This is a genomic window from Vibrio sp. 99K-1 (assembly GCF_013114585.1).
In the GTDB taxonomy this organism is placed as follows: domain Bacteria; phylum Pseudomonadota; class Gammaproteobacteria; order Enterobacterales; family Vibrionaceae; genus Vibrio; species Vibrio chagasii_B.
The window spans coordinates 1-57,671 of the sequence record NZ_VTXF01000008.1; the positions used below are offsets into that span (position 1 = coordinate 1).

Annotated in this window: 48 protein-coding genes; 29 read left to right on the forward strand and 19 right to left on the reverse strand. The window is 44.4% G+C overall.

Going from position 1 to position 57,671, the window contains the following annotated elements:
- Positions 1-151 precede the first annotated feature (151 nt).
- Positions 152-763 carry a YtjB family periplasmic protein gene (locus tag F0228_RS07970; protein WP_080566560.1) on the reverse strand — a complete coding sequence of 204 codons (612 nt, stop codon included), beginning with the start codon at positions 761-763 and terminating at the stop codon, positions 152-154.
- A gap of 109 nt (positions 764-872) precedes the next feature.
- Here F0228_RS07970 and serB point away from each other — a divergent pair, with 109 nt between their 5' ends.
- The gene (gene serB, locus F0228_RS07975; protein ID WP_105057548.1) at positions 873-1,853 is read left to right on the forward strand and encodes a phosphoserine phosphatase; all 981 of its coding nucleotides are present in this window, start codon (positions 873-875) and stop codon (positions 1,851-1,853) included.
- 110 nt (positions 1,854-1,963) lie between these two features.
- Here serB and F0228_RS07980 read toward each other — a convergent pair whose 3' ends face one another.
- The gene (locus F0228_RS07980) at positions 1,964-4,312 is read right to left on the reverse strand and encodes a PilZ domain-containing protein (protein ID WP_171731256.1); all 2,349 of its coding nucleotides are present in this window, start codon (positions 4,310-4,312) and stop codon (positions 1,964-1,966) included.
- Between the two features lie 161 nt (positions 4,313-4,473).
- Here F0228_RS07980 and radA point away from each other — a divergent pair, with 161 nt between their 5' ends.
- Together radA and fusA are read left to right on the forward strand one after the other, a co-directional pair.
- The gene (radA, locus tag F0228_RS07985) at positions 4,474-5,853 is read left to right on the forward strand and encodes a DNA repair protein RadA (RefSeq protein ID WP_171731257.1); all 1,380 of its coding nucleotides are present in this window, start codon (positions 4,474-4,476) and stop codon (positions 5,851-5,853) included.
- 234 nt (positions 5,854-6,087) lie between these two features.
- Positions 6,088-8,178, forward strand: coding sequence for an elongation factor G (gene fusA / locus F0228_RS07990; RefSeq protein ID WP_008218763.1), 2,091 nt, complete (start codon positions 6,088-6,090; stop codon positions 8,176-8,178).
- A gap of 222 nt (positions 8,179-8,400) precedes the next feature.
- On the opposite strand, the gene F0228_RS07995 is transcribed toward fusA, so the two are convergent.
- Together F0228_RS07995 and F0228_RS08000 are read right to left on the reverse strand one after the other, a co-directional pair.
- Complete coding sequence (locus F0228_RS07995; RefSeq protein WP_171731258.1) at positions 8,401-8,613, reverse strand: VF530 family protein; 213 nt, start codon at positions 8,611-8,613, stop codon at positions 8,401-8,403.
- A 39-nt stretch (positions 8,614-8,652) separates the two neighbouring features.
- The gene (locus F0228_RS08000; RefSeq protein ID WP_061032528.1) at positions 8,653-9,609 is read right to left on the reverse strand and encodes a LysR substrate-binding domain-containing protein; all 957 of its coding nucleotides are present in this window, start codon (positions 9,607-9,609) and stop codon (positions 8,653-8,655) included.
- A gap of 103 nt (positions 9,610-9,712) precedes the next feature.
- Between F0228_RS08000 and F0228_RS08005 the strand changes: the two genes are divergently transcribed.
- On the forward strand, positions 9,713-9,919 hold the full coding sequence (locus F0228_RS08005) for a DUF1127 domain-containing protein (protein ID WP_017063291.1): 207 nt from the start codon (positions 9,713-9,715) through the stop codon (positions 9,917-9,919).
- 147 nt (positions 9,920-10,066) lie between these two features.
- On the opposite strand, the gene F0228_RS08010 is transcribed toward F0228_RS08005, so the two are convergent.
- From F0228_RS08010 to F0228_RS08020, 3 genes are all read right to left on the reverse strand, one after another.
- Positions 10,067-10,972: a LysR substrate-binding domain-containing protein gene (locus tag F0228_RS08010; protein ID WP_061032529.1), complete on the reverse strand. Its 906-nt coding sequence runs from the start codon at positions 10,970-10,972 to the stop codon at positions 10,067-10,069.
- Positions 10,973-11,310: 338 nt separating this feature from the next.
- Positions 11,311-12,999, reverse strand: coding sequence for an AMP-binding protein (locus F0228_RS08015; protein ID WP_061032531.1), 1,689 nt, complete (start codon positions 12,997-12,999; stop codon positions 11,311-11,313).
- An 83-nt stretch (positions 13,000-13,082) separates the two neighbouring features.
- Positions 13,083-13,826: an AraC family transcriptional regulator gene (locus F0228_RS08020; protein ID WP_105057542.1), complete on the reverse strand. Its 744-nt coding sequence runs from the start codon at positions 13,824-13,826 to the stop codon at positions 13,083-13,085.
- 193 nt (positions 13,827-14,019) lie between these two features.
- Between F0228_RS08020 and F0228_RS08025 the strand changes: the two genes are divergently transcribed.
- The 17 genes from F0228_RS08025 (at position 14,020) to F0228_RS08105 (ending at position 30,075) form a co-directional block, all read left to right on the forward strand.
- The gene (locus F0228_RS08025) at positions 14,020-14,193 is read left to right on the forward strand and encodes a hypothetical protein (RefSeq protein ID WP_061032533.1); all 174 of its coding nucleotides are present in this window, start codon (positions 14,020-14,022) and stop codon (positions 14,191-14,193) included.
- 173 nt (positions 14,194-14,366) lie between these two features.
- Positions 14,367-14,897: an A24 family peptidase gene (locus tag F0228_RS08030; RefSeq protein WP_061032534.1), complete on the forward strand. Its 531-nt coding sequence runs from the start codon at positions 14,367-14,369 to the stop codon at positions 14,895-14,897.
- A 38-nt stretch (positions 14,898-14,935) separates the two neighbouring features.
- On the forward strand, positions 14,936-16,273 hold the full coding sequence (locus tag F0228_RS08035) for a hypothetical protein (protein ID WP_061032535.1): 1,338 nt from the start codon (positions 14,936-14,938) through the stop codon (positions 16,271-16,273).
- Between the two features lie 3 nt (positions 16,274-16,276).
- The gene (gene cpaB / locus F0228_RS08040; protein ID WP_061032536.1) at positions 16,277-17,026 is read left to right on the forward strand and encodes a Flp pilus assembly protein CpaB; all 750 of its coding nucleotides are present in this window, start codon (positions 16,277-16,279) and stop codon (positions 17,024-17,026) included.
- Positions 17,027-17,034: 8 nt separating this feature from the next.
- Positions 17,035-18,489 (forward strand): type II and III secretion system protein family protein, encoded by a 1,455-nt coding sequence (locus F0228_RS08045; protein ID WP_061032537.1) that lies wholly within the window; start codon positions 17,035-17,037, stop codon positions 18,487-18,489.
- The gene (locus F0228_RS08050) at positions 18,479-18,751 is read left to right on the forward strand and encodes a hypothetical protein (protein ID WP_061032538.1); all 273 of its coding nucleotides are present in this window, start codon (positions 18,479-18,481) and stop codon (positions 18,749-18,751) included. Before F0228_RS08045 ends, F0228_RS08050 begins: the two co-directional genes overlap by 11 nt.
- A 16-nt stretch (positions 18,752-18,767) precedes the next feature.
- Positions 18,768-20,036, forward strand: coding sequence for a Tad domain-containing protein (locus F0228_RS08055; protein ID WP_061032539.1), 1,269 nt, complete (start codon positions 18,768-18,770; stop codon positions 20,034-20,036).
- A gap of 2 nt (positions 20,037-20,038) precedes the next feature.
- Positions 20,039-20,467 carry a TadE/TadG family type IV pilus assembly protein gene (locus tag F0228_RS08060; RefSeq protein ID WP_061032540.1) on the forward strand — a complete coding sequence of 143 codons (429 nt, stop codon included), beginning with the start codon at positions 20,039-20,041 and terminating at the stop codon, positions 20,465-20,467.
- On the forward strand, positions 20,467-20,961 hold the full coding sequence (locus F0228_RS08065) for a TadE/TadG family type IV pilus assembly protein (RefSeq protein WP_061032541.1): 495 nt from the start codon (positions 20,467-20,469) through the stop codon (positions 20,959-20,961). The genes F0228_RS08060 and F0228_RS08065 overlap by 1 nt, the downstream gene beginning before the upstream one ends.
- 16 nt (positions 20,962-20,977) lie before the next feature.
- Positions 20,978-22,192, forward strand: a complete 1,215-nt coding sequence (locus tag F0228_RS08070) for an AAA family ATPase (protein WP_061032542.1) — start codon at positions 20,978-20,980, stop codon at positions 22,190-22,192.
- A 33-nt stretch (positions 22,193-22,225) separates the two neighbouring features.
- Positions 22,226-23,677: a CpaF family protein gene (locus F0228_RS08075; protein WP_061032543.1), complete on the forward strand. Its 1,452-nt coding sequence runs from the start codon at positions 22,226-22,228 to the stop codon at positions 23,675-23,677.
- A gap of 9 nt (positions 23,678-23,686) precedes the next feature.
- A complete protein-coding gene (locus F0228_RS08080) occupies positions 23,687-24,652 on the forward strand; it encodes a type II secretion system F family protein (protein ID WP_061032544.1) in 966 nt (321 codons plus the stop codon).
- A gap of 3 nt (positions 24,653-24,655) precedes the next feature.
- Positions 24,656-25,627: a type II secretion system F family protein gene (locus tag F0228_RS08085; protein ID WP_061032545.1), complete on the forward strand. Its 972-nt coding sequence runs from the start codon at positions 24,656-24,658 to the stop codon at positions 25,625-25,627.
- Positions 25,624-26,628: a tetratricopeptide repeat protein gene (locus F0228_RS08090; RefSeq protein ID WP_061032546.1), complete on the forward strand. Its 1,005-nt coding sequence runs from the start codon at positions 25,624-25,626 to the stop codon at positions 26,626-26,628. Before F0228_RS08085 ends, F0228_RS08090 begins: the two co-directional genes overlap by 4 nt.
- A 34-nt stretch (positions 26,629-26,662) precedes the next feature.
- Positions 26,663-28,426, forward strand: coding sequence for a hypothetical protein (locus tag F0228_RS08095; RefSeq protein ID WP_061032547.1), 1,764 nt, complete (start codon positions 26,663-26,665; stop codon positions 28,424-28,426).
- Complete coding sequence (locus tag F0228_RS08100; RefSeq protein ID WP_061032548.1) at positions 28,423-29,352, forward strand: glycosyltransferase family 2 protein; 930 nt, start codon at positions 28,423-28,425, stop codon at positions 29,350-29,352. Before F0228_RS08095 ends, F0228_RS08100 begins: the two co-directional genes overlap by 4 nt.
- Before the next feature lie 9 nt (positions 29,353-29,361).
- The gene (locus F0228_RS08105; RefSeq protein ID WP_017065822.1) at positions 29,362-30,075 is read left to right on the forward strand and encodes a class I SAM-dependent methyltransferase; all 714 of its coding nucleotides are present in this window, start codon (positions 29,362-29,364) and stop codon (positions 30,073-30,075) included.
- Between the two features lie 75 nt (positions 30,076-30,150).
- On the opposite strand, the gene chrA is transcribed toward F0228_RS08105, so the two are convergent.
- Positions 30,151-31,299, reverse strand: coding sequence for a chromate efflux transporter (chrA, locus tag F0228_RS08110; RefSeq protein ID WP_061032549.1), 1,149 nt, complete (start codon positions 31,297-31,299; stop codon positions 30,151-30,153).
- Between the two features lie 101 nt (positions 31,300-31,400).
- On the opposite strand from chrA, the gene F0228_RS08115 reads away from it, so the two are divergent.
- Entirely contained in the window at positions 31,401-32,327 is a 927-nt protein-coding gene (locus F0228_RS08115; protein WP_061032550.1) for a LysR family transcriptional regulator, read from the forward strand.
- 271 nt (positions 32,328-32,598) lie between these two features.
- Here the strand turns inward: F0228_RS08115 and F0228_RS08120 are convergent, their stop codons facing one another.
- The 8 genes from F0228_RS08120 to ebgR all read right to left on the reverse strand — a co-directional run bounded on the left by F0228_RS08120 (position 32,599) and on the right by ebgR (position 46,625).
- On the reverse strand, positions 32,599-33,939 hold the full coding sequence (locus F0228_RS08120; RefSeq protein WP_105057532.1) for an MATE family efflux transporter: 1,341 nt from the start codon (positions 33,937-33,939) through the stop codon (positions 32,599-32,601).
- Between the two features lie 389 nt (positions 33,940-34,328).
- Positions 34,329-36,704, reverse strand: coding sequence for an alpha-glucosidase (ygjK, locus tag F0228_RS08125; protein ID WP_061032552.1), 2,376 nt, complete (start codon positions 36,702-36,704; stop codon positions 34,329-34,331).
- A gap of 15 nt (positions 36,705-36,719) precedes the next feature.
- Entirely contained in the window at positions 36,720-37,784 is a 1,065-nt protein-coding gene (gene ygjJ, locus F0228_RS08130; RefSeq protein ID WP_061032553.1) for a protein YgjJ, read from the reverse strand.
- 371 nt (positions 37,785-38,155) lie between these two features.
- Positions 38,156-39,589 carry an amino acid permease gene (locus F0228_RS08135; protein ID WP_061032554.1) on the reverse strand — a complete coding sequence of 478 codons (1,434 nt, stop codon included), beginning with the start codon at positions 39,587-39,589 and terminating at the stop codon, positions 38,156-38,158.
- A 575-nt stretch (positions 39,590-40,164) separates the two neighbouring features.
- Positions 40,165-41,589, reverse strand: a complete 1,425-nt coding sequence (locus F0228_RS08140) for an amino acid permease (protein WP_171762099.1) — start codon at positions 41,587-41,589, stop codon at positions 40,165-40,167.
- A 142-nt stretch (positions 41,590-41,731) separates the two neighbouring features.
- Complete coding sequence (locus F0228_RS08145; RefSeq protein WP_019824884.1) at positions 41,732-42,184, reverse strand: beta-galactosidase subunit beta; 453 nt, start codon at positions 42,182-42,184, stop codon at positions 41,732-41,734.
- Positions 42,185-42,187: 3 nt separating this feature from the next.
- Positions 42,188-45,319, reverse strand: a complete 3,132-nt coding sequence (gene ebgA, locus F0228_RS08150; RefSeq protein ID WP_019824885.1) for a beta-galactosidase subunit alpha — start codon at positions 45,317-45,319, stop codon at positions 42,188-42,190.
- A gap of 322 nt (positions 45,320-45,641) precedes the next feature.
- Positions 45,642-46,625, reverse strand: a complete 984-nt coding sequence (gene ebgR / locus F0228_RS08155; RefSeq protein ID WP_019824887.1) for a transcriptional regulator EbgR — start codon at positions 46,623-46,625, stop codon at positions 45,642-45,644.
- A 394-nt stretch (positions 46,626-47,019) separates the two neighbouring features.
- On the opposite strand from ebgR, the gene galE reads away from it, so the two are divergent.
- The 4 genes from galE (at position 47,020) to galM (ending at position 51,987) form a co-directional block, all read left to right on the forward strand.
- Positions 47,020-48,030, forward strand: coding sequence for a UDP-glucose 4-epimerase GalE (gene galE, locus F0228_RS08160; protein ID WP_019824889.1), 1,011 nt, complete (start codon positions 47,020-47,022; stop codon positions 48,028-48,030).
- A gap of 319 nt (positions 48,031-48,349) precedes the next feature.
- Positions 48,350-49,402: a UDP-glucose--hexose-1-phosphate uridylyltransferase gene (locus F0228_RS08165; protein WP_019824891.1), complete on the forward strand. Its 1,053-nt coding sequence runs from the start codon at positions 48,350-48,352 to the stop codon at positions 49,400-49,402.
- A 239-nt stretch (positions 49,403-49,641) separates the two neighbouring features.
- Positions 49,642-50,802 (forward strand): galactokinase, encoded by a 1,161-nt coding sequence (gene galK / locus F0228_RS08170; RefSeq protein WP_105057524.1) that lies wholly within the window; start codon positions 49,642-49,644, stop codon positions 50,800-50,802.
- 105 nt (positions 50,803-50,907) lie between these two features.
- Entirely contained in the window at positions 50,908-51,987 is a 1,080-nt protein-coding gene (galM, locus tag F0228_RS08175) for a galactose-1-epimerase (protein WP_019824895.1), read from the forward strand.
- A gap of 224 nt (positions 51,988-52,211) precedes the next feature.
- On the opposite strand, the gene F0228_RS08180 is transcribed toward galM, so the two are convergent.
- Positions 52,212-53,210, reverse strand: a complete 999-nt coding sequence (locus F0228_RS08180) for a substrate-binding domain-containing protein (RefSeq protein ID WP_019824897.1) — start codon at positions 53,208-53,210, stop codon at positions 52,212-52,214.
- Between the two features lie 197 nt (positions 53,211-53,407).
- On the opposite strand from F0228_RS08180, the gene F0228_RS08185 reads away from it, so the two are divergent.
- Positions 53,408-53,740 carry a tRNA-binding protein gene (locus F0228_RS08185; RefSeq protein ID WP_008218676.1) on the forward strand — a complete coding sequence of 111 codons (333 nt, stop codon included), beginning with the start codon at positions 53,408-53,410 and terminating at the stop codon, positions 53,738-53,740.
- A gap of 121 nt (positions 53,741-53,861) precedes the next feature.
- Here the strand turns inward: F0228_RS08185 and F0228_RS08190 are convergent, their stop codons facing one another.
- Positions 53,862-54,416, reverse strand: a complete 555-nt coding sequence (locus F0228_RS08190) for a gamma-glutamylcyclotransferase family protein (RefSeq protein ID WP_019824899.1) — start codon at positions 54,414-54,416, stop codon at positions 53,862-53,864.
- Positions 54,417-54,704: 288 nt separating this feature from the next.
- Between F0228_RS08190 and F0228_RS08195 the strand changes: the two genes are divergently transcribed.
- On the forward strand, positions 54,705-55,889 hold the full coding sequence (locus F0228_RS08195; protein WP_019824901.1) for an NnrS family protein: 1,185 nt from the start codon (positions 54,705-54,707) through the stop codon (positions 55,887-55,889).
- 73 nt (positions 55,890-55,962) lie between these two features.
- Here F0228_RS08195 and F0228_RS08200 read toward each other — a convergent pair whose 3' ends face one another.
- Positions 55,963-56,973: an adenosine deaminase gene (locus F0228_RS08200; RefSeq protein ID WP_019824903.1), complete on the reverse strand. Its 1,011-nt coding sequence runs from the start codon at positions 56,971-56,973 to the stop codon at positions 55,963-55,965.
- A 352-nt stretch (positions 56,974-57,325) separates the two neighbouring features.
- Between F0228_RS08200 and F0228_RS08205 the strand changes: the two genes are divergently transcribed.
- Complete coding sequence (locus F0228_RS08205) at positions 57,326-57,643, forward strand: DUF3622 domain-containing protein (RefSeq protein ID WP_004741494.1); 318 nt, start codon at positions 57,326-57,328, stop codon at positions 57,641-57,643.
- The last annotated feature ends 28 nt before the right edge of the window (positions 57,644-57,671 follow it).

Here is a 57,671-nt window from a genome sequence, read left to right on the forward strand (position 1 = left end):
CCATCTAAATATTGCTTAGCAATGATACATTTTAGCTCTCGGCTATATTTGGACATAAAAAGACCCCCAATAATTGGTGTCCAACTATTGGGGGTCAGTTCATTGCTGCCTGAGCGTCGGGGCTTTTTATTGGATAACGTAATTGCGCTATTTATGAATTTACGTTCTTCAGAAGTAAGTTCTCGCCTGACTTGGTTGGTCTTCTACGAATCAACATAATAAACAGCACACCACTGACGAAGCCCATTAATACCATACCGATCATGTAGCGATCACTTTTGCGGTAGTGGTGATCCGATATCGCTGTCATTTTACCTGTCTCAAAGGTGACGCGGATAAAACCGATGATGGTGTTTTCTTTCGAGTAAATGGGTTCAACGAGTTGTTGCCTACCGATACTCGCGGTTGAAAGTGGCGTATCTAAGCCGAGTACCTCACGTACTGACAGCGCCTTTTCGCTCGAAGCCAGTCGAATGCCTTCTGCATCATAGATGGTGGTATCGAACACCAGTCGATCTTGAGATAGCTGATTGGTCAGATCAAGCAGTCGCTCTTGGTCTTGTTGTGCGATCATTTTGCTGGCTGAAAGGGAAGCTTGAGAGATAAGCAGCTTGGTAAGTGTCTCGAGCTGTTTCGCTTGGATCTTCTCGTTACCCTTACTGATCACGACCGTATTTTTAATCGTAACGACGAACATAGTAGCCAACAAAATGAGGGCTAACATTCGCAAAGCGTTACGTATTGAGAACAATGATTCATTCATGTTTCACGGGGCCTGAAATAAACAAATGTTATGATTAAGACATATTGAGACTTGCGTTTTCAAATTGCAATAGGTTAACGTTTAGCATAGTTAATTAGGAATCATACACATGGACGCTCAGAAATATCTGCCGATAAAAAGGCATACTACATTATTAACTCGACTCCCCGAGACTCGTTTCGCTTCTCAACTCGCTAAAGCCAAAGCTAACTGGATTGTATTTGGCGAGTACCTATCACCGCAATCTTTCGATGACATCGACTTTTTCACTGGCATTTACAACACCGTTTTAGATACGTGGAAAGTTGGCCATTACGAAGTGGCATTGATGTCTGGCAACCTAACGCCTGCACATGAAGAAATCCTCCAGGCTTTGAAGCTTGATTATGCTTGCCTTAGCGAAGTTCCAGACTTATCTAAGCCGGGTTTGATCGTAATGGATATGGATTCCACAGCGATTCAAATCGAGTGTATCGATGAAATAGCCAAGCTCGCTGGAGTAGGAGAGTTAGTCTCTGAAATTACAGAGCGTGCTATGCAAGGAGAGTTAGATTTCGAACAGAGCCTGCGTCAACGAGTCGGAGCACTGAAAGGTGCGGATGAGTCGATTCTAGAGCAAGTGCGCCAATCACTGCCTTTCATGCCAGACTTAGTTGGACTGGTGAATACGCTTAACAAACTGGGTTGGAAAACCGCTATCGCATCGGGTGGCTTTACTTACTTCTCTGATTACTTAAAAGACACGCTAGACTTAGATCATGCCCAGTCGAATACTTTAGAAATCGTTAAGGGTAAATTGACAGGGGAAGTGTTGGGTGATGTAGTTTCGGCGCAAACCAAAGCCGATATCTTAGTCGAACTGGCTGAAGAGTATGAGTTGGAGCTACATAACACGGTTGCTGTTGGTGATGGCGCGAATGACTTGGTGATGATGGGCGCTGCTGGTTTAGGTATTGCCTTCCATGCAAAACCAAAAGTCGAGCAACAAGCTCAAACTGCTGTGCGTTATGCTGGCTTAGGTGGGGTATTGTGTATCCTGTCTGGCGCGTTGGCTAAGCAACAAAAAATCAGCTGGCAGGCGAAACCGTAAAGGTTCACAACAGCATGATTATTTAATCGTGTGATATTACAAAGACACAAAAGCAGGCACTGAGCCTGCTTTTCTTTTTTATTGTACCTAGAGATGATGGAGTATTATGACTAACGCGTTAGCTCCAATCGGATCAACACTTCATCGGTAATATCTTCTATCTCACCATAACCGATAAACGCGGTGATCTCGTTTTCTAGCTTCTTCGCTTGGTGCATGCTGATACGAGCAAGCTCTTCTAAATCCGATTGGAATAAGGTGGTCAATGGATTGAAGATTGGCGCGGTCGTAACGCGAAGTACATACACATCACCTAAGTGCTGCGCTTTCTTAATGAATAAGATTCTTTCTTTTGCCGAGGTAAAGTCTTTCACCAACTTTGTATGTACTGATTGGATCTTGTCGCCGAACTTCACCGCAGCGATATAGACGTCGTGGTGTTTAGGCTCTGCACCCTCGATTCTCTTGAGGGGCTCAGCCAGCAGCGAATTGGTGTGGCCTTTAAATATAGGCTCCAGTGAGAACTTTTGGTTGTGTCCAAGTTTCGCCAGTAAAGTCAGGTGTTTATTGAGTGGGAAATTCACACCAATGATCTTACAACGCAGTGTTGAACTTGGTTTATCAATAAAGATAGGGCTACTGACCATCTTGCTTAACAAAATATTGTGCAGCGACTCAAGTAAGGAGTTCGTTGGCAGTATCTCTCTCTTCTTAATTAGCTTGCTTTGGTTTTGATCGATAAGCCCATTCAGGAACGCGATAGTACGCATTGTCTTAGCGTTTTCAGCTATCACTAATTGGACATTTCGGCCATTGGGACTCACACGAATCACGTGATAAGGCACTGTGCTTAATGGCAGATTCTTATCGTAAAGCTGTAGCTCATTAAAGTTCACGATCACCGGATCATTGATCTTGAGGACCATTGGCTGTTCAAGAGTAATGCTCAACCCACGTTTCGAGATATCTAAGGTGTGGCCGTTTGCCGCTGCGCCATCTTGTGAGGTAAGTCGCAACGGTGACTTAAATTGGTATCTCGGTTCTTTACGACGGGTCTGAGAGTCAAAATAGATACTTTGAATGTTACCAACCACAGTGCGTGGGTGACGGAAGCGGTTCAGTTCACTGCTTGGAATGCGTGGCTTTTCACTCAATAAGTAATCCGCAGCACTCTCGTGATCGCCAATCTCTTGCAATATACCGCAATGCGTCAGTTGTGCTGAGCTTTGCGCTAGCGTGTCTGAATGTTTGGCTAAAGCTTGTCGCTCCGTTTCTGATAATTCGAATACAGAGAATTTGAACGCCTTCCAGCTTTTACGCTTACCACCAATGTGCCAGAACAGTTGTCTTTGTTCACGAGTCGCTTCAGGTAACATCATCGAATAGAACAGCGTCTTATTTTGATGTTCATGAGTAAACGAATAGATGACGTTGCTGGTGCCTTTCACACCGGGCTTCGCCAGTAAGTTCATGCGCTGTTCGTTGAACAGAGTTCCTAGTGCCTGTTGGTTTCGCTCGTCGTGCCAGTATTGCCATAGCGGATGGTTGTTATCTGTAAGCAGTGCAAGCTTGAGTTCACTGCCACTAAAGAACAGAGGAAGGTTACAAGTGTGTTTTAGATAGGTGTGCTCGATACCTCGAGTGCGGGTTCGAATAACTCTATCTTGATTTTCGTGGCTGGTTTTCTTGCTTGTGCTATTTAAAGACTCATCAAGTAAACGCGCCACAATATTGTTGTCGCTTACCTTGATGGTTCTTAGGAATTTAACCGCGTCATTTTCATAGGATTCATCAATCCCGAGCACACGAAATTCTACTGCTTGGTTTACATCGGTTTCGAGTGACTTCTCAACCAGCTCGGTAAACTTAACGCTGATGATTTCACCTAGGTTATAGCGAAAGACGCTTGGTACTTTGAATTTTGCGCCTGAAGGAGAGATATCGACCGTGACACCGTGTAGGCTTTGTCCTTTTGAAGTGGTGACCTCAACTTGTGAGCTTATCTTGAGTCGGTTCTCTTGACGCTTTAAGTCATAACCTAGGTTAATGGCTTCAGCTTCATAAGGGCTGTTGGCACTGGTGATGTCTTGGGTGTTTTGAGAAGCACTATTAACAACACTACGCAGAGGTTGAGTTCTTGGAGTCATCACTAACTCCCAAGCGCCTTCGGTGTAGCCTTTGAATTTTTTTGTGCCGCGCTGATAGGCATTTAACGCGATGTCGTCGAGCCAGTGTTTACGGCCATCGAGTGTGAACTGACGACACTCATTATCGATACGTCCGCGTAAATCAATGCTCTTTGTACATGGAGCCATGATACGATTCAGTTCCATTTTAACGAGCAGCTTCAGAGACGGTGATTCGCCTTCTGTCATTTGAGAAAGAAGGAATTCGAAATCTTCGGCATGATAAGCCGGGATAAGACGCTCTGCTATAGATAGAATTTCAGATTGCTGCATACTTTTCTTGTTAGAATGGAAGGTACATTTATGTTATCGACTAGTTTAAATCGATCTTTAAATATAAGTGGTATGACTGCAACGTTTATTTGCACCCGTACGGTCAAATAAGTCACAAATTGACAACATCATTGTGTAACTGGGTAAATTATTGAGGTTTTATGGCTAAGGCAAAGCGAGCTTATGTGTGTAATGACTGTGGGGCTGACTTCCCACGTTGGCAAGGACAGTGCAATGCGTGTGGTGCTTGGAACACAATTACAGAAGTTAGGTTAGCCGCTTCACCTCAGGTAGCGCGCAATGAACGATTGAGTGGCTATGCTGGTAGCGCAACAGAGTCTTCGGTTCAAACACTGTCAGAAATCGACCTGCAGGAAGTGCCTCGTTTTAGTAGTGGCTTTAAAGAGCTCGACCGCGTGCTTGGTGGCGGTGTTGTACCGGGTGCTGCGATCCTTATTGGTGGTAACCCAGGGGCGGGTAAATCGACACTATTGTTACAAACCATGTGTCTGCTCTCTTCGCAACTTCCGACCCTTTATGTCACGGGCGAAGAATCTTTGCAGCAGGTCGCGATGCGTGCATCACGTCTTGGTTTGCCTAAAGAACACCTTAAGATGCTCTCAGAAACGAACGTGGACAAGATTTGTCAGGTTGCTGAAAAAGAACAACCTAAGATCATGGTTATCGACTCGATCCAAGTAATGCATGTCGCTGATGTTCAATCTTCACCAGGCAGTGTGGCTCAGGTTCGTGAGTCAGCCACTGCACTGACTCGTTTTGCTAAGCAGAATAATGTAGCAATCTTTCTCGTTGGACACGTAACTAAAGATGGCACGCTGGCGGGCCCTAAAGTGCTTGAGCATATTATTGACTGTTCAGTGTTGTTAGATGGCGGAACAGATAGCCGTTTCAGAACGCTGCGCAGCCACAAAAACCGTTTTGGTGCGGTGAATGAGCTGGGTGTGTTTGCTATGACTGGTCAAGGCCTAAAAGAAGTCAGCAACCCATCGGCTATATTCTTGTCTCGTGGTGAAGAAGAAACGTCAGGCAGTTCAGTGATGGTGGTATGGGAAGGTACCCGACCACTGCTTGTTGAGATCCAAGCGTTGGTGGATTACTCCCAGTTGGCAAACCCTCGGCGAGTCGCGGTTGGTCTTGAGCAGAACCGTCTTTCCTTGTTACTTGCGGTGCTGCATAAACACGGCGGCTTACAAATGGCTGACCAAGATGTGTTTGTGAATGTCGTCGGTGGTGTTAAAGTAACCGAAACTAGTGCTGATCTTGCATTAGTCATGGCATTACTTTCTAGTTTCAGAGACCGTGCATTACCTAAAGATGTGGTGGTTTTTGGTGAAGTAGGCCTAGCGGGTGAGATTCGTCCTGTACCTAGTGGGCAAGAACGCTTGAATGAAGCATTTAAACACGGCTTTAAGAAAGCAATTGTTCCTGCAGCTAATATGCCGAAAGGTGGTATTCCAGGAATGCAAATCCACGGAGTGAAAAAACTATCAGAGGCAATTAATGCTTTTGATGAGTTGTAATTGAACTCACTTCAGCTAATCTATACAGCAGCAATTCAGTCTAACTTTAACCCCGATTGGGCTTTGGGTTAGCACTATAATTAACAATCATTTAGATTGTTTCTACAGCGTGCCTTTTTCTAAATGTTAGGAAAAGGCAAAGTTTTTTAGTCCCAAATGCATGCAAAGCTATCAGTCTTCACAGATTGTGATATACTCTGCGCGCATTTTATATCCTATTAACAGAGTAAGACAATGGCAGATTTATCGAAATACAGAAACATTGGTATTTTCGCGCACGTTGATGCGGGTAAAACAACTACCACTGAGCGTATCCTTAAGCTAACTGGTCAAATCCACAAGACTGGTGAAGTACATGACGGCGAATCAACGACTGACTTCATGGAACAGGAAGCTGAGCGCGGTATTACTATCCAATCAGCAGCTGTAAGCTGTTTCTGGAATGATCACCGTCTAAACGTTATCGATACTCCTGGACACGTTGACTTCACAGTTGAAGTATACCGTTCTCTTAAAGTACTTGATGGCGGTATCGGTGTATTCTGTGGTTCTGGTGGTGTTGAACCTCAATCAGAAACTAACTGGCGCTACGCTAACGAATCAGAAGTATCTCGTCTGATCTTCGTTAACAAACTAGACCGTATGGGTGCTGACTTCTACCGCGTTGTTGACCAAGTTAAGAACGTTCTAGGCGCTACTCCGCTAGTAATGGTTCTACCAATCGGCCGCGAAGATGAATTCGTTGGTGTTGTAGACCTACTAAGCCGTAAAGCATACGTTTGGGATGACACTGGTCTTCCTGAAAACTACGAAATCAAAGATGTTCCTGCGGACATGGTTGATGACGTTGAGCAATACCGTGAAGAGCTAATCGAAACTGCTGTAGAGCAAGACGATGACCTAATGGAAGCTTACATGGAAGGTGAAGAGCCTTCTATCGAAGACATCAAGCGTTGTATCCGTAAAGGTACTCGTGATATCGCATTCTTCCCTACGTTCTGTGGTTCTGCATTCAAGAACAAAGGTATGCAACTTATCCTTGACGCTGTAGTAGATTACCTACCAGCTCCAACTGAAGTTGATCCTCAGCCTCTAACTGATAAAGAGACTGGCGAACCAACTGGTGAAGTTGCAACAGTATCTGTAGATGAGCCTCTACGTGCTCTAGCATTTAAGATCATGGACGACCGTTTCGGTGCTCTAACGTTCATCCGTATCTACTCTGGTGTAATGAAGAAGGGTGATACAATTCTTAACTCAGCAACAGGTAAAACTGAGCGTATCGGCCGTATGGTTGAGATGCAAGCTGATGAGCGTAACGAACTTACATCTGCACAAGCTGGTGACATCATCGCTGTTGTAGGTATGAAGAACGTTCAAACTGGTCACACTCTATGTGATCAGAAGCACGAATGTACTCTTGAGCCAATGATCTTCCCAACTCCAGTAATCTCTATCGCTGTATCTCCAAAAGATAAAGGCGGTTCTGAGAAAATGGGTATCGCGATCGGTAAAATGGTTGCAGAAGATCCATCTTTCCAAGTTGAGACTGACGAAGAAACTGGCGAAACTATCCTGAAAGGTATGGGTGAACTTCACCTAGACATCAAGGTAGATATCCTTAAGCGTACATACGGCGTTGACCTTGTAGTAGGTGCTCCTCAAGTAGCTTACCGTGAAACAATCACGAAAGCTGTTGAAGATAGCTACACGCACAAGAAGCAATCTGGTGGTTCTGGTCAATTCGGTAAGATCGATTACCGTATCAAACCAGGCGAAGCAGGTTCTGGCTTTACGTTCTCTTCTTCAGTTGTTGGCGGTAACGTTCCTAAGGAATTCTGGCCTGCAGTTGAGAAAGGTTTCGCATCTATGATGGAAAACGGTGTTCTTGCTGGCTTCCCAACTCTAGATGTTGAAGTAGAACTATTCGACGGTGGCTTCCACGCAGTTGACTCATCTGCAATCGCATTTGAAATCGCAGCGAAAGGCGCATTCCGTCAATCTATGCCTAAAGCGGGTGCACAACTTCTTGAGCCAATCATGAACGTTGACGTATTCACTCCAGAAGATCACGTCGGTGATGTAATCGGTGACCTTAACCGTCGTCGTGGCATGATCAAAGATCAACAAGCTGGCGCTACTGGCGTACGTATCAAAGCTGACGTACCACTATCAGAAATGTTTGGTTACATCGGTCACCTACGTACTATTACTTCAGGCCGTGGTCAATTCTCTATGGAATTCCTACAGTACTCTCCATGTCCAACAAACGTGGCAGACGAAGTAATCGCTAAAGTTAAAGCAGACAAAGAAGCTGGTAAGTAATTAGCTCTTTTCTAAATTAACTAGAAAGCCCCGCAAGTGAAAGCTTGCGGGGCTTTTGTTTTATGGGAATCATAATACGAGATACGAGATACGAGATACGAGATACGAGATACGAGATACGAGATACGAGATACGAGATACGAGATACGATGTGGCCCCTAAAAAGTAGACACAGGGGGAATCCCGTATTCAGCAATACGGGACTGATACAGCGGGGGGAGGCTAACGCTTTAAATCAATGTAGATTTGCTCTACTTTACTTCGTGCCCATTCTGTTTTGCGCAGAAACTTTAAGCTCGATTTGATGCTTGGGTCCTTTTTGAAGCAGTTGATATTTACCATGTAGCTCAACTCTTCCCAACCGTAATGTTCAACCAATTCTGTTAGCAGTTTTTGCAGTGTGATGCCGTGAAGTGGGTTATTTGCTTGTGTCATGAGATTTACTCGTCATTTATTTGCTCTCAGTATATCAGTTTAGCCATCGGAGTTTCCCGACCATTTCAATGAGAAGTCGGTATCGACGATGTTGAGCATTTCCCTTCCTTTGTTACCAAACTCACTGACCTGCGTTTCTATCCATTTGGAGAAGCGTTGAATCTTGTCGCGATGAAAGTATCCAGGCGGCGCACATAAGAAATAGTTGTATTTTGGTCTTAGCGCTGTATTACCAATTCTAACTAGCTTCCCTTCTTGCAGGTATCGATACACTAAGCTGTGTTTGACTAAGGCGACTCCTTGAACAGAGAGTGCACCTTCTAGTACAAAGTGAGAGCCATCAAACTGCAACGTGGTGTGACCGCCTTCAACGCCTACTTCATTAAGCCATATTGACCAATCCATATCGGGCCATCGGTCTTCAATTAGCTCGGCTTTGTGCAGGTCCTCGACACTGTATATTCCATACTTCTCCTGATAGAGCGGATGACAAACAGGATATAACACCTCATCCATTAGCCAGCGCGACTCTAAGTTTGGGTAGTTACCGTGCCCGTAGCGTATACAGATATCAATACTTGAATCCTCAAAGGTGATCAGCTTGTTGGTCGGCTCAATCAACATAGAAAGGTCTGGATGTCGCTCTCTGAAATCCCCAATCCTTGGCACTAACCAATGCTGGGCAAAAGATGGGACGGTCGAAATTGATAACTGATTAGGGTTAGGGTCTTGGTTGATTCTTCTTACGCCATCTTGAAGGTGAGCAAAGCCTTTTTTCGCTTGTAGGTACAGTACTTCGCCTTCATGAGTTAAGACTATTTTTCGGTGTTGGCGAATAAACAGATCTGCGCCTAACCACTCTTCAAGTTGGCGAATTTGTTGGCTGACTGCTGCGGCTGTAACAAACAGGGTTTCTGCAGCGAGCTTAAAGCTACCTTTGTCGGCTGCGATATAGAAGTAGTAGATCCCTTGGAATGGTGGGGTACGCTCTCTCACATTAGTTTTCCTTAACTGAGTGCCAGTATCTATCGTTTGTCGACGTTGCTCTGTTGGTTGATTATTAACTATAACAAAGCAAAAGATCAACAGGAGAAAGGCTATGAATACGATCACAGCAACAGCAAATACCAACCATTCATTTTTGTCATCATTATCAATTAAGAAATTCTATTCTAAATTAAGCCTGTACTTTCAAAATCGTAGAACCAGAAAGCAACTGTCTGAGCTACCCGATTATTTACTGAGAGATATCGGTATTACGTCGGAACAAGTCGAGAAAGAACTGAAGAAGTCATTTTGGGAGTGATTCAAGGCAACGTAGCTTTTAACTCGATGTTGCTTTAACTCAACATAGTTTTGTCGGTGTCGAGAGGTTTACGTTACCGTTCTATGTTGAGTTAGGTTTATGGTTTATTTAAGCCTATTCCTTGTTTAAGTAATTAGTAGGTGAGATCTAATTTTCCAATAGCTCGTTTACTTCTTCATGCAACCAATTGGTGAACGCAGTAATACGCTCTTCTCTCGGGGAGTTAGGATCAAAGCACAGGTTTACTTGAACACCAGGTGTCATGCCAATATCAAAAGGTTTCACTAGCAAGCCGCGTTCGATGAAGTCACCAGCTAAGCTGTCTGTTGCCAAGCAAACCCCATGCCCCGCCATGACCGTGGTTAACCCCATATCAAAGGTACCGACCTCCATCCACTGAATGGCGCTGCTTTGAGTCGATATGTTTGCTTGCCTAAACCATTCCTCCCACGGGAAACAACCGCTATCAAACTGAATCAGCCAACATTTGAGGAGTTGTTCCGGTGATGTGAAGTTCAAAGAGTTTGCGAGTTCAGGAGAACAAAAAGGGTAAACCGGTTCGTTGATTAGCATCTCTAGAGTCAAGCCTTCTTCAACGCATAGATCTTCGCCCTGCAGAATAGCCACATCAATCTCACCATGCTTTAAATTTGGGGTATCAGACCCTGTTAGCACCTTAATTGGGATTTCTGGGTGCTTTACCGAGAACTTCCACAGCCTAGGCAGTAACCAACGAGAAGCAAAAGAAGGGGGAGTTCTAACAACAAGCAGCCCTTGAATAGGTTCTGATTGGATCTTGTTTAACCCCAGCAGAACCTCTTGAAATCCATCAGAGACATGTCTAAAAAGTGTGTGCCCTTCATGCGTCAAAGTCATTGCACGCCCCTTACGAATAAAGAGCTTACATCCAATCTGTTCTTCTAACTGTCGAATCTTCTGGCTGACGGCTGCTTGAGTGACGAACAGCTCTTCAGCAGCTTTGCTGTAATTGCTCAAGCGAGCCGCAACTTCAAAGTAACGGAGACCTGAAAGGTGACGCAGTCTATTGTCCATAATCTCAGCTTATAGTTCTTGTTAATAATGGTTGTTCGATTATCGAACAGGTTGTTTTCATAATAGCGATAAATAAACAGGGAATACAAGAGAGAGAACATGAAAGCAATAACCTGCTGGGTCGGTATATTTGTTACTCAGGTACTTAAAATCAATGATAATACTAAGGTGAGGAAGCCGAATAAATCTAGACAAGTTGTTTGCTTGGAATCGTTAAGTCATCGAATGAGAAAGGATGTCGGCTTAGATTACGAGAGTAGTGATGCTGCGGATTATACTAAGTACTTATAATGTGAGCTTACAAAAAAGGAGCCATAATGGCTCCCTTTCGATTTTAATTATTCTTCCCAAACCACCAATTTATCTTTCGGCCAGTTATGACCGGCTTCATGGTACTTCTGCTCTAGTACATGGCGTTTGATCTTGAGTGTTGGTGTTAACACACCATTTTCAATACTCCATGGTTCTTTAATCATCAGTACGCCCTTGATCTTCTCATGAGACGCGAGCTTCTCATTCATTCTCTCGATCACTCGTTTAGTGGTTCTCTCGTAGCGAGCGCGATCAAAGTTAGGGAAGTCATGTGGGACAACAAGCAGAATTGGACCAGGTAAGCCAAGGCCAATCAGACACATCATCTCTACGCGGCTGTACTCAAAGAGTTTGTTCTCGATTGGCACTGGCGCGACAAACTTACCTTTCGCAGTTTTAAAGGTGTCTTTTTTACGCCCTCGAATGGTGAGGTAGCCTTCGCTATCAATATCACCAATATCACCGGTGTGCAGCCAGCCTTCAGAATTAAATGACTCTTGCGTTGCAATGTCATTTTTGTAGTAACCAGAGAATAGGCCTTTACCACGAACTAAAATCTCTTCATCTTCGGCAATCTTAAGTTCAATGCCAGGACCAGCATTACCAACGGTACCAATCTTATCTGCTCTGAACGGATAATTTAATGTGCTGTAAGCAAAAGACTCAGTCATCCCCCACGCTTCGGTAATGTGTAAACCAACGCTTTCATACCATGCAAGTAGCGCTGGTGATACTGGTGCGGAGCCACAGCCTAGAACGCGAGCTTGATCTAGGCCTAAGCCATCAGCAAGCTTCTTCTTAATGATGTTATTAATGAACGGGATCTTCAGCAGAATGTTCAGTTTTTTCTGCGGCAGCTTATCTTGGATGCGCTGTTGGAACAGGGTCCATAAACGAGGGACAGAAATAAACAGAGTAGGACGCTGCATCTTCACATCATCAATGAAGGTGTCTAAAGATTCTGGGAACGCCGTTACCACCCCGCCCATGACTGAAGAACCAAAGATGTAGACTCGCTCTGTAATATGAGCCAGTGGTAGGTAAGAGAACAGACGGTCATCTTTTTGGATACCGATATGATCGATCAGTCTCTGAACTGACCACGTAAAGGCACCGTATGTGAGCATTGCGCCTTTTGGTAGGCCAGAAGTCCCCGATGTGTAAACAAGAGACATAAGCTTATCATCGTAATGCTGAGGACGTTTGGTGGTTGGTTCATGTGCTTCGATGAGCTGTTCAAATGTATGTTGGCACTTTGGCGCGGTATCGTAGGGTAGCGAGATACTAATCAAACTTGTGTTGTCATCTAGTACTTGTTGTGTTGCCTTAGGGTCATCCAGTTTACCTGCAATCACAATTTTACTTTCACTGTGCTCGATACAGTATTGGATGGTATCTGCACCTGCGGTAGGAAAAATTGGGACGCTGACAAAATCTCCTAACATCATGGCAAGATCACAGATAAACCATTCCGCACAGTTTTTAGAAATAAGCGCGACTCGATCGCCGGGCTCGGCACCGAGTGCCTCTAGTGCAGACGCCAGTTTTAGTGCTTTATCAGCCACTTCTTTGTACGTGAACTCGACAAACTGGCGGTTAATAATTTGTTTTAAATAGACCTCATTTGGACGTTCTTCTGCCCATTTAAGAATCATATCATTAGGTGTAGGGAGAGCTGTTGCTTGTTCTTGGCTAAACTCGTTAGGCTGAATCATTGTCTAACTCCATGTTTTTCGCTAAGTTATTTTTGTTAAAATCATGTTAAATGTACCATGATTTTTTCTTTTAGGGAGTAAAATTAGCGTTTTCTGTTATCCATGCAGGCTCGTCTGTAACTTGCAGGCGTTACGCCAGTTCTTTTCTTGAAGATTCTTGAGAAATATGACACATCCTTGTATCCACATTGATAAGAGATAACCGCTATTTTTGATTCGGTATCGGCCTCGATTAGCTTCTTGGCTAATAAGATTCGTTTATCACACACGAAGTCACGAAAGCTTACCCCAAAGTGTAGATGAAACTTCTTAGAAAAGTAGGTGGTGGAACAGTGACATTTCTCTGCAATCTCCGTTTCTCTTATCTCCTTGTTAATATTATCCATTACAAAGTTTACGACTTCAGACGTGAACAGCTTTGCTGACAGCTGGTTGTTGTTATTCGTTTTTCGGTCAAGATCGAAGTGAGGGTCAAAGATATGCTGTGTTTTACTCTTTAGTTCTTCGAAGGCACTGGTCAGATGATTGTTACTCGTTTCTATAATGAAAAATATATTCTTATGATTTCGAATGATATTAGGTATCTCAAATGGTGAAATTAAAACTATCCGCTTGTTTAGGTTTTCACAAATAGATAATGCCATGGTAAGTAATTGAATTTCACTTTCTCTATTTAAAATGAAAAATACAATTCTTACATCTAAGTTACTGATAACTGATATATCTTGTTGAAAATTTTCCACAGGGAAGTAACGACTAACTTTATTTATAATAATTGAATTAAACTCGCTATCTATATCTGATAGCAGTGGTGTTATTAATTTCATTTCTACTAAACCTGTATCATATATAAATGGCCAGATGTGAAAATTCAGAAATAAGGAAATTATTACAGAGATTAGAAGTACAACAAAAAAGTGCAAGTAAATGGCAAAAAAATCCTAACCGAATGTGTGACTCACCTCTAGATTTACTTTACAGGTAAACGAAGCCTGTTATGAAAATCAAGGAGAGGTTGTCATGGGTAAGTTTTTGAATAATTGCAAAGAATTCATGAAAGATGAAGAAGGGTTGACTGTAATCGAGTATGTAATCGGTGCAGCATTATTGGTTTTAGGCTTAACAACTGTATTTTCTGGCCTAGGTAATACTCTGGCAAATAAATTAAACGCTATTGTTGCCAATGTAGGTTAGTGGTTGAAGCTATGAACAATAATAAACTGAGACGGCAATCGGGGTTAACTACGGTCGAATACGTGATTGGTGCGGCCTCGCTTGTCCTTGCTGTTGGGTTAGTTTTCTCTGGGATGGCAACAGCCTTACTTAGTAAGTTTCAGAGCATTATATCGAGTGTATAAATAGAACATATGATTAATGAGCCTTCTGCTTTTTGGGCACTGCTAATTGCAGTTTCGGTATACGATGTTGAAAAGCATCGTATACCTAATAAAATATTGATACTTCTTTTGTTTGTTTATTTTTTGTCAATGTTTGATAGCAATTATACGTTGGGCTTTTTCTTGTCTTCATTAGCAGGGTTTGCAGTACTTTTTGGGTTTGGTTTGCTTTTGTATTTTATGAGAGCAATGTCTGCAGGTGATGTGAAGTTATTGGGCGTTGTTGGAATGTATCTTGGGTGGGGACAAATACTTGATGCATCGTACTTTATCTTACTTGCTTCTGGGATGATCGGATCCTTTTATTTACTTTATAACTACGCTAACTCAAGTAGTGTCAGCATTAAAGGTTATTTCCAAAATAAACTTATTTTATTGAGTGGTGTTTCACCAGTCAAAGATGAGCGTACTAATTTTCATAATCGATACTTAAATAAAGTGACAATGCCTTTTGCCCCCTCTGTTGTCATAGGATTAGCGATGTATAGCTATTTTAATTAAAGCTGTTGTTGGTAAGCTTTGTGGAGAGGAATAATATAATGGATATTATAGGGCATACGGCTTCAACAACATTAAAACCGCAAATATCAGCTCCTGTTGTCCCAACATCACTTGATACGTTGGGAATTCCTGAAGTCGTGATTGAAAATCTCGTACTTAAGCATTTGTCTGCATACCCTAAATCGGACGTTTTAGAACTTTCCAACCATATATGTGTTGTGACTCATATTGTGGAAAGTGCTTTGGCGGTATTGAGGAAAAAATCTCTAATTGAGGTTTTTCAACCTACCTCAGATCTTTCTCTCTCATCTGCATCACATAGTCACGTTCGTTACTCTCTCTCAGAGAAAGGGCTAGAAGAAGCCGATTTAGCTTTCAAGCGTGATGCTTATTTAGGTCCAGCCCCAGTTTCTCTTGAGCAATATAGTGAGGTGGTCAAGCAGCAAGACCTTAGGGCTGAGCTCGTGACTCGTCCACATGTCGAGGCGGCGTTAAGTGATGTCTATGGCATCGATAAAATGATTTCCGTCCTAGGGCCGGCAATAAACTCAGGGCGAGCCCTTTTGTTATATGGGCATGCTGGTACTGGTAAAACCTTTGTTGCTAGCCGTATTGTCAACGCTTTGCACACTTCGGTGTTTATTCCTTATGCCGTCTATGCGCTTGGCAATATTATCAAGGTTTTCTCTGCACAACACCATAAACCTTTAGATAGAAACGGCAGTACCAAAGCTATCTCGCTAAAAGATCAATACGATAAGCGCTGGCTTAACTGTGAGAGACCGAATATCCAGGTCGGTGGTGAGCTCACCATGGATATGCTTGAGGTGAATCACTCAGAAAACAGTCGAGTCTGGTTAGCCCCGGTACAGATGATGGCAAACAATGGAATTTTCGTGATAGACGATCTTGGCCGTCAACCTATGCCTGTAGACACATTGTTGAATCGATGGATAGTGCCGATGGAGTATGCTTTTGATTATCTATCGCTGCCCAACGGTCAGCAAATTACGATGCCGTTTGTTTTAACTCTTGCCTTCTCTACCAACTTAAATCCAAAGAAAATCAGTGATCCCGCATTTTTGCGTCGTTTAGGTTACAAAATTGAATTTAAGCCTCTTATGCAGCGTGATTACGAAGCGTTGTGGATGAATGTTGCCGCAGAGAAAGAGGTTGAACTTCAAGACGGTTTCTTTGAGCGTTTATCCCAAATGCACACTTTATACAAAGTGCCATTTTTCCCCTGCTTGCCGAAAGATCTGGTAGGTATAAGTAAAGATATTCTTTCGTTCGAGCAACTCCCGCCTGTTATCACATTCGATATTCTTTCCATGGCTTGGGAAGTTTATTTTACCTCTGATGGACATGAGGAATAACACATGAATAAGAGTCAAGTTTTCCTACTATTTTTACTGTCCGTAGTATTTGGTTTAGCTGCTGTTTTTTTCGCTAAACAATGGATGGAAAATCAAGTACAGCCAACAGTCGAAGTTGAAACTGTGGAGCGTCATCCAGTAGTTGTGGCCTCACAAGAGATTGAAGCTGGAACGATAATTGAAGAGCAGTTCCTAACCACGAAGTTAATGGAAGTCGATTGGATTAACGAGAATAACTACTCCGATGTTTCAGAACTCGTTGGCAAGGTGGTTGCAAATACCATTTATGCCGGAGAGGTTCTCCACAAAATGCGTTTTACTGTTCCTGGTGAAGGTTCAACATTAGCGGCATTGATCCCTGAGAATAAGAGAGCGGTAACGATCCGAGTTGATGACGTCATAGGTGTCGCTGGGTTCCTATTACCTGGGAATAAGGTCGATATTCTTAACACCGTTTCTTATAGCCAAAATTCAGCGTCGACTCGAACAGTATTGAAAGACATTAAGGTCTTGGCTGTAGACCAAACAGCTAAAACGAAAGAAAACAGTCCGATTATCGTGAGAGCTGTGACGTTAGAGGTTTCCCCTCAAGATGCTGAAAAATTACTGACGGCAAAGAGTAAGGGGAGTATTCAACTAACTTTGAGAAACCCACACGAAGTCGAGAAAAAAGTGGCTCGTCGATATGTACCTAGACCAAGTGTAACCATCATCAAAGGTACTCAAGCATCTAGTGTTCGCGTCAAGGATTGAGGTGAGATATGAAAATAATATTAACGTGTGTTTTGAGCCTAGTTTGTTTTTCTACATTGAGCTTTGCCGCTCTTCAAACTGGGAAAACCGTCACGGTTCCTCATCACAAATCAACGCATGTCGTTTTATCGGGTAAGGCTAGCAAGGTGTCACTTGGTGACCCTGATGTCCTTGATATTGTGATGCTTAAATCTAACGAGTTATTTTTGATAGGTAATAAATTAGGTGCTACCAACCTAATGGCTTGGGACGCTCGAGGGCAGTTGATTGAGTCTATCAATATTGAGGTTACTCATGATCTTAATAGTTTAAAGGCTAAGTTATATGAGTTCCTTCCTGATGAAACGATTGAGGTACATAGTGCGCAAAACCGTTTGCTGCTGAGCGGTCAGGTGAGCAACCAACAGCAGATGAATGTCGCGATGAGAATTGCAGAAACTTACTCCTCCGGGCAAACCGCAGATGAGTCAAAAGAGAGTGGTAGTGAGCAAGCTGCGGCGACTGGGGTCATCAACTTAATGTCGATTGGTGGTGCTCAGCAAGTCATGCTAGAGGTCACTGTCGCTGAAGTGCAAAGAAGCTTAGTTCGAAAATTCGATGCTAACTTCCATTTCTTCCAAACCAGTGGTTCTGATTTTTCATGGGGAGCGTCTTCTGTGCCTGCTGGTGTATTGGGTGCAACGCCGATTTTTGATATTCCCACCTCAACAGATTATGGGATTTTAGGTTCTTTTATCGATAGCAATACATTGTTTACCTTTGCTCTGGATGTTGCAAAGCAGAATGGTGTAGCCAAAGTTTTGGCTGAGCCGAATCTAACCGCGTTAAGTGGTTCAAAAGCTGAATTTTTAGCGGGCGGTGAGTTCCCAATCCCTGTGCCTGATGAAGACGGCATCACCATTGAATACAAAGAATATGGTGTAGGGCTGAAATTCATCCCAACGGTTCTTAGTGATAAAAAAATCAACCTGAACTTGGCTGTTGATGTGAGTGAAATTGCGAATAGTAGCTCGCTAACGATTGATCCTGGTACTACCAACGCGACTTACTTCATTCCACCTATTACGCGTCGTAGTGCATCTTCAACACTTGAGTTAGCAGATGGCCAGACTATCGGTATTGCAGGTTTACTGAGTGAGAATGTGAGAGATATCAGCAACAAGATGCCAGGCTTTGGTGATGTGCCGATTTTAGGGCAGCTTTTCAACAGCCAAGAGTATGTATCTGGCGAAACCGAACTGGTTATTCTTGTGACTCCAAGGCTTGCCAAGCCAATCGACCGCACGAAAGTGACATTACCAACAGATGCTTTCGTCGACCCTAATGACTTGGAATATTATTTGTTAGGCCGAAGCGCTTACATTGCTGAACCGTCTGAATCCACTTCAGAGCAATCTCAATCAGCACAGGCCGTATCGCCAACCGACGGCGGTAGTGAAGGCTCATTTGGTCATGATTTATAAGGAGATAGATATGATTAGAATAATGATGGTCTTTCTCGTGATGGTGCTAGTTGGCTGTGCTAATGATGCCCGTTTGGGGCATTCAGTAGCACTAGTGAAAACAGAACAAACATATAACCCTAATGCGACCCAAGAGAATCTACTCGAAGTACCGGACGGTACAGGGGAGCGGATGCAGGCTGGTTACGACCGATATGTTGGCAGAGGTGAAAATGATCTGTCCGGAAGCAGTAGTAGCCAGATCCTAGAAGAGTTTAACTAAATCTGGAGGTACTCACATGTTGTATCGAGTATCACAAAGCCCCAAAAAGCAGCAAGGCTTAGTCGTAGTCATGATTACAGCCGCTTTGTTGGTTTTTTTAGCTGTCTCAGCGTTAGCTGTCGATATCAACCATATGGTTGTGAATAAAACGCGGTTACAAAATGCAGTCGATTCTGCTGCGCTAGCTGCCGCAACTATTTTAGACAATAGTAAGGATAAAGATGCCGTAGATGCAGAGGTTGGCACCGCATTAAATGCTATGGCAGCCGCCACAGGTAATCATGAATTTGATTTTAGTACGGCTTCTGTAAACATTGATTATTCAAATGATCCTAAGGATTTTACAGGAACAGCAACGTTCGGTGCAGATGATGATGTCTATGTGCGTGTTCGTGTCGATTCCTTGGATATGGATGAGTTTTTCATTCAAATGTTTGGACTAGAAAAAACCGTTTCGGCGAGTGCGGTTGCTGGCCCTAGTTCTGGTCAGGTCGTTGTTAATAATGTTGTGCCAATTGGTGTGTGTATTGGTGATGGCACGTCGGATAATGATGTCTCACCAGAAGATGGGTACCATGATGTGACTGGTGAGGAAATAACCAGTGTTTTTGGTTATGAAGTTGGCACCGTTCATGCGTTAAAGGTCGGCGACAAGAGCTTATCTGAAATGGGGAATGGTAATTACCACCTTCTTGATTTTGGATCTGGTGGTAAAACGGTGAAAGAAGGTTTAGGCGGCAGTTATGATTATCCGGTTAAAATTGGCGAAGACATTACAACGAAGCCGGGTGGCACGGTAGGTCCGACTGGTGATGGTCTAAATACTCGTTTTGGTGATTATGGCGGCGGTTTATCAGCCTCCGATTACCCTTCAGATTATGTAACAACGGAACCTACAGACGAAATAACAATTGATGCGAGTACAGGTGAGATCGATTTTGATGGCACTTACAGTTACGCACAATATGAAGCTGATACCAATGCATGTATTGCTAGTGGTGGTAGTGGTTGTGCGTCTAATGGTGTCGCATGGCGTCGTATTTTAGCCATACCTATGGTGGATTGTTCAGGTAAAAGCGGTGGTACCACTGACTTTACAGTGAACAAAATTGGTTGCTTCTTTTTGTTGCAAAAAGCACCGACAAATAATTCAGGTACTCCTGCCGTATTTGGTGAATTTATTCACTCCTGCAGTGTGACAGGTGGGGCGGGTAGTACGACCTCTACAACAGAAGGGACTTATAGGATTGTTTTGTATAAGGACCCTGATAGTGGGGAGTCTTGATTATGAAACTGTTGAGAAAACGACAAAGCGGTTTTGCAGCTATCGAGGTGGTACTGGCCACACCCGTATTATTGTTCTTTATGGTATTGGTGCTTGAATTCGGAAATATATTGATTCATTACAATGTCATTTCAAAGTCAGTGCAAAATGGAGCGCGTTATGCGGTTAGTGAAGTGTATGGGACTGTTGGCGGCACAATAGCCCCTACGTCAGAAATTCAGAATGTAGTGGTCTATGGTCAAAATAGTGTGGGCACGGCGGTACTCTCTTCATTGACGACAGCAGATGTCACTGTCACTCAGCCATCTGGTGATAGCTATGTGCGAGTAAGTGTTACCTATGATTATGTTCCACATTTCTTGTCTATTCCCTTTTCGTCGGAGAGCTTTGCCATTCCATTAAGTGTGACTTCGGTTATGAGGGTGCTGTGATGAAAAGGCTAAAAGGGCGTATTAAAGGACTTGCCATCGTTGAATTTACATTAGTGTCATGGCTGATTTTTCTTTTGATTTTTTTAATCTTGGCATTTGGTGCTTATATATTTTCACTACAAATGGTCAGTGAAGCGACAAGGAAGGCGGCTAGACTGGCGACAGTATGCTATGTCTTAGATAGAGATAATATTGGTGCAATGGTGGTGGATGAGATCCCGCTGGTTGGGTTTTCTGGTGCTAATTTAGAGGTGGCTTACCTTGATGCGAGTGGAGGGGAGATAGCATCAGATTTCGAAGATAACTTCGATGATATTAAGTTTGTACGTGCCAGAGCGACTGGCTACGGCATTCAGTTGATTAGTAACCTAAGTTTCTTAGGTAACAATGGGTTTCTTGCTGCCCCTGCATTCGAAACAATTTTACCGGCTGAAAGTTTAGGGGTTGTTAGGGCAGATTCTGACATTAAGAATCGATGTCCCGAAGTTATCTAGTACAGGAGTTTGATGTATGGGGGAAGCAATTCAAATGACGCCTAATGAGGGTGACATTACGCGTTTGAGAACTAATTTAAAGGTCTGGTTAATATACAATACTGAGGCTTTTCATTCGCATATGAGCCACGAATTGAAGAAATGCCGAAACGTACATGTGACGGCTTTTTCACTCTCGGCAATGAGCGAGGAATACCTAAAAAGTGCTGATGTTCCAGAACTCATTTTTGTCGAGGCCAATGGAAATTGGGCTCAAAAAATGGTTGAACTGCAAGGGTATGATCTGTCGCTTGAGGACGAGAACCTATCTTTGGTTGTGCTGGGAGATGAAAGTGATAATGGGGCGTTAAAGATAGCACTTCGCTTGGGAGCATCAGACTTCTTGTCGCACAATGTCATGCTCTCTGATTTACTCCCTCTGTTAAAAAAAACAGCGGCCGAAAAACTTGAGAACTCGAACTATGGTGAGTTTATTTTGTTTTTGAATACGAAAGGGGGGATGGGGGCGACAACTCTGGCTTTGAATACCGCTATTGAGATGGCCAGTCAGCATCCTAATGAAGTGCTTTTGCTCGATATTGATCTCCAATTTGGAGTAATTCCTGATTACTTAAATATTATTCCTACCTACAGCGTTTCTGATGCAATAAATAGCGCGAATGACCTGGATGAAATCTCCTTAGGTACTTTGGTCAATAAACATGAATCTGGTCTTCATGTTCTAAGCTTTAAGCATGAAAACAATGCTGATGATTTCGAGCAGGCACAAAAAATAGGCAGGCTGCTGCCTATATTGCGCCGTTTTTACCCTTATGTGGTGATCGACCTATCTAGAGGGTTAGATCATGTATTTGCATCTGCTATATCACCAGCAACGAAAGTGCTTCTGGTTTTACAGCAGAGTTTAGTGTCAGTAAAAAACACAAGTAGATTAATTAAGTCTCTGAAGTTTGAGTACGGCTTACAAAGCGACGCAATAGAGGTGATCCTTAACCGTTACGAAAAACGACATTCTATTAAGTTAAAGGACATTGAGCAGGCGGTGGGTAACCACGATATCCACTTGATGCCTAATGACTTTAAAGTGGCACTAGAGAGTGCCAACTTGGGGCAGCCGTTAGTTCAGTCGAGAAAGAAAAGCTCAATTACTCGTTCTATCATCGATTTGTCTCACGTTCTTTCACCACCAGAGCAAGAAGAAAAAGGCTGGTTGAAAAAGTGGTTTTCATAACGGGTAGATGAATAGTGAACACGAGGGATTGTGATGTTCTTTAAACGAAAAAATGTAAATCCAGAGTTTGAAAAAAGAGTAGAACAGATTTCGCATGACTCAGAAGATACCAACCCTGTTGAGCGTTTATCCAGTGTTGATACGTCTAGTCAATCTCGCAGTTCTGAAGCGAATGTAGAAAAGGAAAAAGCGATTGATGAAGCTCGAAAAGTGTTAGAGCAAGAGTTATCAATCAAACACTTTTTTCATAAGCAACTGCTTGAGACCCTAGATTTAGGATTACTTTCAAGTTTGGAAAAAGAGCGGGCTAAGGTTGACTTGCATGAAGCCATTTTACAGTTGATGGCTGACGATGGTAGTCATGCGCTGAGTGCTGAAGGGCGAAAGCGGGTTATAAAGCAGATAGAAGATGAGGTGTTTGGTCTTGGGCCGTTGGAGCCTTTACTCGCTGACCAAACCGTTTCAGATATCTTGGTGAATGGTCCTAAGAGCGTTTATGTCGAGCGAAGAGGTAAGCTTGAAAAGACGCCGTATACTTTTCTTGATGATCGCCATTTAAGAAATATCATTGACCGTATCGTAAGCCAGGTTGGTCGCCGAATCGATGAAGCATCACCTATGGTAGATGCCCGTTTAGTTGATGGATCTCGTGTGAATGCAATTATCCCTCCTCTTGCGCTTGATGGCCCTTCTGTTTCTATTCGTCGCTTTGCGGTTGATCGTTTAACGATGGATAACCTGATTGACTACAACTCAGTTTCGCCGCAAATGGCTAAATTTGTTGAAGCTGCGGTTAAAGGTGAACTCAACATATTGATTTCAGGTGGTACTGGTTCGGGAAAAACGACCACGTTAAATATCTTCTCCGGCTTTATTCCACGTGACCAGCGAATCATTACAATAGAGGACTCTGCGGAGCTTCAACTTCAACAACCTCATGTTATTCGTTTAGAGACTCGCCCTGCAAACCTAGAAGGTAAAGGGGAGATAAGTCAGCGGGAACTCGTGAAAAACACCCTACGTATGCGACCCGATAGAATCGTGGTTGGTGAGGTTCGTGGTAGCGAAGCGGTTGATATGTTAGCTGCGATGAATACTGGCCATGACGGCTCTCTCGCGACAATCCATGCCAACACCCCTCGTGACGCCTTAAGCCGTGTAGAAAACATGTTTTCTATGGCTGGTTGGAATATCTCAACCAAAAACTTAAGAGCTCAAATTGCTTCAGCTATCCACTTAGTCGTTCAAATGGAACGTCAAGAAGATGGTAAACGCCGTATGGTGAGTATTCAGGAAATCAACGGCATGGAAGGTGAGGTAATTACGATGTCGGAAATTTTCCGATTCCAACGTAAAGGTATTGATGAAGAGGGCAATATCCTCGGTTACTACACCGCAACGGGTGTGGTGCCTCAGTATCACGACCAACTAGTTAAACGTGGTCTTGACCTGCCTTTCGAACTCTTTACTGAAACTCACAGTTAAGGAGAGATTATGGATAACGTAAGTGTTTCATTAGCACTATTGTTTATCGCGGTACTTTTTATCTCCCAAGCACTATTGCTACCTGCTGCGGGGAAAAAAGCAAAGCATAAAGAGTTATCTCGTCGCTTAAAAGAGACGCAGCGTAATATTGATGAAGAGAGTTTGTCTTTGTTAAAAGAGCATTATAACAAAGACTTATCCCCCATCGATCGTAAGCTCATTGTGGTTCCTTATTTTGCTAGCTTGAAAAAAATGTTGGAGTTGGCAGGTATTAGAGTCGCGTTAAGTCGCTTTCTGTCGACTGTGACTCTTTGCGGGCTTGCGCTGACATTGATAGCCATCATGACAAATCAAGTGTGGTTTATCTGTGTCGCAGCCTTCATCCTTGTTTGGGTTATCGCTTACCTATATGTGCAGAATCGAGTGACTTATCGAATGGCTCGATTTGAAGAGCAACTCCCAGAAGCTTTAGACATCATTCGCCGAGCATTACAAGCTGGGCAGCCTCTTGTGCAGTCTTTTAATGAAGTGGGTGAAGAGCTACCAGATCCGATAGGCACTGAGTTTAAGAACACGTATAACCTGCTTAACTACGGTTATGACTTGCGCCTGGCTATTTTACAGATGGCTGAACGTGTACCAACGGTTTCTATGTTGGCTTTCTCTAGTGCCGTGATGTTGCAAAAAGAGACTGGGGGTAACTTGTCTGAGAACCTCCAAAAAGTATCTGAAGTACTCAGAGCTCGCTTTAAGTTAGAAAGAAAAGTGAAGACGCTCTCGGCTGAAAGTCGATTATCGGCATGGATATTAACACTATCTCCATTTGGGTTGTTTTTTGCTTTAAGAGTTGCCAGCCCAGAATACATAGAACCGCTTTACCAAGATCCCCGAGGTCTATCAATGGTTAGTGTGGGTATAGTGCTGTTGGCTGTCGGAGCCTTATGGATCAAAAAGATCATTAGCATAGAGATATAAGCCATGGACCTATTAAATATTGATGTGTGGGAGCAGATGTTAGCTGACTTTGGAGTGAGCTCTCAGATGGTTATCTATGCGATGATTCTGCTTACTACTGTTTTGTTAACATTAACGCTAGGGTTCCTATTTTTGGGTGCTCGTTCCCCCTTAGACAAGAAGCTTAGACAGATTTCTGAAGACGGACAGGTGAGAGGTAAAAAACCGTATGACTTCTCTAATACGCTAGAGTCATTAAGCCCTTTTCTTAGTAAAGGGAATAAAAAAGACAATGAAACCTACTCAGAAAAGCTCATGCACGCAGGGTTTCATGAGAAGAATGCTTTGTCCGTTTTCTATGCGTTAAAAGTGCTGTCGAGCTTAGTCGGTGTTATCGCTGCTTTCATGGTTTATTACATCTCATTAGGTGGTAGTTACAACAATTTATTGATTATGACGTGTGTTTTTCTAGGGACTTTTACACCTAATATTGTACTGAGCAAGCTGCAAAAAGAACGTCAGAAAAAAATCAGAAACGGAGTGCCTGATGCACTCGATCTTCTCGTTGTATGTACCGAGTCCGGATTGGGCTTTAATGCGGCCCTTGGGCGTGTCGCGTCTGAGCTATACGTCTCTCAACCTGAGCTTGCAGATGAATTGGATACGGTTTTTGCCAAGATACAAGCTGGGGTAACCATGCCCGATGCGCTTAGACAATTCATCGAACGAACTGGCCTTGTTGAACTAGAAGGCTTGGTATCTTTGCTTTCTCATGCCTCCAGAATGGGGGGAAGTTTAGCGCAAACACTGCGTGATTATACGGAAGATTTTCGAGATAAACGCCAGCAAGCGGCAGAAGAGGTGGCTGCGAAAATACCGACTAAAATGTTATTTCCTATGCTGATTTTTATTTGGCCTTGTTTTTTCATTGTTGCACTTGGCCCAGGACTACTTATCGTAATGGACGCATTGAGTGCGCCGGGAGCAAGTTTATGATGTTATACAATAAGTTCCTTCTACTTTTCCTACCAATACTACTACTCGGTTGTGCATCATCTGATGAACCAACGAATCAATTTGATGCAGAACTGTATTCCGGTAAACCGATAGATACGTTAACGAATGATGACCCTCCTTTGAGTGAGAAGGAAGCGATCATGCGTGGTGACGTAGCATTAAGGGACAACAACATCGATCTAGCCTTGTATGAATACATTCGCTCACTGTCTTTTCCTGAGCAAGAGTTTCACGACAAAACGCTGTTTACTATAGGTAAAATCCATTCATCTCGTGGCAACGCGGCGCTTGCCGAGAAAGCGTATCTGGCGGCCTTAGATTTCAATCCAGCACATACCGAGGTACTGGAGGAATTAGGCGTTTTGTATACGAAGCAGCGACGAACGGATGAAGGTCGAAGTTATTTCTTTAAAGCGATTAATGCCGACCAAGTTCGTTTGAAAAGCAGTGAAACGATTAAAAACCACCAAGCGTTAAGCCAAAGTGAAGTCGCTAGCTTGAAGGTCGACAGTATGTCTCCTGCATCAGCATATATGGGGATTGGTGTGTTGGAAGATGTCGACGGAAAGCATCAGATAGCTCAAGAGTACTTCAAAAAGTCGCTGCAGATAGACAAAAACTCATTCAAAGCTCTGTTGAATATGGGCTACTCCCATTACATGTACGGCAATTACAAGGAAGCGTATCAGTACACGCGTTCAGCTCTAGAGTTAGAGCCAAATAGTGAGAAGGCCCAAAACAATCTAGCCCTCATTTATCTGGCTTCCGGTGATGTTAAGAAAGCCACTAATATGTTTATGCGACATATGGATACGCCTGAAGCGTTGAATAATGTAGGGTATTTCCTAATATTACAAGGTAAGCCGGATGAAGCCGTTCCTTACCTTCAGCAAGCAATAGACAAGAAACCATCGTATTACAGAGTTGCGAACGAAAACTTAAACAGAGCATTAGCGGAAGTGAGAGAGATGGAGCAATAGTCGTTTAAATTTTGGCTCAGTGAAAAGGATATTCATGTCGCCTAAAAGTGAGAGTTTTAATAAAGATATCATTGTTATCTCTGTGATCTGGCTAGTTTGTGCCACAGTGATCTTTATTTACAAGTGGGAGAGTGTTTCAGCTCTTAACCTGAATGACAATGACGACTATATGCGTTTCGTTCAATTTCAGGATTGGATGGCAACTGGACATTGGTACCTAGAGCCAATGAATAATTTTAATGCCGCTGACGGCATTGTTATTCATTGGTCTCGCTTTCCTGATTTAATCTTATCGCTCGTAGCTTTTCCATTGTTGTTTATCGTCGATGATAATCTTGCTTATACAATATCAATTTCGCTTGTCCCTCTGCTTTACTTGCTACTTTTTTCTCTGTCATGCTTTTACCTAGCTGACCACCTCTTCGGTGCCAAGTATCGCTTTATTAGTATGATGTTTGCGATTTCTTCGCCTTCAATTATCCATTTTTTACCCGGTTCTATTGATCATCATAATATTCAGCTGGTCTTCGCGGTCCTATTTCTAGCTTTAACGCCATTGAATCATGAGCAGTTGCGCCATGCGTGGCGTGTTTATGCGCAATCTATCTTGCTGTCTCTATCTTTATGGACGGGGCTTGATAATGTTTTGCTATTCATGTTTTTTTTCGCGATTTACACCGTGTATTGCGGTCTTGTTCGCCATGAGTGGTTTGGCTATATCTCTAAGTTGTATGCGAGTTCCGCTCTGTTTGGGATTTGTGCGGTTTTATTAAATCGGCCTTACGATGAGTTTTTTGTTTTTAAGTACGACGAAATATCATTTGTTCTCATCATCCTTTTCTTCTGTGGTTGGCTTTTCGTTAATGTTTATCATCGGTTTATGAATGAAGATAACAGTCTACTGCAAAAGGTTTTTCTGTTCGTATTTCTAGCTGTTCTATTTTTAATCCCAGTGGCAGTGCTTTATCCATCACTCAGCAGTGCGTTGTTAATTGATTACCCTCCGATACTTAAAGTCTATTGGTTAGACCAAGTGACAGAAGCGAAGTCGGTCGTTAGATATGTCGCAAGTCATGGTTTTTTCTCGATAGAGAATTACGCTTTGCTGGTGATTCCTGCCACTTTGTATCCACTTTTTAAGCGTAAAAATCACCACTGCACAATTTTGTATCTCATCTTTATGTTCAATTTAGCCCTTGCGATCTTTTGGCAGATTAGAGTCATGAGGTTGTGTTTTGTGCTAGCGGCTCCCCTCCAAGCATACGTGATTCTTCAGTTAGCAGATTACATTCGTTCCTCCATCATAAAAGCGACGGTTATTACTTCTGGAGCACCACTAGCGGTCGCCTTTGTCATTCTCGCGTTGTCGCCAACCGAAGAAATTACAACTACTCTTGATCAAAAGGAGCAATCGCTGAAGATTCATAAGGTGTTAAAAGATAACGATATAAATTCGCACACCATACTTTCAGGGATTGAAACGGGGGCTCCAGTGTTGGCAAAAACGGATAATCGAATTATTGCTGCTCCTTACCATCGAAATATTGTTGGGAACCAATTTCTTATTGAAGTGATGCTAGAGGAAGATCTGAGCTTAGCCGAAAGGAAAATCATAGAGAAAAGCATCGATATCATTGTTATTGGCAATGACCCGCATTTGTTGATTTTAAAGGACTCGGCGAGCGAGGAGGCATTTATCAATAAGCTGTACAGCTCAGATACGCCAACTTGGTTAGATGTTGTGTACGACAATATTGAAAATGGGTACCGAGTGTTTCGAGTCAGGGAGAGTTCATGAAGAATCAAACCACAGCGGTGTTACTCCCGTGCTATAACGAAGCCGGAGCGGTTGGAAAAACGGTGGCTGACTTTCAACGTGCACTACCAAGTGCGACGATTTATGTGTACGACAATAACTCCACTGATGGCACGGTCGAAGAGGCGCTGCAAGCTGGTGCTGTTGTTCGCCATGAGTATCGTCAGGGCAAAGGTGAAGTCGTGCGACGGATGTTCTCAGATATTGATGCTGACATTTATATTATGGCTGATGGTGATGATACCTACGACGCCTCCATTAGCCCTACACTGATTGAACAACTGGTTACTGAACAGCTCGATATGATCATTGGCAGTCGAGAGCGCTCTTCCGAGGCTTATCCTGCAGGACATATTTTAGGTAATAAGATGTTTTCGACTCTGATAAATAAAGGGTTCAATGCTCAATTGAATGATGTTTTCTCTGGCTATCGAGTGATGAGTCGCCGGTTTGTAAAAACGGTTCCTATTTTCAGTGATGGCTTTCAAATTGAGACGGAACTAACCGTGCATGCATTGCACCATAATATGTCGATCAAAGAAGTACCCACTCATTATCACTCAAGGCCTGAAGGCACGGCGAGTAAGCTGAATACTTTGAGTGATGGGATCAAAATCCTCAACTTTATTTTGTTCCTGCTACGAGACGTAAAGCCGATGTTTTTTTTCGGTGCTATGTCGGTGTTGCTTTGCTTTATCTCATTGGGATTAGGGGTTCCCGTTATTATCGATTTTATTGATACCGGGCTCGTTGAAAGAGTCCCAACAGCTATTCTGTCTAGTTCAATTGCACTTATCGCGGTGATGTCTTTCTTTTGCGGCTTGATACTCGACAACGTGTCGCGCGGCAGACGAGAGATGAGGATCCTTTCAATATTAAGAAGTCACGATCACAAGCCATCTCAATAGGATTCAGGAATGAGAATAAACAAGGATGAAGACAAGGAGTGGCTCGATTATTTGTCCCGTTTCAGTGATGAATATGACGAGCGAGTCTACGAAAGCAGTACAACAGGCTATGTGATGAGGGCGGGTCATATAGCGTGTGAGAAGCCTTTCAGTAACAGAGAGCATTTCTCGAAGGTGCTAGAAGTGGGTTCAGGAACGGGTGAACACTTGAGACATGTTCAGCATAGTTTTGACGAGTATACGGTCAGTGATGGCGATTCTGCCGCACTTGAAGTGGCAAAAAGGCAACTCAGTAACACCAGTACTTATGACAAGCTCGTTTTTAATGTAACGAATGCACGAGCGTTAGACTTTGAAAGTAACTGCTTTGATCGTGTTATTGCGACACATATATTGGAACACCTTTATGAGCCTCACCTTGTGATTAAAGAATGGCTTAGGGTATTAAAGCCGGGCGGCACTTTGTCCATTTTGATTCCCACAGACCCAGGTATTGCATGGAAAGTTGGTCGCTATATGACGACAAGAAAACTTGGAGTGAAAAAGGGGTGGAACTACGATTACATTATGGCGAGAGAACATGTTAATCCCTGCAATAATTTGATCGCCTTTTTAAAGTACTATCTCCCTGATAATAAACACTCTTTTTGGCCATTAAGCCCAATTCCGCTCATTGATTGCAATTTGTTTTTTAACTTCCATGGAATCAAGCCTGCTAGTTAAAGGTTCGATGGCTCCTATCGTTCAGTCGTAAGCAAGAAGTTAAGTATTCACTAACTTCTTGCTTCGGTTAGATCTTTAGTTAACAAAGCCAGTAAGAGCGCCGAATAGCATAAACATGCCGACAAGCCCTACGATTGGCATCTTGACCGTTTTCAATAGCCACACACCTATGATGATCAGAGCGAAGTCTAAACCGCCACTCACCGCACTTGTGAAGATTGGCTGATACAGAGCCGCAAGTAGTAACCCGACTACCGCTGCATTCACACCGGTAAGTGCACCAGCAACCAATGGTTTACTTGCGATTGCCTGCCAGTTTTTCAATACCCCCAGTAGTAATAAGAAGCCCGGTAAGAACACGGCGATTGTCGCTAACAAAGCGCCAGTAATTGGTGCCGATGGCATTAATACATAGCCTAGGTATGTCGCTAAGGTAAACATAGGACCAGGTACAGCCTGTGCTGCAGCATAGCCCGTTAGGAACGCATCTTGGGATAGTTGGTCACCAATACCATTCTGCAACAATGGAAGTACCACATGACCGCCACCGAATACTAAGCTGCCAGCTTGATAGAACAGACCAAATACCTCAATACCTTGAGAGTATGCACTGAATAGAGGAAGGCCAACCAACAGCGCAACAAAAATAACGAGCGGTGTTATGGAGATCTTGTGTGTTGATGGAACCGTTTTGATGTCTTGTGAGGTCAAAAACTTGCTGCCAATGATTGCGGCAAATAGAAGTACCAAGATTTGTGGCCAGATCCCAGGAAGCAACAGGAGAACCACGGCAGTCATGACACATAAAGCGGTCGCGACTTTCGATTGGCAAAAGTTTTTGTACATGCCAAATGTGGCATCAGCAACCACCACCACTGCGAGTAGCTTCAAACCGTGAATAATTGAATTAAACAGAGGTGCTTCCAATAGCTGATTGCTCACCAAAGCTAATATCAACATTAAGATGACAGATGGGGAAGTAAAGCCGATAAACGCAGCAATCGCACCCGTTAAGCCACCTCTTTTGTAGCCAACCGCAAAGCCAACTTGGCTTGAACCTGGGCCGGGTAGAAATTGACTAAGCGCGACAATTTGCCCGTATTCTTCATCAGATAGCCAGTTAAGTTTCTCAACAAAGGTTTTACGGAAGTAGCCAATGTGCGCAGCTGGTCCACCAAAGCTAATCCAGCCAAGCCAGAAAAAGGTTTTAAAAATTGAAAGCATGATCGATTCCAGATAAATGTTTAGCGTAATTTATGGTGACTTGCACTATGATTCAAATTAATTGTTTTAATTGTAACTATTAATGAAATAGGTTCTGCTGGATGGCTGATTTTAACTGGAAAGGTATCGATCTTAACTTATTGATAGCTCTGCAAGCGTTATACAAAACGAACAGTGTAAGTAAAGCGGCTGAGCGCTGTTATGTCAGTCAGTCTGCAATGAGTCATAGCCTTCAACGACTTCGAAAGTTGTTTGATGACCCTCTGTTTGAGCGAGTAGGTAGCAAAATGGAAGCAACGGATAGAGCGATTGAATTATCCAGTACTGTCGATGCCTTGCTCAATACCATTCAATCTGAAGTACTACTCTCTAAATCATTTGATGCAACAACTTACCAAGGCAGTTGGAAGATTGGTCTTACCGATTATGCCGAGCAGATGTTTGCTCCAGTGTTGTTTGATCTCATTAAACAGTCCTCTCCTGATTCTCAAATTGCGTTGTTCAACGTAAATCGAGCTAACTATCAGCAAGTATTTGAAGATTCTAAGCTTGATATGGCGATCGGTAGCTTCGGTGAAGTGTCTAAGCTATACAGAACCAAGCACTTGTACACAGAACAGCACGTCTGCTTGCTCGACAATTCAGTGTTGTCGATCGAAGAGCCCATGTCTTTAGTACAATTTGCATCTGTTGGGCATGCTTTGGTTTCTCCTGCAGGAGTGATAAAAACGGGAGTCGACAGTCGCCTAGCTGAACTTGGCTTAAGTCGAAAAGTGGTTATTGCTTCGAGTAACTTTTTAACGGTAAAGCGCTTAATTCGTGGCAGAGAACTGCTCTGTATAGTGCCTAAGCTGGTGGCTCGTAATGACATTGAGGGTGAAGAAGCACTGTTGGCTGTCAAGCCACCGATAGATGTACCGGATTTCGATATACAGCTTGTCTATCGGAAAGCGAAGCATTTAGATGATAAAAATAAGTTACTTAGAAGGTTGATTACTGAAGCTGTGTCGTCTGTGATTACTGAGTAATTTTTTGTATTGGGGGATAACCACACTTTTTCTAATTATTTAAGGAAAAATCAGGTTAATAATAAGAATCCGACTATACTTAATTTACGACTCAAAGCAGTCGGAAAGAATAGGCTTTTTGATTTACCTAAGTAAAAAAATTGGTTATATCCTCATGATATAGCTCAAAAACCTACCAGGCTAAACGGATTTAGTTGGTCTAAAAAGCGCTAGCTCCCCCTAGCGCTTTTTCTTTTGCATCAGTCAGATTTACCAATGTATCTTCAATCACTTAAAGTGAGAAACGAGTCCATTTTTTTGCTCTCCAGCGATACGCCATGATGATGCCTCGGAACCATTCATCCATCGCGATCGCCATCCAAGCACCAAATACGCCATAACCCCAATGCACGCCAAGTAGATAGCTCATCGCGACGCCAATGCCCCACATGCTAACAATGCCCATTTTCACTGGGAACTTGATGTCACCAGCGGCTTTCAAACAAGAGATGAAGATCAGGTTAAACACGCGGCCTGCTTCTAAAATAATAGAGCCAGCAATCAGAGAGGCCGTCAGTGCGAGAATTTCAGGGTCTTGTGTGAACACATCCAATATCTCGAAACGGAACAGATAGATCACGCAGGTAATGGTGGTCGAGGCAATAAAGCCAACCACGAAATAACGTTGTACTCGGCTGGCTATTTCATCAATCCAACCTTTGCCGATGTAATAACCGGTTTGAATTTGGCTGCCCTGACCAATCGCCAGTGCAAACGCAAAAGAGAGGCGAGCGATGTTTTGTGCATAGGTGAATGCTGCCAACGAAGCCGTGCCCATTTGCACGACAAAGAACATGATGGTGATCTGCGCCATGTTGTAAGACAGCACTTCTCCGGCGTTCATCGAGCCGATCTTCATTATCTTCTGATAGATAGATTTCGGTACCGATTTAAATTGTTTTACGGGTAGGTCTATGCCTTTATTTCTGACCACACCAATCAAGATAAACATGCCAATCACTTGGCTAGTCACGGTTGCAATGGCTACCCCTTGAACGCCGTATACCGGTAAGCCAAAAGGTTGGTAGAGCGCGCAGTAGTTACCGAAAATATTAATCACACCAGCAATCATGTTGATGACCATTGGAGATTTAGAGTAACCATGGCTGCGGAGGATAGTGGTGAGTACCACACCTATCGTGACGTTGAAAGTGAGTGCGCCACTGATGAACAAGTACTCCTGTGCGTACTGTTCAACCTGAGCTTCAAGCTGATAGAGCGGAATAAAGTACTCTGCCCCCAGCACGGCGAAAATACTCAGCAATACACCCGTAATTATCGCCAATATGATGCTGGCAACGCCGACTTGCGCGCTTTCTTGATCGCGTGAGGCGCCATTGTATTGGGCAATGAGAATACCAGTACCACTGCTGACCATGGTCGATACGATGATTAGGAAAAAGGATATCTGAGAGATAACACCAACGGCAGACACGGCTTTGTCTGAGTATCCCGATAACATGAATACATCGCTGGTGTTGAGTGCAGTTCGAAGCAGCACTTCGATAAAAATTGGCCAAGTGAGCGCAACGATTCCCATGCGTTTGTTTAGGGTGGAATCAGCATTAGGCATTTAGTTTTTCTCAAAAAAAAAGGAAGGCGAGACTATAGTTTAGTGGTTATTGGGTAAACGACTATCAAATTAATGTCCGGATTACGAATAAGGGTAAAGATATTTTGAATAAACCAGTGTTGTCCACACTCTTGCTCTTTGTGGTGAAACTTATTCGCGTGTTTCATGGTGTGATTCGATCGGATTTTAGCCACTGAAAAATAACAACAAGAGCTCAATGGGCAGGAATGAGAGTAAAAGGATCATGGTAGGCCAAATACTCCTATATCTTCCTTTTTCATGCTGAGTGAGAAGTAAAAAAAGGCACTCAGCGAGATACTGAGTGCCAAAGCCTGAAATTTATGAGGTTATCTTTTCATTGAATTCCAGAAGACAGGTATAGGTTTAATTTACTCTGCGTCAGTAAAGAAATCGTTGTAAAGCATGTACAAGTGAGCTGCACTCCAAGAGAAGTTTGGCGCACCTTGTTGCTCACCGTTCAATGGATTGTAGTTCTCACGGATAGGGCCGTCTTGCACCAAGCCATCGGCGTGGTCGAAGAAAGCGCCTGCCATTTCAATCGCATCATCACGGTAGCCGTAGCTGTCCATACCTTTAAGGCCGAAGTAGAACTGGTCTACCCATACGCGTCCACGCCAGTAAATATCTGGGCCAAATGCTGGGCTAGAAAGCGCTGCCGTACCCAGTGGAACGTAGGTGTTGAACTCTGAGGTATCTTTCATCACAGAAACCACCGCATCGGCGTGTGCTTGGGTTGCTGCGCCATTGAATAGTGGTGACCAACCTTCAGGGCCTTTGCCACGTTCGACAATCGGTTTACCTGCACAGCCATTGGCTAACGGTTTATCTTCAATACGAATGTCGTAGTAGAAGTTCGTGCTTTCATCGAACATACAGGTGTTGATGTAGTTCGATAGGTGCTCAGCCTTTTCACGGAATTCTTTCGCTTCTGCATCTTTGCCCAGAATGTCAGCCATTTCCGCTAGGTACTTGTTATCGCTGTACATGTAGCTTGCTTGGTCAACGGACTCTTGTAGCAGTGAGTAGCCTAACAGGGTGCCGTCTTCCGCGCGGTTTTGGGCGAATTCAACATCCCAATCACTGCGTTTTCCGCCGTTGGCAACGTAGGCGTCTAGCTGGTCTTTATCGATGAAACCAAAGGCTGCCGCATCATCACGACCTGATTCCCAAGACGCAGCGGTTTGAGCTGGGCTCTCGATGTAGTCATAGTTACCTTCTGCAATCACTTTATCCAGTGCTTCTTGACCTACAACGGTTTCGTGTTTGTCACCACGAACCACAGTGAAGTACATTTCGCCTTCAGGAGTGTTGTGTGCTTTATCACGCGCTGCTCCGTACTCTGGAACGCCATTGCCATTGTTGTCACGGTTACGTAGCCACCAGTCGTGGTATGCCACTAGTTTTGGGTACATCTCTTCTAGCCAAGCTTCATCGCTGGTGGTCTTGTAAACTTCCATTACCGCCCATGCCGCTAGGCTTGGCTTGGTGTTACGTTCGTTCCAGTTACCGCCGTCACCGCCACGCTCTGGGCTTAGGTTGTAAGCCAATAGATCTGGCACGTAACCTTCATCCCAAGGGCGAACCGGATCGTCAGCTTGAATTTGGTAGGCAAACATTGCGCGGATGTTGTCTTTCGCTACGTCTGGGTTGAAGTGCGCCATCGCGTAAGCTTGTTTCCATGTATCCCATGGCCATGTTTGGTTGCCTGAGAACCAGCGCGCTGTTACCGAAGGTGTCACAGAGTCAAACTCCATCGCACCGGCTGCACCACGCCAGTTACCGTTTAGGGTTTCCATCGCTTTTACCGCAACACGCTCTTGCTCAGGCGTCGCATTCGGGTTGGTTAAGCCCATCTCTAGGTAACCTTCCCAGCGAGCTTCAGATGCGGCTAAGAAGTCGGTAGGGTTTGCCATGATCTTTTTGATCTCTGGCTGTTCCGCTTTCGCTTCTTCTGCCGTTAGCACGTGCGAGTATGTGGTGTAGATGATGGTTGATTCTTCAATGCTTGCCGTTGAAGTAAACGTTAGGCCATCGACCTTGATTTGGGTTGGGATCGATTTATGAACTTGGTACTCAGACTCGCCTGAAGTCAGTAGATCCCAGGTTGAACGCACTTTACCGAAAGTGACCTTTAGACCGTCTTCGGTTGCAACGATTTGGCGGTTGTAGTCAGGGTAAGTCTCGGCGATGGTTTTATCGGTTTGCGCGACGCCTTCTTTCGCGTGTGTTTTTTCAAGCAGTTCACCGTCCCACACTAACTCAACTGGCGAGTCAGTGGTGATTTTAGTCTCTAGTAGAGAGGTACGGTTAGAAGCAAAACGCAGCGTCATCTCGACTGTTACATCGTCAGACTTTAGCGTCTGAATCAACGCGCCCGGTAGGCTGTAAGCTTCCATCGTGAATTTGACTTTTTTGCCATCTTTGAACACGCTTAGGCGGTCAAAGTTATCAGCCATGAAGTTGATGTACTCTTCAGTAAGTAGCGCCGTTCCCGGGAAGCCACCCATGCCTTCAGCCGTGTCTGGTAAAAGGTGACCGTGCCATGCACCTAGGTCGAAGAACGGGTTAAAGCGTTGATGGTCATCGAAGTCGTAGTCACGCATGTATTCTGGCGAGCCAGTGCGGTCGATAACGTTTTTAAATTGGTTTGCTTGAAGCTCTTCAGAGCCTGTATTTGATGCGCAACCAGTAACAACAAGTGCTGCGCCAATAGCGATAGCTGCGAATGATTTGTTCAGTTTCATAGTGAGTTCCTGTTATTACCAGTAGAAGTATTGCATTGCGAACACTTGTGCGTCGCCAATTTCAGTGTCGCTACCTACGCCAAAGCGGCTATCGAAAGCGGTCGCAAATGCACCGTTTCCGTATTCGTACCAAACACCGGCGTTGATGTAAGAGGTGATCTCTTTTTCACCGTTATCGCCATCAAAGTTGGCGTAGTTGTAGGCTGCTGACAGGTAAACGCCTTGTGCGGCTTCGTACCAAGCGCTAGTTTGAATACCAGACTCACTGCCGAAAGACTCTTGGTTACCTTTATCGGTGTCGTGCCACACACGCGTAGCGAAGTTCTTGTATTCAGCACCTAGTAGTACAAGTTCGCCACCGTCGTTATTACGAACTTCACCGCCACCCATTAGGGTTAGGTCGTCAGTCAGGTCATATTGGACATAACCGTTGACCATGGCGTTTTTGTCTTTCCATTGATCTGCGAAGTTGTCGTATTTACCAAAGTGAATCAGCGCATCGTCTTCAGAGAAATCAGATTCAGGAGCGAAGGAAACGCTGTAGCGCAGCTTGCCTTCTAGGTTTTGGATCTTCACACCAACGTGTACGTCGCGAGTGTTTGAGATCGCGTAGCCGTACTCTACCGTTGGGTCACCCCACCATTGAACGTCATCCAGAGACGAGTCCATACGACCGACAATAAATTCTGTTTTTGCATCAGTGCGGTAACCAGCGTAGAAGCGGTTAAAACCACCTTCGAAGCCGCCCCAACCGTGGCCAGTAGCCCATGCATTGCCTTCGTCATCGGCTTGAACTGTCCAGCCTTCCATGTAAGCAAGACCAAACCAATTACCATGCTCGATAGCCAAGCCAGCTTCAATGTAAGTGCCGTCGGCGTAGCGGCCTTTGTCGTCACCTTCTAGAGCAACATGACCACCAAGGCCAAGCTCACCATAGAAGTTAAAAAGCGTTTCGGATTCTGTTTTAGGGGGCTGAGTGTCGCTGTGGTTAGCAGCGGTTTCATTAGCGTGGGCATTCGCCGTTAGAGCAGCAAGAATACAACTTGTAATAAGAGTGGTTTTAGTAAAACTACGTTTCATTTTATTCACTTCTGTTTCGGGTTGATAAATGAAGCTTCGTAGGTTGTTCTGACTTCTAATATGGGGTGCTCTTCAAGGCGTATACGGTCAGCTCACTTACGATCGCAAAACCGATATTAATGATTATTTTCGTGTTTAAAATTAAATCACTCTAAAAGTGTGATCTGTTTTTAGTAAATATTTACCTTGGCGTAAATTTGGTTTTTAGTTGAATTTGTACGCTGATGGCTGGTGATGGATATATTTGGTTTGTGAATTGAAATCTGATGGAAGAATTGGATGGGTAAATAAAAAGGCACTCACCAAATGGGGGAGTGCCTTAGGGCTTTAACGAGAGTGCCTGAGGGGTTTAACGAGAGTGCAAGGCTAACTTAAGCGTTCGCAGGCTCTGGTTTTGCTTCTAGTTTTTTCTCTTCTGGAGACAAGCTTTTTTCGTATTGACCGTACTTCCACCATGCGTAACCCAAGAAGATCACGATGCCGCCGACGTTATAGAAGATGATAGTCATGATGTCAGCACCTGTTGGGAAGGTCGATGCGAAGAAACCCACGGTAAATATGCTGATAAGAATCGATACCGCAGCGATACCAACAGGGCGAGAGCCCATGCGGAAATCACGTGGTAGGTGATCGAGTTTCAGGCGCAAGTGTAGGTACGCGATCATGATGAACAGTGGCGGTAGCATTGAAGCTGCTGCAGTCATGTTGATGATGGTGCTCATCAAATCTTGCACCGTGTCAGACGCTAGCGTCGGGATGAACATCAACGGAATCACGATGAAGAACTGAACCCAGGCTGCACGCTCCGGTACGCCTTGTTTGTTCAGGGCGACTGTCTTCTCACCAAAGATACCTTTAGGGATTTCAGAGAAGAAAATCTTAACCGGTGTTGCTGTCCACATCAGTAGAGAGCCTAACATCGCAGTGAAAGAAACGATGCCCACAAAGCGATTCATAAGAATTTCAGGTAAGCCGAAGTAGAGTGCTAAGCCTTCAAAAACCTGTACTGAACCACCAGTGAATTTAAGCTCTTCGCGAGATACGAATACGTTAGCCAGGATTGAACCCACCGAGTACAGCGCACCAATGAAGATACCCGCAATGATGATCACTTTAACGAAAGACTTGTGACCGCCTTTGATGTCGTTTACGTAAACTGCGACCGACTCTGCGCCGCCAGCGGCCATGAAGATCCAAGTGATGACGCCTAGGAATGCCCAGTTAAAGCTTGGAGTCATTGCTTCAATGGTGATTGGGTCCGCCGGTTCGATACCACCGATCAAGGCACCGCCTGACAGCAGAATGTAAGACATGGTCAGAAGCAGCATCAATGACGAAGTTAATGAAGTGATAGGGCCTAATAGTTTCGCGCCGTTGTTAGAAATATGCGTCGCGACCGCAAACAAAATGGTACTCAATATCGCGGTGGTCATTGGCGTGAAGATGTACTCGAAACCTAAGAACGCATAAGACGCGTAAGCGATAATTCTAGGCAGTAGAGACGTGAAGAAGAATAGGTTAACAAACCAGTATGTGTAAGCTGAAATAAACGCCCAGCGACCGCCTAGAGAGCTTTTAACCCATGAATAAACACCCGCTTCTGAGTCTTTATTCAGGGATACGAACTCAGCAACAATCAGACAGAAAGGAACAAAATAAAAGATGGTTGCTAAAAAGAACATCGGAGCCGAGGAGAGGCCGATTTCGATGTTGTTATTAATGATGTTATTGAAGCTATATACCGCCGCGAAGGTCATAGACAGTAGGGCAAACTTGCCTATCGTACTGCGTTTATTATCGGACATGATGTTCTCCGGTGAATCACGTTGATGATCGTTATAACTTGGTCCTAGACAGGGTGAATCTAGGCCGCACTTTTATTGTTATGTTGGTTTGGCAAACACCTGCTTTGTTTTGTCAGGGTTGGCTCGTTGTTATTTTTATTCGATGTACGATCGGACACATAAGCATTGGTTTTTATTGATTTCAGTAAATTTATTACCGACATCAAGAGGCAGATACTAATGTGTTCTACAAAGAGATTACTTGTTTCATAGGCGACGTTTTTATGGAGCTTGTAGGGGCTATATGTCACTTTCTTTATATGAATCAGTTTGTCTCTTCAGCAAGAAGATTAAAGATTAAGCGGCGGGAAGTTAATCGAAATTGATCAAATATGTGACCTTGAGTAAATATATTTAGTTAATATTTTACCTTGGTTTTTGTAGCTGTTTTATTTGGCGATTTATCGGTGTTTATGAGAGGTTTACACTTGACGGAATGGCGTTTTTATTATTGTTTTTTCTATTTTAATTTATTGATTTAAATAGAAAAAGCGCCATTTTAGGCGCTTTTTATAAATACTGAAGGTTAACTCAGGTTACGACTGCTTAGCCGTTTCTAGCTTAGCTTCTTTACCTGCTTGCTTCTTTTCAAAGCGAGAGATCCACCACCATGCAATGCCAGAGAATACCGCTGTCATAAATACGTTGATGAAGAAGGCTTGAACTAGGTCTACACCTGTTGGGAAGGCTGAAGCTGTCATGCTCACAACGAAGATACCAATAAGTACTGATACTACTGCCATACCTTGAACTCGAGTACCCATACGGAAATCACGCGGTGTATCGTCATACTTCAAGCGGAACACAAAGTACGCCACCATGATAAAGATAGGCGGTAGCATTGCGGTACCAGCTGTTAGGTTGATTGCTGTGTTCATCATGTCTTGTACTGATTCAGAGCCGAAGCCGTTAACCACAAGCATCACGAATACGAACGCAAACTGCCACCATGCTGCACGAACTGGCACACCATGTTCGTTTAGCTCTGTTGTTTTTTCACCGTAAACGCCTTTCGGAATTTCAGAGAAGTGGATTTTCACAGGTGCTGCTGTCCACATCATCATTGAGCCAAACATAGCAACGAACAGAACGATACCAACGAAGCGACCCGTCATAGATTCAGAGATGTTGAAGAACTGAGCCATACCAGTGAAGATTTCAACCATACCACCTGCATACGTTAGGTCTTCACGAGCAACGAACACGTTTACCAGTAGTGAGCCAATGGCGTACATTGAACCGATAGCAATACCTGCACCGATGATTACTTTAATGAAAGACTTGTGGCCACCCTTTACATCGTTTAGATAAGCTGCTGCTGTTTCAGCACCGCCAGCAGCTTGGAAGATCCAACACATAATGCCTAGCGTTGCCCAGTTAATGGTCGGAGACATAGCTTGAAGCGTGATTGGCTCAGCTGGTACGTGGTCGCCGCCTAGCGCCATTAGTGCACCGATAACGTAGATAGCGAATAGTGCGAATACACCGTAAGCCACGATTTCAGAGATCTTGCCTAGCCAGCTCGCACCCTTAGTTGAAATGTGCGTTGCAGCAGCAAACAGAACAATTGAGATCACCGAAGTCACTAGCGGAGAGAAAGCGTATTCGTAGCCCAGCATTGCGTAAGAGGCGTAAGCAATGACGTTTGGTAGCAGAGATACAAACCAGAACAGGTTTACGAACCAGTATAAAAATGAGCCTAAATAAGCAGCTTTAGAGCCGAGTGGTTTTTTGAGCCAGTCGTACATGCCTGACTCAGAATTTTTATTTGCTGATACGAATTCAGCAATAATGAATACGAACGGAATGAAGTAAATAAGGGTCGCAAGCAAAAAGATAGGAGCAGAACTTAATCCCAATTCGATGTTGTTGTTTACGATGTTGCGAACGTTAAATACCGCTGCAAATGTCATGGAAAGCAGGGCAAATTTGCCTAACTTACCGCGTACAGATTCAGACATAGTGTCCTCCGAGGAATCACGTAATTATAGTCGTTATTTCTCAATGCTTCCTTGTAGGGAGGAAGCATTGAGGCTTTGTTCAGCATGTTGGAGCCTTGAACGGCAAGGCTCGATACATACTGTGAATAGATAGCGTTATTGTTTATTTATTGAGGAAGTAACCGTCTTCAATGGTCACTTTCAGTACCACTTTTCGAACTCGGTTATCACCGTGGAAACGGTAAGCCTGATTGTTGTCAAAGATCGCCACTTGGCCTTCAGCTAGCTCACGAGTTTCACCGTTCCCCATTAGGTGTTCGCGGTCGGTTTCATCGCTATAAGCTTGGATCTGCTCTAGCTCTGATTTCGCTGCGAATTCAACCTTTTCACGGCCTTCTAGGTAGTAGTGCACGTCGAAGTAACGACGATTACCTGTGAAGTTTTCTGTGTTCCGAGCCACACCGTCTTCAATCATGTAAGCCAGTGAATCACCAATGGAATACATCACGCCATCTTTGATGTTGCCGATGTTTTCAATCGCTTCTACACAGCGTTGCCATTTACGACCATCGCGGTAGACGACTTTAAATTGTTCTAAGTTCTCTAAAACGATCATCGCTTATGCCTCGTTCAGTTGTGGTTGAGCTTTTGGTGCATCCACCGTAAAAAACTCATCGCCAAAGTTGTGATTGATTAGGTGCTGCGCATCGCAATCGCCTGCTTGGAATGGAATCAGAGTTAAACCGTAGCGGAACTCGTCCATGTAAACGCGGTAAGAATCGAGCACTTCGCTGCCCCAAGAGTTAGAGCCTAAGCCCATCACTTGGTGATCTAGGTTTAACGTGATGTAACCGCTTTTCTCTAGCTCAATGGTGTGTTGTGCTTGGTGCAGGTTTTGGTTGGTGTAGAACCACGCGCTGAAGTTGATTTCTTGCTGTGGTTTTACTGCAATACCATTACCCGCGCGGCTTGAAAGCGCAGCCCAACGAACGTGTTGGCGGTTGCCGTTGTTCTGTGGGAACGGGTAGTTCTCGAACATGTCTGCAACGGTTGATTGGTACACATCAATCATGTTGGCTTGCTTGCTGTCTTGGTAGTTCTCTTCAGGGCCGCGACCGTAGTATTGAACTTGGTCGAAGTCGCCATTAATGCCCATATCAAAACCAATCACAGGAATTACATGAGGGTACTCACCGTAACGTTCGCCGCTTAGCTCAACGTTCAATTGGCCTTCAGCATTAACTTGGTAGCGATATTCACAACGCATGCCGAAATCGAATACTGGTGGAGCAATGATGCTGGTGGTGGTGATCTCTACCTTGCCGTTTACCTGTTCAACGTTAACGCATTCAAGGTCAATGCTACGGAAGTGCTCCTGCATAATTTGCAAGTGTGCAGGCTCCCAGTAACCATCGTGCTCTTGTTTATGGTTATCGATCATTGGCTTGAAGAAGTTGATTCGTGGTTCTGACTTAATCATCTCTTCGCCATTGACCAACCATGACGTCAGCTTGCCGTTCACTTTCGAGAAGTTCAGTGCGAAGTTGTGGCCTTTGATTAGGTAAGCTAAACGAGACTCTTCCACATTCAGTGCTGTCGCATTGTTGTTAGTGAAGGCTTCTAGCTGTGCTGTGTTCTCTTTCACTTGGAATTGATACACCGCGATGTCGTGGTTCGCTTCGCTGTAAGGCGTACGAGAATCCTTGCGCACGGTAAAGTTCACAAACACTTCGCGCTCATCAAGTTGTGGCAAGTTAAGTGTCAGTTCACGGCTCGAGTTTTCTGCCAGTTCTTCAATCTTGATGTGTTGCACAGCGATGGTTTCACCTTCAGCACGGATTTCCGCAGTGATGGTGTAGTCATCGATGTTTGAGAACCAAAGTTTGTTATCAACGGTGAAGGTGCCGTCTTCAGTATTGAAGTCACGGATCTTCACTGGGGCGATAACCTGCTTGTACTCTTTTAAGCCTGGGCCTGGTGTTTGGTCTGGGTAGATCAAACCGTCCATGCAGAAGTTGTAGTTGTTCGGGTAGTCACCGTAGTCACCGCCGTACTTATAGAACTCAGTACCCGCTTCATCACGCGCTAGAATGCCATGATCACACCATTCCCAAACATAGTGGCCTTGAATTGCATCGTGCTTGTAGAACACGTTTTGGTATTCGGTCAAGCCACCTGGGCCGTTACCCATTGCGTGTGCGTATTCACAGATAATGCGTGGTTTTTCGTGTGGGAATTCACCGAAGGCATTCATCAGTTGAGCGCGTGAGTACATGGTTGAAATGATGTCGACCACTTCAGCATCGCGGTCTTCTTCATAGTGAACCAAGCGGGTGTCATCAATTGCTTTTGCCGCATCGTACATAGAGCGGATGTTGCAGCCGTAGCCTGATTCGTTACCTAAAGACCACATGATGATAGAAGGGTGGTTCTTTTGAGCGTGGATATGACGTTCGATACGTTCAACAAACACCGCTTCCCATGCTGGATCGTTAGTGATGCGGCTTAGGTCGCCAACGTTAGCAAAGCCGTGAGTTTCGACATCGGTTTCACCCATCACGAACAGGCCGTAGATGTCACACAGTTCGTAGAAACGTGGGTCATTCGGGTAGTGCGCAGTACGTACTGAGTTGATGTTGTGTTGCTTCATCAACACCAAGTCTTTCTCAACGCGATCCATGCCGACAGCGCGACCTTTCAGGTGGTCGTTGTCGTGACGGTTTACACCATGCAGCATCACGTATTTGTTGTTGATGTAGAACAGACCATCGCGAACTTTAATGTCTCGGAAACCAACGCGCTGTGGAATCACTTCTAGCACTTTGCCGTCTGTGTCTTTTAGCGTCAGCAACAGTTGGTAAAGGTATGGGTTTTCAGCATTCCATTGAACAGGGTTCACGACATCGATAGAGAATTGAGTGTTCGCATTGCCGCCAGTCTGTTGGTTAGGAACAGTTAAGTTATCTACTGAGCCTTGGGAGATAACTTGGCTGCCATCAAGCAATGCGTACTCAATAGTTGCGTTAGTCGCTGCTGCTAGGTTTTCTAGAGCAACGTTGCACGAAAGGGTCGCGCTTTGGTAAGCGTCGTCAAAATCAGTACGAACCGTTAGGTCTTGAACGTGAAGTTGTTCTTTACCAACAAGGTAAACATCACGGAAGATGCCGCCTGTCCACCACATGTCTTGGTCTTCAATGTAGGTGGAGTCTGCCCATTGCATCACGCGAATAGAAAGTAGGTTGTTGCCCGCTTTTACGTGGCTAGAGATATCGAATTCAGCGGTGAGGCGGCTGCCCTTGCTGAAACCAACGTACTCACCATTTACGTAAACTTCGAAGTAGGTCTCTACGCCATCGAATTTAATAATGGTTTGTTTCTCGTTCCAGCTGTCGCCAAGGAAGAACGAACGTTGGTATGCACCTGTCGGGTTATCTGACGGTACGAAAGGTACATCAATCGGGAATGGGAAACCTTCATCTGTGTATTGAAGATCGCCGTGGCCTTCCATTTGCCACATGTTTGGCACCGTAATGTGGCCCCAATCGCTCATCTCTTGAGAGTAAAACTCTTCAGGAACCAAGAGCGGGTTAGTGAAGTAGCTGAAATTCCATTGACCACTTAGTAGTTGGAAGTGGCTGCTTAGTTCACGTTGAAATGTTTTAGCGGTTTTTTCTGATGCGTATGAGAAGAAGTAAGCACGTGGTGCCATACGGTTCTCATGTAAGTTCAGGAAGTTTTCCCAGTTGTTCACGTTGCCTCTCTCTCGGCCTATTTGAATGCTAGCCGACGTTCTTATGCGTAATTGGGTCGTAGTGAATACGAGTATTTTTTGGACTGAGGTAATTATTGGTAAAAGTTTTACTAAATGAAATTGGTGAAAACGTTTTACTTTAACTCCATCACGTTTTTTAGGGGCTTTTTACAGTGCTGTGTGATCCACTTAAAATAATGCTATTGGGTGCTTTAGGCGGCGGATTTTACAAGGGAGAATGCGAATGAAAAGTGATGTGGTATGCATAAAAAAGGCCACCCGACATATTGGTGGCCTTTAGTTATCTAATTGAAAGTTATAGTTATTTTGTTGTGTCTCTTAGTTTGAGTTTGCTCGGTACATACACTCGTAATGGGATGGTTCTGCCGTCACGAGATTTCTCAATCAATAAGTTAACACCTTGAATTCCCATCAGTTCAGAGTGAATACGAACGGTTGATAAAGATGGGAAGGTAAATTTAGCTGTTGGGATGTCGTTTACACTGATGAGCGCAATATCATCAGGAATGCTTAATCCATGCTCATGAACTGCACGTAAAACACCGATTGCAATTGAATCTGATGCAATAAACATCGCTTTTGGGTAGTCGCCACTTTCTAACATCTTCTTCGCTAGTTTGTAGCCCGAAGAGCTAGAGAAGTCGCCTCGGTAGATGTCTTGTTCGCTCACAACGTTCTTTAAACCGCCGTATTCTGCGAAGGCGATCTCACGAATATCAGAGGTGTTGATATCGTCCTGGCCGCCGATGAAACCAATGCGCTCATAACCTTGGTTGATGAAGAAATTGGTGATTTCTTTGCTGATACGAGCGAGATCGATATCAACAGAATCATAAGGTTCTGAGTGATCAGTGAAGTCAACGTAACAGATGTTATCCGTAAGCTTTTTCGCTTGCTCGATAACTTCTTGAGTCATTCTTCCTACGAGCAAAATGCCAGTAACTTGGCTTGAGTTGGTCTGTATTTTACTTTCATAACAGTTGGTTAGGTCGACATCCATCTTTTCGCACTGGGTTTCAATACCGTGACGAATTGATAGGTAGTAAGGGTCGTTAACTTCCGCTTCTTGCTTGTAGTTATACAGTGCAAGGAAGTGGTGGTGCTGCTTTTTGCTGCTAACCGTTTTACGTGAGCTGCTCGTTTTGTACTCCAGCTTCTCTGCAATTTCAAAGATACGCCTTTTGGTCTCTTCCTTGACGCTTAATGTAGGATCTTCATTGAGAACCCGAGAAACGGTAGCTAATGAAACATTAGCTTCAGTCGCGATATCTTTTAACGTTGCCATACTCACTTCCTGTTCTTGGAACATTGCGCTGCTTTGAAATTTGTCTTTAGTAAAAAAAGCAATGCACCTCTTTATTGTACAGACCTATTGTAATCAAACTGAAAGTCATTGCATTAACTTTTAGTAAAATAAATGCTCAACTCCTCTGTGATGTCTCAAATCTAACTATCTACAAATATCTCATTTAAATTCAATGAATTAGATGTCTATATCGATTTGTTTTTTCTATAACTTAATCGACGAGCTGTGTGTAACTTTGTGTAAACGTTTACACTTCGTGGTTCTGATCACAGAAATATTGCCAAATTGGCTGCTACTATTTCCGCAACAACGAACCAATACGCAGCGTATTGGGGCAGATTAAATCGTGAATGACAGCGAAGAGAGGTTGATTGTGAAAGTACTGGTTACAGGCGGTATGGGTTACATCGGGAGCCATACATGCATCCAAATGATGCAGGCAGGTATGGAGCCAATCATTGTAGACAACCTTTGCAATAGCAAAGAGCTAGTACTGGAGCGAATCAATGCGCTAACCGGTCAAACACCAACATTTTATTTAGGTGATATCCGTGATGAGTCGTTTTTAGATGGCGTGTTTGCCAAGCATGATATCCAAGCTGTGATTCATTTTGCAGGCCTAAAAGCGGTGGGTGAATCGGTCGCTAAGCCTTTGGAATACTACGATAACAACGTTAATGGCTCATTGGTTCTTGCTCGCTGTATGAAAAAAGCGGGCGTGAAAAGTATCGTGTTTAGTTCTTCAGCGACTGTCTACGGTGACCCTGAGATTGTGCCAATCACCGAAAGCTCTCCAACAAGTGCAACGACTAATCCTTATGGTCGAAGTAAGTACATGGTTGAAGAGTGTTTGAGTGATTTATTCAACGCTGAAAATGATTGGAGCGTGACGTTACTGCGTTATTTCAACCCGGTTGGCGCGCACCCCTCAGGCACTATGGGCGAAGACCCACAAGGTATTCCAAACAACTTAATGCCATTCATTGCGCAGGTTGCTGTCGGTCGTAGAGAGAAGCTTTCTATTTTTGGAAACGATTACCCAACACCGGATGGAACTGGCGTTCGTGACTACATCCACGTGATGGATTTGGCCGATGGCCATGTCGCAGCACTAAAAGCGGTCGGCGAAAAGGCAGGTTTGCACATTTACAACCTAGGGACAGGTAAGGGATCGAGTGTTCTAGAAATGCTGCAAGCTTTTGCTGAAGCATCAGGTAAGCCGGTTCCTTATGAAATCTGTCCACGCCGTGCTGGTGATATTGCGGAATGTTGGGCAAGCACGGAAAAGGCGGAACGTGAACTTGGCTGGAAGGCGACTCGCAGCGTGATGGAGATGACGGCGGATACGTGGAATTGGCAGTCGAATAACCCTAATGGCTATTAACTTGATGTAATTGAAAGCTGTAACTCCAACTTCTTTGGGGAATGCAGCGGTAAGAGATTAGAAAAGAGAGATTCCAGATATCTCGTACCTCGATTCTGGAATGACGGGTGAGTTAAAGGTTCTTGAGCGCTATAGGCTATTAGCTGATGCACCGAGCTATAGAGCTCTGGAAAAACGTCTAAACATAGAGGTTTAGACACTGAGTTTTATCAAACGTCATTCCAGATTCGAGGGACGAGCGTGATAGGGAATCTCCTCGCAGAAGAATTACTTATCTTGGTGAAAGTGCCAAGACACAAAAATTAAGAGCAATGTAAGTATGTCAAAAGTTGAATTTAACCCAGTAGACCACCCACACCGTCGTTATAACCCACTAACGGGTCAGTGGATCTTAGTCTCGCCGCATCGTGCGAAACGCCCGTGGAGTGGCCAAGATGAAAAGCCATCCACTGAGCAACTGCCAGCGTACGACAAAGAGTGCTTCCTTTGTCCAACTAACACGCGTATCTCGGGTGATGAGAACCCAGACTACGACGGAACTTACGTGTTCAGTAACGATTTCGCGGCGTTGATGCCTGATTCGCCTGACGCTCCAGAGTCTGACAATCCTCTATTTAAGACTCAAGGTGTTCGAGGGCTGAGCCGCGTTATCTGCTTCTCGCCAGATCACAGCAAAACATTGCCGGAACTACCGGTGAACAAAATTCGTTGTGTGATTGATACCTGGAATGAGCAGATAGAAGAGCTAGGAAAAGATTACCTATGGGTTCAAGCGTTTGAAAATAAGGGCGAGACCATGGGCTGCTCTCAGCCACACCCGCACGGTCAAATCTGGGCGAACAGCTTTCTGCCAAATGAGATTGAGCGTAAAGAGAAGCTGTTAAAAGAGTACTTCAAACAACAAGGCTCAAACCTATTAGTGGATTACGTTGAAGCAGAAATGAAAGACGGCTCCCGCACAGTGGTTGAAACCGAGCATTGGATTGCTGTGGTTCCTTACTGGGCTGCATGGCCGTTTGAAACTATGTTGCTACCTAAAACGCATATTCGCCGCATGAGTGAACTGACTGACGAGCAGCGTGATGACTTGGCACTTGCGATTAAGAAGCTGACCAGTCGCTACGACAACCTATTCCAATGTTCATTCCCTTACTCAATGGGCTGGCACTACGCGCCGTTCTTTGAAGAGGGCACCGACATCGACCATTGGCAACTGCATGCGCTTTTCTACCCGCCGCTACTGCGCAGCGCATCAGTTCGTAAGTTTATGGTGGGCTACGAAATGTTGGCAGAATCTCAGCGTGATTTAACCGCAGAGCAAGCGGCGCAGCGTCTTCGTGATTTGAGTGAGGTTCACTATAAAGAGCAGTAATAGGCTGCTTAGTAAATAACAAGCGAGATTCCAGATATCTCGTCCCTCGATTCTGGAATGACGGCAGATGAGAAGCCCAGAAGTTCGAGCTTTGGGCCTTCGAGTTTAGAAGCTTAGCAGCCGATGTTGTCATTCCCTACCGTGAGAGACGAACGAGATAGGGAATCTAAAAGAATTAAAGTGGTGCCGAGAAGGAGCCATTACCAATTGAACAAAGAGTTTAAGCAGAGAGTTTACTTATGTCTGATCTAATCCAAAACGTGAAAACATCTTTTGAGCAAGTCCTTGGTTACCAAGCGACTCATATTATTCAAGCACCAGGTCGTGTGAACCTGATCGGTGAACACACAGACTACAATGATGGCTTTGTCCTACCGTGTGCCATTAACTACCAAACCGTAGTCGCGGCGGCTAAGCGTGACGACAACATGGTACGCGTAGTATCAGTGGACTACGGTAATGCAGTCGATGAGTTCGATTTAACTCAAGAGATCACCTTCCAACAAGACAAAATGTGGGCGAACTACATTCGTGGTGTGGTGAAGTGCTTAAAAGGTCGCGGCTTTGAATTTACAGGTGCAGACATCTCTGTAACGGGTAACGTACCTCAAGGTGCAGGTTTAAGTTCTTCTGCGGCACTTGAAGTGGTGATTGGTCAGACATTTAAGGTGCTTTACAACTTAGAGCTCACTCAAGCGGAAGTAGCATTGAACGGCCAGCAAGCAGAGAACGAGTTCGTTGGCTGTAACTGCGGCATTATGGATCAAATGATCTCGGCGGAAGGTCAAGCGAATCACGCGATGCTTTTGGATTGCCGTAGCCTAGAAACTCAAGCGGTTTCAATGCCTGAAGATATGGCGGTGGTGATCATCAATTCAAACAAGAAACGTGGTTTGGTCGACAGTGAATACAACACGCGCCGTGAGCAGTGTGAAGAAGCGGCTCGCTTGTTCGGTGTTCCAGCTTTGCGTGATGTAACGATTGAGCAGTTCAAAGCGAAAGAGTCTGAGCTGGATGAGATGGTCGCTAAGCGTGCTCGCCATGTGATTACCGAGAATGACCGAACGGTGGAAGCGGCTCAAGCTCTACGTACTCATGACATGAAACGTATGGGTGAGTTGATGGCGGAATCACATGCATCAATGCGTGATGATTTTGAAATCACAGTCAAAGAGATCGATACGCTAGTGGATATGGTTAAAGAAGTGATTGGCGACCAAGGTGGCGTACGTATGACTGGCGGTGGCTTTGGTGGTTGTATCGTGGCGTTGGTTCCGCCAACTTTAGTTGATGAAATTAAAACAACGGTAGAACAAAAATACCAAGCAGCGACCGGACTAAAAGAATCCATTTATGTGTGCCAAGCGAAAGACGGCGCTGGTCTAGTTGAAGTAATCTAACCGACAGACAAAAGGCTTATCACACAAAAAGATCATGGTAGGCCAAATGCTAATGCCTTTACCTTAAGGTAGGGGCTTTATTACTGGCAGTAGAAGGAATTTAGAATGACACAAGCGCAGAACCTGCATCAATCCATGACAGAAACTGCAGCCTATGATGGCCAACCTGCTCAGCTTGTCACACTGTCCAATGCACGCGGTATGGAAGTGACATTCATGGATATTGGCGCAACGTGGTTGAGCTGTATCTTGCCAGTAAAAGGAAATAGACGAGAAGTACTATTGGGTGTGAATTCACTGGATAACTTCGAGAAGCAAGCCAGTTATATGGGGGCGACAGTTGGTCGTTATGCTAACCGCATTGCCAATGGTCGTTTCAAGATTGATGGCAAGACTTATAAGCTGGCAACCAACCAAGCAGGGAACACCTTACATGGTGGTCCGAATGGTTTTGATAAACGTCGTTGGAATATTACTGAACAGACTGAAACATCGGTTGTGTTTAGCTTAGTTTCAGCCGATGGCGACCAAGGTTTTCCGGGGAATTTGAACGTGTCGGTTCGTTACGAAATCACCGAAGATAATCGAGTCTCTATCGATTACACAGCCAACACTGATAAACCAACCGTAGTGAACCTAACCAATCATGCCTACTTTAATCTGCTCGGTGCAGAAGCAGGGCACGATTGCTTGTCTCACATTGTGAGTATCAACGCGTCTCAGTTCTTGCCAACCAACTCTGTCGGCATTCCATTAGGCAACTTGAAATCGGTGAAATCGACCAGCTTCGACTTTACTCAGCCTATGATGATCTCAGAGCGTTTATTGGGTGATGAACAACAGAAAGCCGCTAAGGGTTACGATCACTCTTTCTTATTGGCTGACGGCTGTAAACGCACTCAATGTGCCGCGACTGTGACCTCGCCAGATGCGCTCGTCACTTTAAAAGTATTTTCAACCAAACCTGCGATGCAGTTGTACACCGGAAACTGGCTTGGTGGCACACCAAACCGAAGTGGTGGCAGCTATGAAGATTACGCAGGTTTGGCATTAGAAACCCAGTTCTTACCTGACTCTCCTAACCACCCAGAGTGGAAGCAGGACAGTTGTATTCTCCAGCCTGAACAAGAATACCACTATCGTACCTGCTACCAGTTTGAATTTTCGGGGGATTCTTCAAACTAGTACGCTCTAGCTCAAAGCGGTGATGCCATTGCTTTTGTTTATTGATGAATAGAGGGGTGTGACTTGTCATGTGTCTCTGGGGGAGATGAACCAAAGCGGCACCTAGCAATCATTTTGTCTAAATAGGAAGTGAGTGTTGGGTACTTGAGTAAGGTAAGAAAGCCCTAGCAGAAGTGATTCTGTTAGGGCTTTTTTGTTTCTTAGTGCGTTTTTTAAACGGTCGCTTAGGCTTTTTCTACCGAGTTACGGCGCACCAAAGTAGGAGAGAACATCATAGGCTCTGCCGAAGTTGTTTCCTCTTTTGCCAAGCTCAAGGCGAGTCGTGTTGCTTTCTCAGCCATCATTTGAATAGGGTAACGAATGGTCGTCAGTTTCGGGTGAACATAGCGGGCAATTAATCCATCATCAAAGCCGATGATCGACATGTTATCCGGTGCTTGAATGCCGTTCTCGTCGAGCACAGACAAGGCACCCGCGGCCATGTAGTCGTTGTAGGCCACAATACCGGTGATCGGTAGGGATTTAGTCAGCAGATTGGTCATCGCATACTCGCCGCCATCGCTGGTTGGCTGGGCGTGTTCAATATAACTTTCAGATAGCTCAATGCCGTACTCTTTCAGAGCGGCTTGGTAGCCCTCAACACGTTCATTTGCATCTTCAATGCTTGAAGAAGAGGCGATACAGGCAATGTTTTTATGGCCATGACGAATCAAATATTCAGTCGCGAGAAATGCGCCTTTCTTGTTATCAAGGAAGATGCAGCGTTCGGCAATCTCTTCGATATAGCGGTTGATCAACACTAAGCCTTTCACTTCTTTGGCGTAGCCGATCAGCTCTTCATCGGTTAGACCTTTTGAGTGAATCACAAGTGAATCGCAGCGGTTATTGATCAGCAGTTCAATGGCTTGCTTCTCTTCTTCACGGTCATGAGAGCCGTTGCCCACTAAGATGTGTTTGCCGTTTTCTCTTGCCACGTTGTCGACCGATTTAACGAGCGTGCCAAAGAAAGGATCCGAAATATCACCCACGAGTACGCCAATGGTATTGGTGCTTTGGCTTACCAGCGCGCGAGCATTGGCGTTGGGACGGTAGCCAAGCTTAGACATCGCTTTAGTTACTGACTCAATAGAGCTAGCACTCGCCTTAGGGGATTTATTGATCACTCGAGATACGGTTGCAACAGAAACACCAGCTTCCTTTGCTACATCTTTGATTGTCGCCATTTTTAACCTCATTTGATTGCTGTGCTTATTTAACACCGACAATGAGAGCAAGGCAATGAAACTCTTATTTTACTTCTATTATTGAGATCTTTACCGCTTGTAATTATTGAACTTAGTGCTAGTGTAAACATTTACATTTTACTTAATTTTAGTAAATTCTTGGTGGGTAAAAAATCAATCAATATAGGAAGTGAGAAATGGATACTATCTCTTATGGTGACTTTGCTAAGTTAGAAATGCGAGTGGGTAAGATCATCGAGGTTGTACGTCATGAAAATGCGGACAAGCTTTACATCGTGCAAGTCGATGTGGGTGAAAAGACGCTGCAAACAGTGACTAGCCTAGTGCCTTACTACACAGAAGAGGAGTTAATGGGTAAACAGGTCGTGGTGCTATGTAACTTAGCGAAAGCCAAAATGAGAGGCCACACTTCTGAATGCATGCTGCTGTGTGCAGAAACCGATGATGAATCTGAAAGTGTCTTGCTGACACCAGAGCGTGCAATGCCAGCGGGTATTCGAGTGGTTTAAGCGGTCTACTTAGTCGGTGAGCTCATTTGTTATAAGCTCATCGACCTCTATGTTCTCAAAGCTCCAAAATGACCAAAGATCCAAATTATTGCAGCTTCAACATCACCTAAGTCTTTAAAGGTTAGCCGCGCGCACTCAATATCAAACCATCAATTACACTGTGGTGGTGATCTGAAACACCTGCAAGGTTGCCATATTTAGGCTGGTGGCGGTCATTTTCTAATGGGTGGTGCCAACCTTGTGTGTGTTTGACAAAGTGCGCCGCAAAGCTTTCAGACACCTCTAAACACCCAGCTATAACGGTATCGACATAGGTTTGAACGATAGGGCTGTTCTCACAAGGCGCTTCAATCTCGTCTTTGATGTATACCCAGATCGATTGATCCGTTTTAAAGTCAGTTTGGCTCTCTATCTGCTCGGGTTTGAGTTCGATTCGGCGATAGCCACGTTCACGATGATCAAACTCAGCAAGCGCTACCTCGTCGACTTCAAGCAAAACACCATTCACTTGCCCTTCACCAAGGTTGACGATCAAAGGGGATAACACGTAACTGTCATCGATCTTACTCCAATGGCGCACTAAGCCATGAACAATCGCTGGGATTGCTTGACCTGTTTGACCTGTGAGTTGACGTGAAGATGAGTTGATCAAGCTGCCATAACCAAAAATATACATCGCGTTCCTTGTCTGTTCTTTTGTATTTGAGACTAGTCTTACTATATGTGGCGAGATGGCAAAAGTCAGTAAGTTTCTATTTACACATCTATATGTCTTTATGACTCTTTGGGTTGTGTTTTTTTGACTTGTTTATTGGCTATTGAATCTCGTGAGTGGCTGTTTTTTCTGGCTTTATCTAGTTGGCGCGTTTCATGCAACGTAATTTGCATATTGCATCGAATTTGATGCACACCAAATTTGGTTTAGGTAATACCTTGGCCGCTTATCTGAGAATTAGGAGCGAGTTTGTTAAATATCACAGATAAAAGTGTAGAAGACGCGATTCCAGCCTACCTGCGTTTAGGCTTTCGACCTTTCTTCTTTCTAGGCAGTCTCTATGCCGTGATTGCGATTGTGGCTTGGGTCATCATGTTTCAAAACGGTCAGCCTGAGGTTTTAAACGTTCCCGCACTGTGGTGGCACGTGCATGAGATGCTGTTTGGTTTTTCGATGGCGATTGTTGTCGGCTTTGTGCTCACTGCCGTGCAAACCTGGACAGGCGTCAATGGCACCAAGCATTATCGATTAGCCGCGCTAGTCGGTTTATGGTTAGCACCTCGTATTCTGTTTTGGACGCCGGCTCCGCTGTGGCTGATCTCTTCGATTGAAGCGCTGTTCTTAATCTTCGCGGCTTACGAGATCGGTTTTCGTGTAGTGCAGTCGAAAGGTTGGAAGAACTTGTTCTTCGTTCCGCTGTTTGTACTGGCGATTGTGGCGAATTTTGCGAGCTACGCGACCATTAAGGGAATGCCTCCGTTCCCATCATCAGCGGTATGGCAAGCCATGCTGTGGTGGTTTACCTTGCTGCTGTCTGTCATGGGCGGACGAGTGATCCCATTCTTCACTGCACGTCGCTTTAACTTTGAAAAAGCGCAGCCATTGGTGTGGTTGGAATGGCTTGCAAACCTGCCTTTGGTAGGACTGTTTGTGCTGAGCTTCTTCCCTCTGGCCTTTGCTCAAATGGGCAGCGGATTAATGGTTTTTGCCGGTGTTGCTCAACTGGTACGCTTCATCCGTTGGAAACCCTGGACAACCCTATCTGAACCTTTGGTGTGGTCACTGCATGCGGCTTACTTGTGTATTCCTCTAAGCTTGTTGTTACGTGGCCTGTTAGAGAACCCATTTGCCAGTCATAACATGCTGCACTTGTTCGCAATTGGTGGCTTGAGCGGTTTGATTCTGGCGATGATAACCCGAGTGACAATGGGACACACTGGTCGTGCGATTTACAAAGGACCAAGCATGGCGCTCGCATTCTCTGCAATTTTTGTGGCAGCGCTAGTACGTAGCTTAGGTGTCACCTTCTTCCCTGGTTATTTGTTTGAGATGGTGAACCTAAGCGCAGGCTTATGGACGTTGGCGTTTGGTCTGTTTATTTGGAAATTCGGCATGATGTTACTTACCCCACGAGTGGATGGTCATCCGGGGTAAACTGATTTTGGTATATTGATAAAAAGGGAAGCGTTGAGCTTCCCTTTTTTGATTGAACTACACACTTATGAACTTATTGAGTGTTCGCTATCAAGTATTGGCGTACCTGCGTAATCAGGTCTTCTTTGGCATGAGGGGAGATGAAACTCGCTTCCACCGCATTAATACTGAACTGCGCTAACTCTTGATGAGTGACAGGGTGGGCGTTGGCAACCGCTAGGAAATTATCATTCATGTAGCCACCAAAGTAAGCCGGGTCGTCGGAATTGATGGTGACACAGAGTCCTTTTCTCAGTAGTTCGACAATGTTGTGCTGCTCCATGGTATCGAAGACTTTTAGCTTGGTATTCGATAGTGGACAAACCGTCAGTGGAGTACGTTTGGCTATTAGTTGCTCCATCAGTTCTTTATCTTCAACACAGCGAACGCCATGATCAATTCGTGTAATACCTAACAAACTCAATGCATCGATAATGTTTTGCGCAGGGCCTTCTTCTCCGGCGTGTGCGACAGTCAGGAAGCCTTGGTTGAGCGCTTCTTGGAATACATGCTTAAACTTCTCGGGTGGGTTACCTTGTTCTGATGAATCTAAACCAACCGCAATGATTTTATCTTTGTAAGGCAAAGCCTGTTTGAGTGTCTCGAACGCGCTGTTTTCATCAAGGTGACGCAGAAAGCACATGATCAGTTGGCTGCTTATCCCAAGTTCATGTGCAGCTTGGTCGAGTGCTCGAGTAATGCCTGTGATAATAGTGTCGAAGGCGATACCGCGCTCAGTGTGGGTTTGCGGGTCGAAGAAAATCTCAGTGTGGACCACATTGTCTTGTTGGCACTTTAATAGGTAGGCCCAAGTGAGGTCGTAAAAGTCTTGTTCATGAATCAGTACATTGGCGCCTTGATAATAGATGTCGAGAAAAGACTGCAGGTTGTGGAATTGATAGGCATCTCGCACTTGCTCTGGGTTCTCAAAGGGGATCGATACGTTATTGCGCTTGGCCAGTTCGAACATCAGCTCTGGTTCCAATGTGCCCTCAATGTGTAAGTGCAGCTCAACCTTCGGTAAATTTTTGATGAAGCTATCCATAGCAACTCCTTAGCTATTTTAATTATGGGCGGAGTAGGGGAAGATAATTAACGCCTACCAAGCTAACGGGTTAGACGACTCATTTATCTCTGTTTGAGCATAGTTCATTTGATGGTTGCCGATGAAATGAGACTGAAATTGTTAGGGATTAGAGGCTGTTGAGTGCTTAAAAATGAGCCGCAAACGATTTGCAGCACTAGAGTGTGATCCGCTGCAAATATTTGCAGCAATATTCGTTGATTTGTGCTCTAATACCGCGCTTACCAAGGGATGGTGTTAAAAGATGCTCACTTAGATGGAGTTATCAAAGTTGACCGATCCCATAATGATCTCCCTTAGGAAAAAATAGAACATGTCTAAGAACAAAAAATTTGATATCCGCCTTACAGAAAAACGCAACGGCTGGTGTGCAGAGATTACTCGTCAAGTAACGTCTCGCAGCACAACAGTATCTAAGCGTGAGTCTGGTTTCGAAACAGAAGCGCTTGCACAAGAGTGGGCTGAGAAAGAGCTAGCATCTTTCATCGCAAACCAAGCTGAACGTAACGAGCGTAAAGCGGAGCAACGTAAAGAGCGCGATGAACTACGTCACGCTAAAGAGCTTAAAGCTGAGCAAGCACGTGAAGCACGCGCTAAAGCTCGTGCAGAAGAGCAAGAAGACGCTGAGTAATTCGGTGCACGATTAATTTATAGGTCCC

Excerpts from the sequence above, each read along its gene's own strand:
- F0228_RS07970 (WP_080566560.1), bottom strand. The coding sequence starts at position 763 with ATGAATGAATCATTGTTCTCAATACGTAACGCTTTGCGAATGTTAGCC.
- serB (WP_105057548.1), top strand. The coding sequence starts at position 873 with ATGGACGCTCAGAAATATCTGCCGATAAAAAGGCATACTACATTATTA.
- F0228_RS07980 (WP_171731256.1), bottom strand. The coding sequence starts at position 4,312 with ATGCAGCAATCTGAAATTCTATCTATAGCAGAGCGTCTTATCCCGGCT.
- radA (WP_171731257.1), top strand. The coding sequence starts at position 4,474 with ATGGCTAAGGCAAAGCGAGCTTATGTGTGTAATGACTGTGGGGCTGAC.
- fusA (WP_008218763.1), top strand. The coding sequence starts at position 6,088 with ATGGCAGATTTATCGAAATACAGAAACATTGGTATTTTCGCGCACGTT.
- F0228_RS07995 (WP_171731258.1), bottom strand. The coding sequence starts at position 8,613 with ATGACACAAGCAAATAACCCACTTCACGGCATCACACTGCAAAAACTG.
- F0228_RS08005 (WP_017063291.1), top strand. The coding sequence starts at position 9,713 with ATGAATACGATCACAGCAACAGCAAATACCAACCATTCATTTTTGTCA.
- F0228_RS08010 (WP_061032529.1), bottom strand. The coding sequence starts at position 10,972 with ATGGACAATAGACTGCGTCACCTTTCAGGTCTCCGTTACTTTGAAGTT.
- F0228_RS08015 (WP_061032531.1), bottom strand. The coding sequence starts at position 12,999 with ATGATTCAGCCTAACGAGTTTAGCCAAGAACAAGCAACAGCTCTCCCT.
- F0228_RS08020 (WP_105057542.1), bottom strand. The coding sequence starts at position 13,826 with ATGAAATTAATAACACCACTGCTATCAGATATAGATAGCGAGTTTAAT.
- F0228_RS08025 (WP_061032533.1), top strand. The coding sequence starts at position 14,020 with ATGGGTAAGTTTTTGAATAATTGCAAAGAATTCATGAAAGATGAAGAA.
- F0228_RS08030 (WP_061032534.1), top strand. The coding sequence starts at position 14,367 with ATGATTAATGAGCCTTCTGCTTTTTGGGCACTGCTAATTGCAGTTTCG.
- F0228_RS08035 (WP_061032535.1), top strand. The coding sequence starts at position 14,936 with ATGGATATTATAGGGCATACGGCTTCAACAACATTAAAACCGCAAATA.
- cpaB (WP_061032536.1), top strand. The coding sequence starts at position 16,277 with ATGAATAAGAGTCAAGTTTTCCTACTATTTTTACTGTCCGTAGTATTT.
- F0228_RS08045 (WP_061032537.1), top strand. The coding sequence starts at position 17,035 with ATGAAAATAATATTAACGTGTGTTTTGAGCCTAGTTTGTTTTTCTACA.
- F0228_RS08050 (WP_061032538.1), top strand. The coding sequence starts at position 18,479 with ATGATTTATAAGGAGATAGATATGATTAGAATAATGATGGTCTTTCTC.
- F0228_RS08055 (WP_061032539.1), top strand. The coding sequence starts at position 18,768 with ATGTTGTATCGAGTATCACAAAGCCCCAAAAAGCAGCAAGGCTTAGTC.
- F0228_RS08060 (WP_061032540.1), top strand. The coding sequence starts at position 20,039 with ATGAAACTGTTGAGAAAACGACAAAGCGGTTTTGCAGCTATCGAGGTG.
- F0228_RS08065 (WP_061032541.1), top strand. The coding sequence starts at position 20,467 with ATGAAAAGGCTAAAAGGGCGTATTAAAGGACTTGCCATCGTTGAATTT.
- F0228_RS08070 (WP_061032542.1), top strand. The coding sequence starts at position 20,978 with ATGGGGGAAGCAATTCAAATGACGCCTAATGAGGGTGACATTACGCGT.
- F0228_RS08075 (WP_061032543.1), top strand. The coding sequence starts at position 22,226 with ATGTTCTTTAAACGAAAAAATGTAAATCCAGAGTTTGAAAAAAGAGTA.
- F0228_RS08080 (WP_061032544.1), top strand. The coding sequence starts at position 23,687 with ATGGATAACGTAAGTGTTTCATTAGCACTATTGTTTATCGCGGTACTT.
- F0228_RS08085 (WP_061032545.1), top strand. The coding sequence starts at position 24,656 with ATGGACCTATTAAATATTGATGTGTGGGAGCAGATGTTAGCTGACTTT.
- F0228_RS08090 (WP_061032546.1), top strand. The coding sequence starts at position 25,624 with ATGATGTTATACAATAAGTTCCTTCTACTTTTCCTACCAATACTACTA.
- F0228_RS08095 (WP_061032547.1), top strand. The coding sequence starts at position 26,663 with ATGTCGCCTAAAAGTGAGAGTTTTAATAAAGATATCATTGTTATCTCT.
- F0228_RS08100 (WP_061032548.1), top strand. The coding sequence starts at position 28,423 with ATGAAGAATCAAACCACAGCGGTGTTACTCCCGTGCTATAACGAAGCC.
- F0228_RS08105 (WP_017065822.1), top strand. The coding sequence starts at position 29,362 with ATGAGAATAAACAAGGATGAAGACAAGGAGTGGCTCGATTATTTGTCC.
- chrA (WP_061032549.1), bottom strand. The coding sequence starts at position 31,299 with ATGCTTTCAATTTTTAAAACCTTTTTCTGGCTTGGCTGGATTAGCTTT.
- F0228_RS08115 (WP_061032550.1), top strand. The coding sequence starts at position 31,401 with ATGGCTGATTTTAACTGGAAAGGTATCGATCTTAACTTATTGATAGCT.
- F0228_RS08120 (WP_105057532.1), bottom strand. The coding sequence starts at position 33,939 with ATGCCTAATGCTGATTCCACCCTAAACAAACGCATGGGAATCGTTGCG.
- ygjK (WP_061032552.1), bottom strand. The coding sequence starts at position 36,704 with ATGAAACTGAACAAATCATTCGCAGCTATCGCTATTGGCGCAGCACTT.
- ygjJ (WP_061032553.1), bottom strand. The coding sequence starts at position 37,784 with ATGAAACGTAGTTTTACTAAAACCACTCTTATTACAAGTTGTATTCTT.
- F0228_RS08135 (WP_061032554.1), bottom strand. The coding sequence starts at position 39,589 with ATGTCCGATAATAAACGCAGTACGATAGGCAAGTTTGCCCTACTGTCT.
- F0228_RS08140 (WP_171762099.1), bottom strand. The coding sequence starts at position 41,589 with ATGTCTGAATCTGTACGCGGTAAGTTAGGCAAATTTGCCCTGCTTTCC.
- F0228_RS08145 (WP_019824884.1), bottom strand. The coding sequence starts at position 42,184 with ATGATCGTTTTAGAGAACTTAGAACAATTTAAAGTCGTCTACCGCGAT.
- ebgR (WP_019824887.1), bottom strand. The coding sequence starts at position 46,625 with ATGGCAACGTTAAAAGATATCGCGACTGAAGCTAATGTTTCATTAGCT.
- F0228_RS08165 (WP_019824891.1), top strand. The coding sequence starts at position 48,350 with ATGTCAAAAGTTGAATTTAACCCAGTAGACCACCCACACCGTCGTTAT.
- galK (WP_105057524.1), top strand. The coding sequence starts at position 49,642 with ATGTCTGATCTAATCCAAAACGTGAAAACATCTTTTGAGCAAGTCCTT.
- galM (WP_019824895.1), top strand. The coding sequence starts at position 50,908 with ATGACACAAGCGCAGAACCTGCATCAATCCATGACAGAAACTGCAGCC.
- F0228_RS08180 (WP_019824897.1), bottom strand. The coding sequence starts at position 53,210 with ATGGCGACAATCAAAGATGTAGCAAAGGAAGCTGGTGTTTCTGTTGCA.
- F0228_RS08185 (WP_008218676.1), top strand. The coding sequence starts at position 53,408 with ATGGATACTATCTCTTATGGTGACTTTGCTAAGTTAGAAATGCGAGTG.
- F0228_RS08190 (WP_019824899.1), bottom strand. The coding sequence starts at position 54,416 with ATGTATATTTTTGGTTATGGCAGCTTGATCAACTCATCTTCACGTCAA.
- F0228_RS08200 (WP_019824903.1), bottom strand. The coding sequence starts at position 56,973 with ATGGATAGCTTCATCAAAAATTTACCGAAGGTTGAGCTGCACTTACAC.
- F0228_RS08205 (WP_004741494.1), top strand. The coding sequence starts at position 57,326 with ATGTCTAAGAACAAAAAATTTGATATCCGCCTTACAGAAAAACGCAAC.